Consider the following 57,671-nt stretch of genomic DNA (forward strand, 5'->3'; position numbering starts at 1 on the left):
GCTCTTTCCCTTATCAGTCTGGAATTCCGGACGCTTCAAGAGTCTCGCCAAAGTCCAAGTAACCTCGCCTGAGCCGCCTCCGCCGGGATTATCTCCCATATCACTGATAAAGAAAGGCTTCTTTTTGCTTGCTATTGCCAAATCGATACATTTCTCGAGCGAATATCCCGGAGCTTCCAGCGAGAACTGCTTACGGACATCCCAGAATTTCTGGGCGAGTTTCTTCGCCCCGGCTTTTACCTGTTCCTCATCGTCACCGTAAACCATCACGGTTCCTTGGTTCCGTGGGTTGTCTCCCCAAACATAACCGATCCAGATCCCTGCGTCTATCACTCCGGGCATGGCTTCAACCTCGGGAACCAATGCGTACAGCGATTTCGCAGGCTCGACACGGGTACTCGACCATTCGCCGGAAACTAGGACAGGAACAGCAACCCATGCCTTGTATGCCGGACGCCCTTTCCCTGATTCAAGACGTTCCAACAAATTGACAACCCCTCGCCGATGTGATTCACGAGAATCCGCATGCGGTGCTTGACGATAAGTCGTAATCAAATCGGAGTTGAGAGCTACCAACCAAGACGTATTTCCGTGAAGGTCCATCGTGGTGGTAGTCAAGACATCGTTTCCGATCAAGCTACGCACCTTCTCCATGAATTCGCCCTCGGGATCGGCTACGCCTTCCACGCTACAAGCTCCGTGGTTATAAAACCAGAAAGCGTCATATGGCATATTGGCCTTGATCATCTCCAATGTTTTTTCCACAAACGCGTCGTACGATTCTTTTGTCACGGGGCCTCTTCCACCGCCATAGCCAATCTGCGTGGGAAGCCAAGTGGCCGCCTGTCCCATTGCGGAGTCTGGGCTGAGATAGTCCGGCATTCTTACGGGGTGTCCTACGAGCGGCTGCCTATTCGGGACGAACACGCTGTTTTCTATCTGTATACCGGCAATACCGATACGAGGTTTTTTCTTCTGTCCAAAGGCCTCTCCAACGAACGATACGGCCAAGAGACAGATTCCGAGCAATACTAAATTCCTATTCATGCTATTATGATTTTTGCGAATTGTTATTTCCTTATTAATTAGTTATTAAACCGTCACTAATATCAATCTCGGTTTGAGGTATAGGCAATACTTCCGCACCGGCGCTGAAAGGAGTCTTAGCTCCAAATTCCGCCTTCTTGGTTCCGTTAAAGACTTTCTCGCCCCATCCTACACGTACCACGTCAAAGAACCGGAAACCTTCCATTCCGAACTCCAGATGACGCTCATTCATGATGTCTTCAAACAATTGGCTTCCTGTATGGTTCTTAGGAGCCAAGTTGACATGACTTCTTACCTCATTCAGATACTTTTGCGCATTAGCGATATCGCCGCTGAAATAACAAGCCTCGGCATAGTTCAAATATACCTCCGCGAGGCGGATAAGCCTGAGGTTCGTGGGTTGATTATTTCCCCGATTCTCCTCTCTTTGCCCGGGCGCGAGATATAGTTTGCGATTGTACCAACCGGTTCGGTCGTCCGTAACGGGTGCCACATCGCCTTTGGCCGCGGTCTCGATCTCTATAGCCTCTTCCGTGGAAAGGAGAGTGGTCTTCTTTCGTATGACATCCCCCTCAGCATCATAAGCGTCCGCCAAGGCCTGTGTAGGTTGCGCGCAACCGAAGCCGATCGTCATGTTTCGGGGCATAGACATCAGCACGTGACGGTTACCGTTATTTACATTATACGAACTTTGGGTGGAAGAGACATACATATTCACTTCTAGAATAGAAGAGGAGCAGTGCTCGCCGTCCAGTGAGAACTGCCAAGCGTAATCCTCCGGAGCGACCAAGCTATACTCACCCCCGCACTCATTCTGGAATTTCTCGAATGCCTTTTTTACCTCATCGTATTTTTTCTCATACAGATAAATACGTGTTTGCATGGCGATGGCCGCGCCTTTGGTAATCCTTCCCGCATAGCTTGACTCGTAGTTAGCCACCTCACTTTTCTTAGGTAATACGCTAACCGCATCGTTTAGGTCTTGCTCGATAACCGAGTATATCTCTTCGACAGACGCACGTCCGAGTCTCTCATGATCGAGATCCAAGACTCCCGTATAGCAAGGAACACCACCAAAGGTTTTCACAAGCTCGAAATAAGTATAGGCGCGAATAAACTTGGCCTCACCGATCATCTGTTCCCTGTTATATTTCGAGAATAGGGCATCGTCTGCCATTTCCATATCCCGTATAAACAAATTGGCCTTATTAATACATTGGTAAGAATACCGATATTTGTTCAAGATCTCGGTATGATCCGCTTGATACTGATAATTCTCCAGCAACGTGAAGGTTTGTGCGTCGTTCGAAGAACCGCTGTAGGTCGCGTCATTCGACAACACGTCGCCGAAACATTGCATTGACCATGTGTAACGGAAGTCCTTCATGACGGAATAGACAGCGGTCAGACGCAAGAAAGCTTGTCTTTCCTCTGATATCTCTCCAGCCTCCGGACTTCCTAACGGAGCTAAATCCAAATCTGCGCAACTGCTGAATCCTGTTAAAATCGCTAGTACGATTCCTATGATATATTTGTTTTTAAACATGACATTATAAATTTTAAAAAGTAACATTAATACCTCCGGTGAATGAAATGTTCTGAGGATAGATACCGTAATCTATGCCTCTAGACAAAGAGCTGGACTGACCCACTTCCGGATCCATACCCGAGTAACTGGATATCGTAAACAAGTTCTGGCCGCTTACATAAAAACGTACTTTTTGTAGTTTTATCCTCTGCGTGAGAGAAGCGGGCAGGGTATAACCTAGCTGGGCGTTTCTCAAGCGGAAATAAGTCCCGTTTTCTACGTACATGTCCGAGAAGCGGTCATTGTCGTTTACGTCCGTAGCCGTCAGGCGAGGGATGTCCGTATTTGTATTATTTGGCGTCCAATAGTTCATTAACGCTCTATCCTTGTTCGTTATATCGTTCGGGAAGTAGGTGTAATAACGCATCGCGTTGAATATCTGATTACCGATTGTTCCACCAAACTGCAAATTGAGGTCGAAGCCTTTCCACGCCATACCCATGTTGATACCGTATATGATATCCGGAATAGGATTACCGATCATGCATCTATCACTTGAGTCTAACTTGCCATCGCCATTCGTATCTACGAACAATACATCGCCCAATTCGGCATTAGGTTGGAAATCCGCCCGCTTAACGGCATTCAACTGTTCCTGTGTTTGGATAAGCCCGTCTGTCTTATAGCCCCAGAACGCACCGATAGGCATACCTTCATTCGTATAGGTGAGGTACATGCTTCCGTTTCGGAATGGTCCATCGGAGATTGGTGTGCCACCATTCAATTTCGTCATGCGGTTACGGATGGTCGACATATTTACTCCCACGTTGTATTCGAAACCGCTTTCGGTCTTGTCTCTCCACTCGAGATTCATCTCGATACCGCGGTTGTTCGCCTCGCCGATATTGGTGTAGGTGTTGCTGGCATATCCCATGTAGATAGGCATAGGAGCGGCCAGCAGCATGTCCTTCGTTGTCTTGTAATAATACTCGAAGCTGAAGACCATGCGGGTGTTAAAGAAGCTTGCGTCAAGACCGATATTCAGAGATTCAGTGGTTTCCCATTTAATATCCGGATTGCCCAATCTGCTCACGGCAATACCTTGATACAAGGTCTCATTCTCTCTCGCTCCGAATAAAGCGCCGTATTGCGTACTCAATGACAGCAAACTACGATCCACATAATTGGTGATATTCTGATTTCCGATCTGTCCCCAGCCCCCGCGGAGTTTCAAGGAGGAAACCCATTCGGCGTTCAATTTCTGGAAGAACGGTTCGTTGTCGATTCTCCAACCTAGAGCGAACGAGGGGAAGTTACCCCAGCGATTCTTGGAAGAGAATTTAGAGGAGCCGTCTCGCCGGAAAGTGGCCGTAATAAGGTATTTGTTATTGTAATCGTAGTGTAGGCGGCCCAGATAAGACATCAAACCATATTCCGTAGCGCTATTGCTGGCCGTGGTCTTGTTCTTGTCCAGCGTAGCGTCTATATAATGCAGGTTATCCGACTCTCCGATAAGATCTCTCGCGTTTACGCTCAAGGTTTCCTGCTTACCCCATTCGTTGGTATAACCTACGAGAGCGGATATGGAGTGCTTCTCGGCAAACGTTTTCTCATACGAAAGGGTATTCTCGAACGTATAGTAGTGCCCTTTGGTCTGCGACTTCGATAAACTACTCTCTAAATTTCTTTGGCTTGAGGATACCTCATAGACAGGCGAGAAGGTTTTATTGTCTACCCTTCTGATTTCCGCTCCGAAGCTACTCTTGAACTTCAATCCTTTTATAATCTGCCATTCCCCATACATATTGCCGATGAAAGCAAGTTTCTCCCGCTGATTATCCCGATACATGATACTTGCCAATGGGTTATAGTAGTCAATATAAGGAGAGTAACCATATGAACCGTCTGCGTTTTGGGCGGGAGTTACCGGATCCAAACGGATTGCGTTACTTACGACACCATAGTCGGAGTCGTACACATTACTACTGTTGCGCTCACTAATACTTGCGTCGGTAGATCTCGCGATCGACGCGTTGGTACCCACTACCAAATGATCTTTGAGCACCGTTTTTTCCGTGCTTTGACGGACACTGAACCGTTCGTAGTTGGATTTCTTGATCGTTCCATCTTGGTTGATATAGTTCAAGCCCAGATTGAATTTATAGTCGTTCTCTTTACCACCGCTTATGCCGACACTGTAGTTATGCATAAAGGCCGTATGCGTAATCTCGTCCATCCAATTGGTGGAAACATTACGATTAACAAGGGCCAAGTTGATGGGAACGCTCCTCACTGTGTTCAACTGTTCCTGATAGTCGTACCATTCTGGACCTGACATCAAATCGAGATTATTCAATATTTTGTTCATACCCCAATACGCATCGAGCGTAACGGTGGTTTTTCCAGCGGCGCCTTTTTTCGTAGTGATAAGGATTACGCCGTTCGCACCGCGGGAACCGTAGATAGCGGAAGCGGAAGCGTCTTTAAGCACCTCCATAGACTGTATATCCGATGTGTTCAGGTAGTTTATATCCGTCACGGGCATCCCGTCCACGACGAACAATGGTTCCGCGTCGTTTACCGTACCGACACCTCTGATACGGATCGTGGCGGCGGAACCCGGAGATCCGGAACTGGAAGTGACGGATACACCGGTAGCCAAGCCTTGCAATGCGGTAGAAACATTGGCCACTGCTTGGCGAGCGATTTTCTCCTCGCTCACGGACGAGATAGCCCCCGTGATATCACTTTTCTTCATCGTACCGTAGCCAATCACTACCACCTCATCCAACTTTTGTGTGTCCTCTTGCAAGGAGATGCTTAAAACCGATTTATTGCCTACCGGAATCTCCTGGTTCATATAACCGATATAGGACACTTGTAAAATAGCGTCTTTGGCTACTTCTAACGTGAATTTTCCATCTATATCCGTTATTGTCCCGTTTGTTGTCCCTTTTACCATCACATTGGCGCCAATTATCGGCATACCGGTAGCATCAATCACGGTTCCGGTGATCTGACGGGTGTTTTGTTGCGGGGTGGATACGATTGATGGTTTCTCTATAATCATGATGTCGCTTTTAATGCGCATGTTTGGGGAGTGTACGGAAGCGTATACACCTGTGGTAAAAACAAATAGCGGGATTGAGGTTAACTTCATGACTCTGCCCAATTTAGTTTTTGTGTTTAATCGGGGGTTAGGATTCCCCTTACAAATTTCATTCATACATTTGTAATGTTTTAGTGTTAGTATTAATTGATTTAAAGGCGTTTAGAAACTTGTTTGGCTGGATTATAAGCCATATCTTCCAGCCAGTTTCCTTGCTAGATATGGTTCATGATGGCTCCTGTTTCATAGGCTCTCCTTTCTTTAAGATTAACTTTAGTAAACTGAATATGTTTATTTGGTTGTTTGATTTGCAATATTCGTGAAAAAAAACGACACCTGCAAGCAAGTCTCTGCTAATTTAATATTGTGTATTCAATTGATAGAAGTCATTAATACGGCTTAATTATGTCAATTTGTCATTTCTCTCTCCTTCTGCTTCTTGTATTTGAGATAGGATAGGGTGTGTGTTTATTATATGCGATTCTCTGGTAGTTAAGCCCTGACGAATAGAATGTGTATGAAGGAAAATACTTGCAGTTTGCCTTCTTTTTATCAATATCCGCCGAATTATTATATCTCTTGTTTCAGAAAACTAATAAATGCTTCCTGAATAGTATTTGAAAATCAATTGACTTTTTTGCCGTTCTAGGGTGCAAAGGCTCTAATATAGTCTCGATTTTCAGTGTACAGAAGATTATGATTAAAAGTAGATCCCAACTAAATTAGAGCAAGTGCCGGATAATTCGAACTAGGTGCCGGGTAGATGTCGGTTATCTGCCGGGAAATAGAAATTATAAGCCGACTAAATACATACAAGTTTAGGATATATCCTAAAAAATGTGCTGTTTTGGGTACTAAATTCCATAATAATCGGTTTAAAAGCAATTGTTTTGAAAAAGTCTGTGTTTGAAATATATTTAAAAAGTTAACATTATGATAGTGTTTCGGTAATTCTTTTTGCATTCAGATAGTATGGTTACATTTGTCTATTCATTTCAAATATTATTAAAAAACAGAGAGATATGGATGAGAAAGGATTCGTGGAAGGGGTGAGAAGGTATATGTCCCAGTTACGAGAGGAAAAGCGTTATTCCTCCGCCAAAAGTTATCAGGATGCGTTGAACTCCTTTATAAAGTATAGTGGAACAGAGAACATTTCCTATTCGGATATCAATAAGGCCAATCTTCACCGATATGAGGCTTATTTGTTGGAAAACGATTGCATGCGTAATACGGTCTCCACGTATATCCGCCGTTTGCGTTGTATTTATAACAAGGCGGTGGAGAATGGTGATGCGGAATATATCCCCGGTTTGTTCCAAGGAGTTTTTACGGGAGTGGAGAGTAAGCGCAAGAAATCCCTATCCTTAGAGAACCAACATAAGTTGATGACGGTGAAGGTAGAGAGTGAGGTGCTAAGGGAGACACAACTGGTCGTTTGTTTGTTGTTTCAGTATGCAGGAATGTCGTTCGTGGACTTCGCCCACCTAAAAGAAAGGAATATCAAAAACGGGATATTGGACTATAATCGGCAGAAGACAGGCACACCGATGAGACTGGAAATCTTGGATACGGCAGAATTGATGCGCAAGGAATTAATGGGTGACAAGAAGCCGGCCTCAGGCTATTTATTCCCTTTTTTGAGTGGAACGAAGACGGGCTATGAGGCATATCTCGAATACAATGCGGCCCTATCTCGGTTCAATCGAAATTTGAAGGCGTTGAAAAAGGCCGCTGGAATAGCATCGGATGTTACCTCTTATACGATCCGCCATTCCTTTGCCATGGCATTGAAAGAGCAAAATGTCCCTATAGAAATGATCAGTGAATTATTGGGGCATAAGTCCATCAAGACCACCCAGATTTATCTGAGAAGTTTCTCTTTAGAAAAAATGACAGAGGTGAATAGCACTTGCTTTGGTTGTGTCTATAATTATGTGTCGAAAGTGGGATGAGGCTACTTAGTGAGTAGCGTTTGTTTCACGCCGCAAATGTAGTAAAAAATAACAAAAAACAAGCAATCATTAGGGTTTGTTTGTGTTTCCAGTTGGATTCTCGTTAAATATTCGTTCTTATTTCTGATGTATAGACATGGCAATAGAGACGAAATGGCCTCGTATTTCCGAAATCATCACGTCCCCCCCTAAAATCGAACATACATTCTTGTAGAGATGGGTATACCCCGTCTCATCCCCTCTAAAAGATGTTTTAAATTACTGTCAGACGGTGGGAGATGGAGCATGCTCCGTCTCTACAACTTGGTAATAACCATTCTCCCACCTTTTGCGCTACTCACTAAGTAGCCTAATTTCTCACATGGCGAAAAAGGGTTATGGTGTATATATCAAACTATCTCTTTTAAGCAATCAACGAGATGCGAGCGAATGTTGTAAAAACGGTTGTAAATTCGGTACCTCATGAGGGTATCGACGCCGTAGGCGTTGAAAGAACCATTCCTGAAAACCCGTTACGGCGAAAATCTGATCAGAAACATTGGTACATCGCTATCGTCAACAACAAGTCCGAGAAACTATGCCGTGACAAGCTGGAAAAGCGCATAGCCAGTCAGCCGGAAGGCGAGAAGGACTATGAGGTTTATATAGCCTCCCAAAAAGAGATGTGTCTTCTGCCAAGCGGCAAGCGTAAGCAAGTAGACCGGATCGTCTTCCGTTCCATTGTATTCATCCGTTGCACCGATGTCTTGCGTAGGAAGGAGATCGTGCATCTTCCTTATATCAAACGTTTCATGGTAAACATAGCTGGCGAACGGTCTGGAGGCATACGCCCCGTAGCCTTCATTCCGGATGAGCAGATGGTGAAACTCCGTAGGATGCTGGACGATTCCGAAGAGCCTGTCATTATCGATCCCCGTCCGCTGCCTCTTGGAGCGAGGGTACGCATTAACGGCGGTAAGTTGCATGGTCTAGAAGGTAACGTGCTGGAAGTGGAGGATGGCAATCTTAACTTTGTGATCCGTGTAGATCTACTGGGATGTGCCAAAGTAAATATCACCCGTGACCTGCTAGAGCTATTATGATACACATAGATGGATACGCACTACGGTAAAAAAGAGGATAGATCCGGAGTACGCCTTATCTCGTTGTTAGGAAACCATTTGAAAGAGATTCTTAAGCGAGAGTCGGATAATCGTGCCTTCATCCATCTTTACTGTACGGGTCCGTATTGGGTGGCGTTCGAGAAATCAGCTTACCTGTTACGCCAAATATCTTCCCGTACCTTAGTGACCCCGTTAAGCCTCACCACGTACCCGTTTCCAATCGTGATGGTCTCTTGGACAGATGGCGAGTTACGTTCCTATACACGTAACCATCTTTTCCATCGCGAAGGCAATGACTACGGTCGGTTATCCGTCCCTACTCGTACGCTTGACGGTTACAAGGAGTGGCATAAGGAAGAGGTGAGGTATTTTCCGATGCAGGAAGTAAAAAACACGTCCATGGATCGTGACATGGAGATTGATTAAAGATACTTCTGAGGTTCAAGAGAGCCTCCAATCAAGAATATATTATCGCTAGGTCGCAATTAGAAAATGAGAATTAGGCGGCCGATATCGATCAAGAGGTCAGCTATCTCTAGTAGCGAGGAGAGTCCCTTTTTCTTTAACCGATAGACTAGACTCTTGCTTTAGCTTATACCACTCCAACCACTTGAGAGGTTCGGTCGCTTATTATTATAGTTAGATAGATATGAATAAAACAAATATGGAAAAGGTGAAATATCGTTATAATCGCTGGCGTTTAGCGCTGGGGCGTCTGGTAAATTTGCGGTATATCAACCGCTGGATCATTTTTTGTGCGGATCTTTTCATTTCCCTATGTGTATCTTTGATAGGAGTGCTGGGATTATTGTCCATCATGCATGTATACATAAGCGGGATTAGTGTATTAAAGGTAGGAATAGCTTCCTTTGTGGCCAGTATCCTTTCTTTTCTTACGTTCAAGGTTTATCACGGGGTGATCCGTCATTCCACGCTACGTGGACTATGGAGGATTGGTGGTGTCGCCATCACAAAATCCATCCTCATGTTCATACTGCTTCATCTTTTGAAGGCGGATTTCAATTCCTCTATATATTGGGTGGGAGGGATAATCGATTGTATGTTGACGATTGTTCTGCTGATCACCTTACGTGTATTCGTGATTAATGTATATAATAGCGTGTTGTCCCAACTTGGAAAAAAGCGCAAGCGTGTACTGGTGTTCGGTATGGATGAGGATAGCGTGATGATAGCCACATCACCCAACCGGCAAGTATTCATGCAAAATTATAGCATCATCGGCTTCTTGACGTTTGGTAGCGCTAAAAAGAACCTTCGCATAGCGGAACTTCCCGTTTACCAGATCGAGGACATTGATGACTTGTTGCGTCTGATCCCCAGAAATAACTTGGATGGTATCCTTTTCCCGAATATAAAGACCGTCCGACGAGAACGTGATCGTTTGATTCATTATTGCGAGCAGGCCTCCTTGAAGCCTCTCGTGGTTCCTGATATGGAGGAGGTCCATGAGGGCGGAATGAAGCGTTCAGTCCGTGAGATCCGTATTGAGGACTTGCTGGGTCGTGAGGAGATCAGTATAAATCTGGGCGAGATCGGTCTCTTATTGAAAGATAAGACGATCCTTGTTACGGGAGCGGCCGGTAGCATTGGTAGCGAGATCTGCCGCCAGCTGGCGCATTTCCCGATCAAGAAACTGATCTGCCTTGATGCCGCCGAGACTCCGATGCATGACTTACGCCTGGAATTGGAGGAGAAGTATAAGGAACTGGATTTTGTACCTATCATAGGCGATGTCCGGAATCCGGACCGTGTAGATTACGTATTCCGCAATTGGCATCCCCAGGTAGTATTCCATGCGGCAGCTTATAAGCACGTCCCCTTGATGGAAGAGAACCCTTGCGAGGCTGTTCGTACCAACGTGTTTGGTACCCGAGTGATAGCGGATGCCGCCGTAAGCTATGGTGTAGAGAAATTCGTGATGATCAGTACGGATAAGGCCGTTAATCCAACGAATATCATGGGATGTAGCAAGCGCCTCGCTGAGATATATGTGCAGAGCTTGAGTGTGGCGATCAGTAAGGGGGCTCTAGCGGGAAACACTAAGTTTATCACGACCCGTTTCGGTAATGTATTAGGAAGTAATGGTTCCGTGATACCTCGTTTTCGCGATCAGATCGCCAAAGGAGGCCCAGTTACGGTAACCCATCCCGATATCATCCGCTACTTCATGACAATCCCCGAAGCCTGCCGTTTGGTGTTGGAAGCCGGTACGATGGGCAAGGGCGGCGAGATATTCATCTTTGATATGGGTGAGCCGGTCAAGATCGCTGACTTAGCGAAGCGTATGATCGAGCTTTCTGGTTTGCAGGTGGATAAAGACATAGAGATTAAATACACCGGTCTTCGTCCCGGTGAGAAATTATATGAGGAACTATTGAGCAACAAGGAGAACACGAAGGAAACCCCTCATGAGAAGATTCGTGTGGCAGCAGTCCGAGAGTACGCCTACAAGGATGTGGTAGAGCACATTGATCTATTAGCTGAATTATCCCTTCATGTGCATATTCTTCCTATGGTGAGAGAGATGAAATCCTTCGTCCCCGAGTTTAAAAGCCAAAACTCTCAATTCACGAGATTGGACGGAGTGAATTAGCAATTTAGTTGGTAGTTATAAATCTGAATTATAAATGATTATCGCAGTAGATTTTGACGGAACAATCGTTGAGCATAAATATCCGGCGATAGGGAAGGAGATCCCTTTCGCTTTCGAGACATTGAGAAAGTTACAAATAGAACACCACAAGCTGATCTTATGGAGTGTGCGAGAGGGTAAGCTTTTGGATGAGGCTGTCACCTTTTGCCGAGAGCGGGGCTTGGAGTTTTACGCCGTGAACCGAGATTACCCGGAGGAAGAGAAAAGCCTGAATAACCATTTCTCCCGTAAGCTGAAGGCCGACATTTTTATTGATGACCGTAATCTTGGTGGTCTCCCGGACTGGGGTATGATTTATGAGATGGTGAGTAAAAGACTTTCCTATGAGGATTTAATGCGGAAATACGAGTCGGAATACGAACCGGAGAAACCGAAAGGCCTTTTCTCTCGTTTGTTTCGCTAAATCCATATCATTCTGTGTTCAATGAAATAAAAAAAGATAACAAAATAATATGAAAATCAAAAGATTACTACTTTTATTAGCTTTACCTCTATTGGTAGCGAGTTGTACTTCTTACAAGAACGTACCATACCTCCAAAACCCAGAGGCAGTGAACGATTTTGAGGAGACCCTTCCATTGTATGACGCAAAGATCATGCCAAAAGACTTGTTGAGCATCACGGTCAATACGACAGACCCGAAGGCTGCGACCCCATTCAACTTGACGGTACAGACTCCAATCAATGCGGCTTTGACAAATATCAGTACGACCACGCAACCGACCATGCAGCAATACTTGGTGAATAATAAAGGAGAGATCGATTTCCCTGTTATCGGTCGCTTGGAAGTGGGTGGTCTCACCAAGAACGAGGCGGAGGACTTGATTCGTGAGCGTTTGAAACCTTATTTGAAGGAATCCCCGATCGTTACGGTCCGTATGGCTAATTACAAGATCTCCGTGTTGGGTGAGGTGGCCCGTCCGGGTAGCTTCACGATCGGCAACGAGAAGGTGAACGTTCTGGAGGCTTTGGCGATGGCAGGTGATATGACGATTTACGGTGTCCGTGATAACGTCAAGCTGATCCGTGAGGACGTGAACGGTAAGCGTGAGATCATTAACTTGAATTTGAATAATGCCGAAGTCGTGACTTCCCCGTATTATTACCTGAAGCAAAACGATATTATTTACGTGACCCCGAACAAGACGAAGGCTAAGAACTCCGATATCGGTAACAGCACGACCCTTTGGGTAAGCTCACTCTCGATTCTGGTATCTATTGCCGGCCTGTTGGTAAACATACTTAAGTAATTGAAAATTGAGAATTGAAAATTAAGAGAGATGATAGACGAACGGATAAATAATAACACTGGGATAGAGAACGAGGAACAAGAGATTGATTTGGTCGCTCTTTTATTTAAATACCTTTTTTATTGGCGTTGGTTTGTGGCTAGTATATTGATATGTTGCATCGCCACTTACCTGTTTCTTCGTTATCAAACGCCTGTATATAACATTTCCAGTTCCGTGTTGATAAAGGAGGAGGATAAGCGAAGCGGTTCGGGCAACAATCCGTTGGCGGCCATTCAAGACTTGGGAATGTTTTCCATGACAAATAATTTTGATAACGAGGTGGAGATATTGAAATCCCGTACATTGATAAAAAAAGTCGTGAACGACCTGAATTTATATGTTCGTGTAGCGGAAAAGCGAGCGTTCGGTTATGCGATGCCTCTTTATAAGAATAGTCCGGTACGGATTTATATGACACCAGAAGAAGCCGATAAATTGGAGGAGCCGATTAAGCTGGATCTTACATTTACAAAAACAGGAAAATTGTCTGTTAAGGCTGAATATGTGCAAGATAAGGAAGAGCAAGAGATAGAACAGGCATTTGATCAATTGCCGGCGGTGTTACCAACACCTGTGGGTGTTTTAAGCTTTACGCGAGGCGATACCTTGTATATGGAAGAAGAGGAAATCGCTTTACGTGTTACCATAAATACGCCGACGGAGACCGCCGAGGATTATATGAAAGACTTGAGCGTGACCGCCTCTTCCCAGACCACGACGATAGCGAAGATCAGCGTGAACAATACAGTAAAGGAGCGAGGCGTGGATTTCGTGAATCGTTTGGTTGCGTTCTATAATCAAGACGCGAACGATGAGAAGAATGAGGTAGCTCAGAAAACCGCTGAGTTCATAGAGGAGCGTATCGGTATAATTAACCATGAGTTGGGTACGGCGGAGAGCGAGTTGGCGGATTTCAAGCAACGATCCGGTCTGACGGATTTGACAAGTGATGCCCGTCTAGCCTTACAAGAGAGTTCCAAGTATGAGCAGCAACGTACGGAGAACGCTACACAGATCAGCTTGGTTCAATTTCTGCGTACCTATATCAACGATCCGGTCAACAAGGAAGAGGTAATTCCTGCAAACGTAGGGGTACAGGATCAAAACCTCACTAGGGTGATTGAACAATATAACACGATGATCATCGAGCGTAAACGTTTATTACGTACCTCTTCGGAAAATAACCCGGCGGTGATAAACATGAACACCGGCGTTGAGGCGATGAGACGCAATGTCGAGACAACCGTGAATAGTGTCTTGCGAGGACTACAAATCGCCCAGAAAGATATTGAGCGTCAGGCTAGTAAATTTGAGAGCCGGATTAGTGATGCTCCAAAGCAAGAGAAAGAGTTCATGACTATTTCTCGCCAGCAAGAAATCAAGGCGACTTTATATATCATGCTGTTGCAGAAGCGGGAGGAAAATGCGATCACATTGGCAGCCACGGCTAATAATGGTCGTATTGTAGAGGAACCATTACCCGGGAAGGATCCTGTGGCTCCCAAGAAGCTCGTGTTTTTATTGGCTGCGTTTGTGGTGGGCCTGTTTATTCCGGTGGGAATCATCTTTGTCGTGGAATTATTGAAATATAAGATCGAGAATCGTGGCGATGTGGAGCAATTGACGAATGTTCCGATTTTGGGCGAATTGCCCTTGTGTGGTCATAAATCCTCCGATAAGGGAGCGATCGTGGTGCGCGAGAATAAGAACGACATGATGGAGGAGACCTTCCGAGGTTTGCGGACCAATCTGCTCTTTATGCTCCGGAAAGATCAAAAGGTCATACTTTTCTCTTCTACGCAGCCCGGAGAAGGTAAGTCTTTCGTGACTGGAAATCTCGCTGTCAGCTTGGCTTATTTGGGAAAGAAGGTGGTAGTGGTTGGTATGGATATCCGTAAGCCGGGCTTGAATAAAGTCTTCGATTTATCGAAAAGGCAGGAAGGAATATCTAATTATCTGATGGATCCGGAGGATAAGGATCTTTTTGATCTTGTGCAGCCTTCCGGCATCAGTCCGAACCTGGATATCCTTTTAGGAGGAACGATTCCCCCGAACCCGACGGAACTGGTAGCCCGTGATACCTTGGAGAAGGCGATAGAGCAATTGAAATCCCGTTATGACTACGTGTTGCTGGATACAGCCCCGATCGGTATGGTAACTGATACGGCCATAATAAGCCGTGTGGCCGACATGTGTGTTTATGTCTGCCGTGCGGACGTGACCCCGAAAGCCGCTTTCTGCTACATTAATGTTCTTAGGGACGAGCATAAATTTGACAAGTTGGCGGTAGTGATCAATGGAATCGACCTGAGCAAACGTAAGAACACCTATGGTTACGGTTATGGTAAGAAATATGGTTATGGCTATGGTAAACATTATGGTTATGGATACGGCTATGGGTATGGTTTTGAGGCAGAGAATAAGAAAAAGAAATAATAAGGAAATTTATAAAGAGTCATGAGACACGTATTATTTAGTCCCCCTGATATAACAGAGGCAGAGATCAGTGAAGTTGTTGATGCTTTGAAGTCCGGTTGGATAACTACCGGACCTAAAACTAAAAAATTAGAACAGCTGGTAGCAGAACGTTGTCATACCTCAAAAGCTGTTTGTTTGAATTCAAATACGGCATGTGCTGAGATAACTTTGCGTATATTAGGTATAGGAATCGGTGATGAGGTTATTGTTCCAGCCTATACTTATACAGCTACCGCAAGTGTGGTAGAGCATGTGGGGGCAAGATTGGTCATGATAGATTGTGAGCATGGAAAGTTCACGATGGATTATGAGAAATTAGAAGCGGCGATAACCGAGAGAACAAAAGCTATAATCCCGGTGGATTTGTTTGGTATTCCTTGTGGCTATGATACGATTTTCGATATAGTAGAACGGAAAAAGAATTTATTCCATCCAAATGATAACCCGATTCAAAAAGCCTTGAATCGAGTGATTGTTATGGCTGATGGTGCTCATTCTTTTGGAGCCTCATATAAAAAATTCCCAATAGGTTCTGTCGCCGATTTTACGAATTTCTCATTTCATGCGGTGAAAAACCTAACAACAGCGGAAGGCGGTGCGGTTGTTTGGAGAGATATTGAAGGGATAGATAATGATGAGTTATATCACCAATATATGTTATTGAGTCTTCATGGTCAGAGTAAAGACGCTTTGGCAAAAACGAAGTTGGGAGCGTGGGAGTATGATATTATTGGGCCATGGTATAAATGTAATATGACAGATGTCTGTGCGGGCATAGGCCTAGGACAAATAAAAAGGTATGATGAGATTTTGTCCCGTCGAAAAGAAATTATAGACCGTTATAATAAAGGATTGAAGGGGCTACCTATTACGGTGGTAACGCATTATACTTCAGATATTGTCTCTTCTGGACATTTATATATTATAAATCTGAATGACAAAGATGCCGAACAACGGAACAAATTTATAGAGAAAATGGCCGGATTAGGAGTTGCGACCAATGTACATTATAAACCGCTTCCTATGCACACAGGCTATAAGAAATTGGGGTTCAAGATAGAGGACTATCCAAATGCTTATGAGCAATTTAAAAATGTTGTGACATTGCCGCTTCATACCTGCTTGTCTGATGAAGATGTGGATTATGTGATTGAGTGCGTGAAGGAATGTTTAAAATGAGAAGGATATGACATTTGAAAGATTGTATCATATAGTTCGAATCTCTTTGCTGAGAAATGGGTTTTATTTTGAAATATGATTGGTATATTTTGTAGTTGAATTAAACTTTAAATATGTATGAACGATATGTAAAACGTGGAATAGATTTTATTCTTGCGTTGATAATTTTGCCATTTGTACTATTTGTAATAGTCATAATGACTCCATTTATTCTTATCTCAGATCCAGGTCCAATATTCTACAGTGGATTAAGAAGGGGACGTAATGGAATACCTTTCAAAATGTATAAGTTCCGTTCAATGTATGTTAATTCTCCGGATGTAAGGAATCTCGATGGGTCTACATTCAATGGACATGATGATCCTAGAGTGACACCAATAGGTCGGTTTATGCGGAAGACTTCTATCGATGAGATTCCACAATTCTTGAATGTCTTGATTGGGGATATGAGTTTTGTTGGACCTAGGCCTACTTTAGCGACTAAATCATTTGAAGAAGTTGAAGTAGAAAGAAGAAAACGATATGATGTGAAACCTGGTATTACTGGATATGCTCAGGCTTATTTTAGAAATTCTATTTCTCAAGAAGATAAATTTAAATATGATCTGTACTATGTAGATCATGTTTCTTTTAAGTTAGACTTGAAGATTTTGTCGCAGACGATGATTTCTGTAATAAAACGAGAAAATATTTATGTTAAAGAGAAAAATAATGATAATCGATAAGATAAACAAGATCTATTTATAAGTGAAACGATTATTAATTATAGGAGCTTCAATATTGCAATTGCCAGCAATATTGAAAGCTAAAGAAATGGGATTGTATGTAGGAGTCGCTGATTTTAACCCACATGCGATTGGTGTATCTCATGCTGACGAATACTTCAATGTGAGTACAATTGATGAAGAGGGAGTGTATCAAGCCGGAAGAGAATTTAAAGCAGATGGTATTGTTACATTGGCCACAGACATGCCAATGCGGGCTGTGGCCTATGCTACTCATAAATTAGGTCTTGTTGGAATATCATACGATACGGCGATTAAGGCAACTGATAAGGGAGAAATGATCAAAGCTTTTGAAGTTGCAGGGGTAGAACATCCATGGTATTATATACTTCACACTCCAGAAGATTTGAAAAAGGTTGTTTCTGAAATTACGTATCCTTGTATCAGCAAACCTGTGGATAACGCGGGCAGTAGAGGTGTTGTTCTAATTGAAAGTTCAAAGGATTTGGAGAATGCAATTCAATATAGTTCTCTAAACGGACGAAATGGAGGTGTCATTATTGAGGAATATTTAAAAGGCAGTGAGGTCAGTGTTGAGGTTATGGTTGTTAATGAAGATGTTCATATATTGCAAGTTACAGATAAATTGACAACAGGAAGCCCCCATTTTGTTGAGATGGGACATAGCCAGCCTAGCTTATTAGACTATAAGGATATTAGGGCGATCAAGGATTTGGCAAAAAGAGCCGTGAATTCTATCGGTATTAATCATGGCCCAGCTCATGTGGAAATAATGCTAACAGATCAAGGACCAAAAATGATTGAACTTGGAGCAAGGATGGGTGGAGACTGTATTACTACACATTTAGTGCCATTGTCTACGGGTATTGATATGGTGAAAGCTACTATACAAATAGCGTTGGGAGAATGCCCTTCTATTGCTCCGAGATTTGATAAAGGAGCGGCGATACGTTATATAGAAGAGACAAATGGTGTTATTGAGAATATTTCGGGAATTGATAAAGTGAATAGCATAAATGGTATTGAGCATGTCGTGTTGACTAAAGCCGTAGGCGATGTCGTTAATCGGATTAGCAGTAGTGTGGATCGTATCGGATATGTAATTTCTCAAGCGGATACAGCTCAAGCTGCTATTGATCTTTGCGAAAATGCGATGAAACATATTGTTATTACTACTAAATAATGATAAAAACATAAGTGTTGTTATGAAATTGAAAGGGAAACGTCTTTTATATATAGGTGGGAGTGCTTCAATAACTGATATTGCATTCTATACTAAGAGTCATGGTATAAAGTTGCTAGTTGCAGGGAAATCAATACCGCAAGATATACAAGCATTGACAGATGAACAATATATTATTGATGTTTGCGATAGGGAATGTCTGAAGAAAATAGTGCTAGAACATGCTGTTGATGGCATATTGGTTATAGGAAATGAGGACATTATAACAAGTGTGGTTGATGTGGCAGAGAATATAGGTCTTGATTTCTATGTAAATCGTAATCAATGGGTTGAATTACAGGATAAAAAGAATTTTAAGAGAAACTGTATAAAGTATGGCATTCCTATTGTAGAGACTTATGAGTTGTCAAATGATTCGGATCCTGTTCAAATACCCCGGAGTGCTTATCCGGTTATATTGAAACCAGCTGATAGTTGTGGGTCAAAAGGAATTTCAATATGTAATTCAGAAAAAGAATTGAAGCAATCAATTCAAAAAGCGAAATTATATTCAAGGACAAATCGGTTTTTATGTGAAAAATATATGGATTGTCCAGAGATTACTATTAAATATCTATTTGATCGCGGAAATATATATGTATGGGAAATAAATGATCGATTTGTTAATAGAGAGCAAAAGAATGTAGGAGCAATAGCGGATTGTACTATATATCCATCAAAACATGTGAAGCTATATTTTGAAACGTTGCATTCGAAGATGGTTGAAATGCTTAAAGATTTCAATATTTATAATGGAACTATGTTCATACAAGCATTTGTTGATGGAGAAATTATCCGGCCTTATGATCCAGGGATTAGGTTTTCAGGAGGATTATCATATTTTATCACAAAGCATGTTTTTGATGTGAATCCATTGGAATTTATGATAAACACGTCACTTGTTGGACGGATGTATTTAGGAGATGAAAACCTTATCGAACGAATAAGCGTAGATATGAATGGCCGCTTTCTCGCCAATTATTCAATTTTAGCAAAGAAAGGAACTATTGCTGAAATCGAGGGTATGGATCGTGTAACAAAAATACCTGAGGTGTTTAATACAATACAACTGCTTCATGTAGGAGATGAAGTAAATATGATAGGTACTTTGCAGCAGGTATTTGCAAGATTCCATATAGAAGCTAAGAGTAGAGAAGAGCTGAATCAGATTATGAGTGAGGTATATAATGCAATTCAGCTGAAAGGTATAGATGGGGAAAATATGAAACTCTGTCAAAAAATTAGCATATTATAAGTAAGTTTAAGCATGAAGGGGTATGCTGATATCTTAGTTGATTTTGTTGTTGCGCTTAAATATGAGGATTTACTGGGTAGTGTCATTGAGCAGACAAAATTGTTTAAATGATTTGCATAAGAAATAGGATGTTGTACTTTATATAGAGGAGTATTAAATGAAAATAAGTGTTATTGTTCCAGTATACAAAGTTGAGAAATATTTAAAAAGGTGTGTCAATAGTATCTTAAATCAAGATTTTGAAGATTATGAAATAATTTTAGTAGATGATGGATCACCTGATGGATGCCCTGCGATATGTGATGAATATGCTAAGTTGTATGCAAAGATAAGTGTTATACATAAAAAAAATGGAGGACTATCTGATGCTAGAAATATTGCAGTTGCTCAATCAAAGGGAGAATATATTGTATTTATAGATTCTGACGATTATGTAGATAGTAATCATTTATCTTCTTTATGGGATGCCATGGTGAAAAATGATGCTGATATGAGTTGTAGTCCCCCAATTATAGAATATGAAACTGTTGATACTGCTGAAAATGATGGTTTGTTTGAACATTGTAGTAAAAATAATGTAAGTTCTTTTGAACTATGTGTTTCTGCTAGAGAGGCTCAAGCTATTATATTGCGAGGTTATCCTGTTGGGACAAGTGCATGGTCTAAAATTATAAAGAAAGAATATTGTGTAAAACATCCATTTCCTAAAGGAAAAGTAATGGAAGAACTTGCGACTGTCTATTATATTATGGAAGAAACAAATAAAGTCGTTTTTATTGGAGTTAAAACATATCATTATGTGCAAAGGGTTGGTAGTATTCTTCATTCTGAATTTAGCTTAGAAGAAGTGGATGAGTATATGAGTATGGCTGAAAAGTATGCTATAAATGCTCCTAATATTGATATTAAATATGCAGCAGCTACAAGGCTTATCCTTTTATCTCTGCGTTTGGTTTGTGCGCCTAATGGAAACGATGAGAAAAAGATATATTCTGTTGTTGTGAAATATTGTAGAAAGTATTTGAAGTACTATATTATGGATAATAAAATGAATTTTAGAGAAAAAATTAGAGCTCTTTTGATGGTTGTTTCACCTGTTACTATACGTTTGTATGTATGGAGAAAGAAAAAGACTAGTATGTTGTATATGTAGAAATATTTTTTTTGAAAATATTTTAACTGCTTGATATTAAAAATAAAATGACGGGTTTTTTGTATGATAGTTAGATTGGATTTATTTTATAAGTATTTGATAGATCTTTTATTGATCTTTATCATAATAGGATGCTTTGGGTATGTTTCTTCACTATATGTATATCATGCTACGGTTAAATATATGGGAGTGCTCTTGATTTATTCTTTATTTATGATGTATGTATTTAGAAAACATATACAGAAGTTACCGACAGTATGGCTCGTTACATGGTTATATATATCTATCTCTACTATCTTTTTGAATTTTCCTAATTCTTTTCGCTATTTAGTGGTATTTTCATTAGGCGTAGTATTGCTTAAATTGAGCACTGTGTCAAGTAGGTTGTTTTGTAATATACCTAAATTGTTTATTGCTATAGGTGTTGTTTTTTCATTAATTACATTGGCTCAAATTGTTATTCCGAGTTTGTTTGATGTGATTTTAAGAATAGTTCAGAATGAAGAATTATATATGCAAACTCTTGAATATAGAGAGCGGTTTGGTGCATATTGTGGAATTGCTGGAGAATCTAGTTTTAATGCGTTTTGTATTGCTTTGGGAATCTTGTGTCTGGTATCGAGCTTATATGTTTCACGGAAAAGAAAGTATTTGAAGATATTATTTATTGGAATTATGTATTATTCTATTCTTTTGACGGGAAAAAGGAGCTTTTTGTTGATGATCCCGATGATCATTTTGTCTTTGTTTTTTATGCAATCTATGATAGATAAAAATAAAAAAAATGTTACTATTTGTATTGTGCTGATGTTTGTGTTGCCTTTAATTTTTTATTCTTTTTTGGGGAATTTAGTTATGGATATACTAGCTAGTGGAAAAGGTAGAAATTATGGAGCTGCTGTGGATTTGTCAAATAGGGAATTATTTTGGGCTATTGCATTTAAGATGTTTAAAACTAGTCCAATATTTGGTCATGGTATGATGGCATATGATAATTATTATAATGATTTTTTTAATCATGATTATACTTTTGCTGGTGCACATAATAGTTATTTTCAATTATTTGCAGAAATGGGATTTTTGGGCGGTGTTATATATGTATATGCTATTTTTATATCGTTTTTTAAAACAGTAGTATACACTAAGCATATAATGATGGTGAAAAAAAATAATTTAAAATTTTTAATGTATTCTTCTTTATGTATTCAAGCAATGTGTATAATATATGGGTGGTCTGGAAATCCATTTCATAGACCTCAACAATTGTTGACGTATTTTGTTGCTTTAGGAATAGGTTTATATGCATATAAATTAGAAAAAATAAAAATAAAATGAAAATTTTAATTGTACATAATAAGGAAATAAATTATTATCCACCAGTAAAATCTCTTGTTGATATACTTTTGGATATAGGTGCTTCTGTAACGTTGATTACATATGATAAATTTTCTTATAGGAAAGAAAAAGAACTTGATTCTGATTTTAAATTAATAAAAATTGAGGATTTTAAAAAGAAAGGTAAAATTCAACGGTTATTGAATGTGTTTTTGTTAAAGAGAAAAATTCGACAATGTGTTTTTCATTTAATGAAAACTCATGATCTTATTTGGACGACAACAGATAATACTGTCTCATTAATTGGAAGAGGTTTATTGAATTATGAAAATCACATCATGCAATTAATGGAATTAGTTGAAGATACTCCTTTGTTATATTATAAAGTTGTTTATCAACTAAAACTAAATAAGCTGTTTAAAACCCATTTGGATAAATATGCTAGACATGCGAAATATGTAGTTGTACCAGAATTTAATAGAGCTCATATAATTAAAGCTATGTGGGGACTTGAAAGACTTCCTGTAGTGTTACCTAATAAACCGTACTATCTAAATTTAAGTAATCCAAATACGGAGGTGTTAAGAATCGTAGAGAATCTGAGGAATTGTGGAAAGAAATTGATTTTATATCAAGGAGTTTTCTTGAAAGAAAGAAAGTTGGAGGAATTTGCACAGGCGGTAAATAGCCTTGGGGATGAATACGCTTTTTGTATAATGGGAAGTGATACTCAGGAGCGTAAGCAATTATGTGAAAAGTATCCAGAGATTATTTATGTACCATTTATTACTCCTCCTTTTCATTTACTTATTACCCAAATAGCATTTATTGGAGTATTGACTTATTTTCCTACGGCAGATGATTTGGCTGGGAAATTGAATGTTGTATATTGTGCTCCAAATAAAATTTATGAATATGCATATAGTGGGCTTCCTATGATCGGAAATAATATACCTGGTTTATCTGGTCCTTTTGAAAAGTATCATATAGGAAAGTGTTTTGAAAAGTTAGATTCTGTAGTTATTGCAGAAGCGATTAAAGAGATTGAGAAAGATTATGAGAAAATGAAGTTGTCATGTGAAAAATTTTATAATGACATTGATATGAAGGCAATTGTTCGAGATGTTTTAAATTATTCTATTTAATTTTGTGATAGGAGGATATTTATGAGAATTGCATTGTATGGAATAGGTGGTCTCTATAATTATGGATGTGAAGCGATTGTTAGGGGAACTGTTTCTATCATTAGACAAATAGCATCTGATGTTCAAATTGTATATTATTCAAAACGTGCTGATGAAGATAGGATTAAAATAGTAGATTTGGGGATTGAAACGATTCAATTAAAAATGGAATATTCTATTGTTTCTATTTTTTTGAATTGGATTGGTCGAAGAATAAATTTGTCATATCGATTTGGGGAATCTGGTTTTAAGCAGGTTGTAGATAATTCGGATATTATAGTGTCTATAGGAGGAGATATTTATACTATTCCGAAATATGTACGTTCGAAAAGGAAATATACATATTATAGAAGTTTGGTTCAGTTTGGAGAATATGCGTTGAGGAAGAATAAAAAACTGATTATATTTGGAGCTTCTATTGGACCATTTGGCGAATATAAGCCTGCTAAGAACTATTTTTTAAATCATCTAAAAAAAATAGATTTAATTGTAGCAAGGGAGAAAAGATGTGTTGATTATTTGAAAGATAACTCAATTGAAAAGAACGTTTGTTTTATGCCTGATCCTGCATTTTTTGTAGAATTTTCAGAAAAGATGCAGGATTCTTATGAATATATAGGTATAAATTTAAGCCCTCTATCTCTATTGGAACTGTATGGTGAAGGATATGATAAAAATGTAAAACGTATTACATCGATTATAGAAAATATTGCAGCAAAAAGTGGTTTGCCTATTTTATTGATACCTCATGTAATTAGTCCAATACATTTTAATGATAACGATTTGATTTTTATGGAAAATATATATTGTAAATTAAATTTGTCTACACAAAAGGTAACATCTATTTGTGAGCCTCATGGATTTTTAGAAGCAAAGAGATTGTTGAGAAAATGTCGTGTTGTAGTTGCTGCCCGTATGCACTGTGCGATTAATGCAGTGTCGGAAGGAACACCCACTATTTTTTTAGCATATAGTGAAAAGGCTAAAGGAATGGCACGGTATATTTATGGTGATGACCGCTGGCAGATACCATTAGAAGAAATAGAGGATCGATTAGTAAATATGGTGTATAAACTTCTTAAAGATGAAGCTAAGGAACGGGATTTTCTTCATTTTCGAATGGCTGAAATTAAGGAAACAATTGTAAGTGATAAGTGTATGGAAAGGTTTAAGAAAATGTTATTATAAAACTCATTGGTATAATAAACTTGATATTGAATTCTTTACTAGAGTAAGATTATGAAAATGAATAACACTATTGCATCTATAGGTAGTGCATGTACAGGATGCTCTATTTGTAGATTAGTGTGTAGCAAAAATGCTATTACATTAAAAGAGAATCGAGAAGGTTTTACTTATCCTGTTATTGATATGAGTATTTGTGTGAATTGTGGATTATGTTTGGCTAAATGTCCTATTCATAATAAATCTTCCATATTAAATAAAGAGATTCAACGAGTATATGCAGCATATAATCGAAGTGAACAAGATAGGTACGAAAGTTCTTCGGGTGGTATATTTGTTCTTTTAGCAAGAAGTGTTATTGCGATGGGAGGGTGTGTATATGGTGCTGCTTATGCGGATGATTTATCTGTATTTCATTGCAAGGTTGATACCGAGGATGGGCTGAAAAGGTTGATGAAATCTAAATATATACAAAGTGATGTTGGGAATACTTATGCTTATTGTAAAAAAGACTTGGAAAATGGGAAAACTGTTTTGTTTACAGGTACGCCTTGTCAAATAGCAGGATTGAAATCTTATTTGGGAAAAGAATATGATGGTTTGTTAACTCAAGATTTTGTTTGCCATGGTATTCCTTCAAGTAAAGTTTGGAGAGATTGGAAAATGTACTTAGAAAAGCATCATTCAGAGATTAGTTCAGTTGATTTTCGTTCGAAAATAAATGGTTGGTTTTTTTTTCATATATCATATAAGTTATGTATAAATAAATTTATACATATATCCAGTCGAGAAGATCCCTATTATGTGGGGTTTAACGATAGCTTATATTTGAGAGAATCCTGTTATGATTGTAGATTCAAGAAAGATAATCATTATAGTGATATAACCTTAGGAGATTTTTGGGAGGTAAAGAAAATGGCTCCTGTAATGAATGATGATAAGGGGGTATCTATTCTTTTTTTGAATACAAAGAAAGCAATTGAATGGTATGAAAGAGTAAAGCAAAATCTAATATATATGCCCTTGAATTATGAATTGGTGTGTGTGAATCATAATATGATTGTCAATTCAGCAGGGCACCGTGATTTGAGGGATAAATTTTATGAAAAATATAATGGGTGTAATTTGCAAAAAGTTGTTGCTAATCTACGGATAAAGCCATCGATTAAGAAGAGAATAAAAAACAGAATAATTAAAATATTTAAGAAAGTTTTTTAATATGAAAAGAGTTATGCTTGTCTTTGGAACGAGACCTGAAGCTATAAAAATGTGCCCTCTAGTAAATGAATTGAAAACAAGAAAGCAGATTGAGACCATTGTGTGTGTCACAGGGCAACATAGACAGATGTTGGATCAAGTGCTGGACGTTTTTTCTGTTGTTCCTGATTATGATCTTTCTATTATGAAGGATAAACAGACGTTATTTGATGTTACTACTAATATACTAGAGCGTATTAAAACTGTTTTAGAAACAAGTAAGCCTGATGTTGTGTTAGTGCATGGAGATACATCTACAACATTTGTAACTGCACTTGCTTGTTTTTATTTACAAATACCTGTTGGCCATGTGGAAGCGGGATTGCGTACATATAATATATGTTCGCCTTATCCAGAGGAATTCAATCGTCAGGCGGTTGGAATTATTTCTCAATATAATTTTTCTCCAACAAATATGGCAAGGGATAACTTGCTTCGAGAGGGGAAAAAATCAGAGAATATTTATGTGACAGGTAATACAGCTATTGATGCTCTTAAAACAACAATTCGTAGAGATTACTTTCATCCGGAACTTGATTGGGTGTCTGGAAGTAAGATGATCATGTTAACGGCTCATCGGCGAGAGAATCTTGGAAAACCTATGCATCATATGTTTCGAGCAATACGAAGGATACTGGACGAACATGAGGATGTTAAGGCGATTTATCCAATCCATATGAATCCTCTTGTTAGGCAGATAGCTGATGAGGAGTTGGGTGAATGTGATAGAATTCATATAATAGAACCCTTAGATGTACTAGACTTTCATAATTTTCTGTCTAGAAGTTTTATGATTCTTACTGATAGTGGTGGAATTCAAGAAGAAGCTCCTAGTTTGGGAAAACCAGTTTTGGTAATGCGTGATACAACAGAACGGCCTGAGGGAGTTGTTGCGGGAACACTGAAACTTGTAGGGACGGACGAGGATGTTATTTATCAGAATTTTAAAAAACTGCTAAATGATAAAGATATTTATGATACGATGACCCAAGCCAGCAATCCATATGGTGATGGTTTCGCTTGTAAGCGTATTGCGGATATTTTAGAATTCGGTAAGATGGGAGTTTATGAATAAAGTGAACGTTGTCCTCTTTAGTGCCAGATATCAAAATCAATACGAATAATTAAAAATAGTCTGATAAAAAATCACATAATAGACTACATTTATTTGTGCTTTTGTAATATTTTAATCGTATACAAATTGATTAGCATGTCAAATGTCGGAGAAAATAGTAAGCGTATAGCCAAAAATACATTGCTGCTTTATTTTCGTATGCTTTTTATGATGGTTATAAGTCTCTATACGAGTCGTGTTATATTGAGTGTTCTCGGTATAGAGGACTATGGCATTTATAATGTTGTAGCTGGTGTGGTTGCTATGTTTGGTTTCCTAAATTCAGCTATGACTGTAGGGACTCAGCGCTATCTGACTTTTGAGCTAGGAAAAGAAGACTATTGTCAGTTGCAGAAGGTTTTCAGTACAAGTATATTGATACATTTTTTTATTTCTGTGTTGATAATAATTTTTGCGGAAACAATCGGATTGTGGTTCTTATATGAGAAAATGATTTTTCCTACTAATCGTATAGATGCTACTTTATGGGTTTACCAATCATCTGTTCTTTCATTGGTTGTGATGGTGCTGAGTGTTCCTTATAATGCAATGATTGTAGCTCATGAGCGCATGAATGTATATGCGTATATTTCTGTGTTAGAGGTGATTGCTAAATTGCTGATAGTCTATTTATTACAAGTGGGAAATTTGGATAAACTAAAATTGTATGCTGTTTTAATGTTTATAGTACAGTTGTGTATACGTTTTGTTTATGGTTTTTATTGTACTCATCATTTCCGAGAAGCAAGGTATATGTGGTTTTGGGATTCGAAATTGTTTAAAAACATGTTAGGATTTTCTGGTTGGAATTTGTGGGGTAATTGTGCTGCTATGTTTTTTACTCAAGGCTTGAATATATTATTGAATATATTTTTTGGTCCAGTGGTAAATGCTGCTCGAGGAGTAGCGGTACAAGTTCAAGGAGCTGTTGCGCAATTTTCTTCTAATTTTCAAATAGCATTGAATCCACAAATTACGAAATCTTATGCTAAGAAAGATTTTGTTTATATGCATGATCTAATATTTAAGAGCTCGAAATTTACTTTTTTTCTTCTCTTGTTTTTATCGCTTCCTATAATGATAAGGACAGAGTTTATTCTTATTTTTTGGCTAAATATCGTTCCTGATTATTCGATTGCTTTTTTACGTTTGATACTTTGTGTTACAATTGTTGATGCTGTTGCTAATCCATTGATGATTTCTGCTTCGGCTACAGGTAATGTGAAACTTTATCAATCTGTAATAGGTGGCGTGTTGCTGTTGATATTACCGATATCTTATTTGGTTTTGAAATTGGGAGGAAATCCAGCTTCGGTTTTTGTAGTTCATTTGTGTGTTTGTGTGATTGCTTTTATCATTCGTTTGTTTATTATTCGTTCCATGATTCATTTGTCTCTTAGAGACTATTGTCAGCAAGTGATTTTACGATGTCTTTTGGTACTATTAATATCAATTATTTTACCATTAGTGTTAAATGTGTTATTAAATGATACAATCTTGTCATTTTTTATTATTTGTCTTGCTTGTGTTTTTAGTATTTTGTTTTCTGTGTATTATATAGGACTAACTGTTTCAGAACGTATTTTTCTTAAAAAAAGAATATCAGCTTTTTTATTGTATCATAAAGACGTGTGGAAAAGTTTTGACAGAAAATATGGATTGAAAAAATGAGTTAGAGCATTCTTGGGAAGGCTTTATTTCTTGTACAGAAAGAGACAAAGTTACACGGTATCTTCCTAGAATAGTTCTGCTCACGAAACAAAGTATCTTATTGTCTATTTTACAAATGGTACAAGGATATATGAAGCAAGATAGTAGAAGTCCATGTGGATGGTCTTCCTGCTTCAATTCAAAAAACGCCTAAGAAAGGGGACACAAAATCAGTCAGGGAAGATTCCCGCTCCTTCACCGTTCGTATACCCGTGGAGTTGCGTATGTATTGGTTTGCATATTTTTCTGAGGATTCTAAGCTATTAGGAGCAGAAACGTGAAGGCGACGAGCGTATCTTCCATAGATGCAAAAACGAGAGTTGCTGGTGCGTGCATCGGTTTTGTATCCAACGTTGATTACAGGGAAGATATGACATCAGTCGAACATGTGTGGGTCTATCCTTTGACCACGCAACGTAATAGTCTGTTTCACATCGGCAGCAACGCAGGGAGCTGAGATGGCAGTTGCCTGCTATAGCCATTGCAGTTGGTAAAGATGCTAGGAGGATCTGTTTGGGAGTGTCTAAGCAAGTTTTTACTGAAATGTTTAACGGTTGTAGAGATTTATCGAGTCTGCGACCCGATAAAATAGGAGTGACAATCTGTCAATGGTTAAAATTATATTAAATTTTTAACAGTTTGATATATGTGCACTTGCAAAAGTGCCTATATGAGGGGTATGCTCTAATTTGAGTGCAAACAACTAGTTGGTAATTAACTATTCTCTCGCAGAAGTAGGTGTGTCGGAAACCTATCAACTTTTTCCGATGTGTTCAAAGGATCGAAAAATAAAAAAATATATCAATAATAAATGAATCAAAGTATAAAATTCCTGCAAGCTATTGATGCCTTTCATAGCAAGGATATACCCAAGGAAGTTTTAGAAAGGGCAAAACAATCTTTATTGGATTATCTTGCGGTATGTTCCGCTGGTGCTGCTTTCCAGAAAGAAAAAATAGATAATTACATGGAGTTTGCCATGCCGGAAACCGGAGAGTTCAACACGATTGGTACCGGGAAAAGATTGTCGCTGAAGGAGGCCGTATTTCTTAACGGCCTGAATGCGCATGCCTTGGACTTCGATGATGGAACCAATTCCGGTATCATTCATCTTGGTTCTCCGATTTTTTCATTATTGCTCCCTTTGGCAGAACGGTATGACTTGAAGGTAGAGGATGTGTTAAAAGCAGCCGTAATCGGCTATGAAACGTCCTACACCATGGCGGCTTCCATCCAGCCGGAGCATAAAGCGATGGGCTATCATGCGACAGGAACTTGTGGCGTGCTTGGTGCCGCAATAGCGGCTAGTTATTTGCTAGGCTTCACGGAAGAGGAGCGATTTCACGCATTTGCGACGGCATGTATATCCGCAAGTGGTATGCTTAAAGTATTGGATGATGAATCAGAATTGAAACCGTATAATGTGGCAAAGACGGCTTTGCTTGCGTTGACAAGTATTCAGTTGGCGAAATCTGGCTTCAAAGGTCATCATGACCCACTTGGTGGGCGCGGGTTTATCAAGATGATGACCGGTAGGGATGAGGTTGAGCTGAAGCCGATATTATTGAACGGAACTTACGCTATCATGAAAACTTACACGAAACCTTATGCGAGTTGCCGTTATACGCATCCATCGGTGGAGGCTGCGATCCATCTGAGAGAACGGGTACGGGTGGAGGATATAGAACGCATCGATATCAAAACTTATTCCCTTGCGGTAGCAGGGCATGATCATACCGATATCCCGGGCTCCTATTCTGCTAAAATGAGTATTCCCTATGCGACTGCGGCAGGATTTATCTACGGGAAAGCGGGCCTACAGGAATTTAGCGAGGAGCGTGTGTGCGGAAAGGCGATATTTGACCTTACAAAGAAGATTCATGTAGAACCGGACGCTGAGCTGAGCGCATTGTTCCCCGGTATTCAAGCGGCCATTGTTAATGTGACCAGAAGGGATGGAAGCATTTTGACAGAACGTGTGGATTTCCCGAAAGGGGAACCGGAGAATCCTTTGGATGAGATGGAGTTCAAAAGCAGGTATGATGACTTGATGAAGTATGGCCATCAGACGAGCGGGGACGAGGTGTACCGATTGATTTATGCGAAGGAAACGAAAATTCGGAAAGTTATGGAATTAATGAGAGGAGGAATGAAATGAAGTTAGTACTTGGAACAATGACATTCGGAGAGTCCGTATTCGCTCCGAATGTGAGTGAGTTTGTAAAGATGTTTTTAGATGCGGGATACGAAGAACTCGACACCGCATACGTCTACAACGAGGGAAACTGTGAAAAGCTATTGGGGGAGGTTTTGCCGGAACTTGGTCGCCCTTATAAAATCTCGACTAAGGTGAACCCCCGGATTACGGGCAAGCTGGACGGGGAGGCCGCCTATGCTCAGCTGAACGAGTCGTTGGAGAGGCTAGGGGTGTCGTCGGTAGATACTTTCTTTCTTCATTTCCCAGATCCTGCAACGCCGGTGGAAAACGTTTTGGAGGCCTGTAATAATCTCTATCGAGAAGGAAAATTCAGAGAGTTAGGACTTTCTAATTTTCCGGCATGGATGGTTGTGGATGTATGGTATATCTGCCATAAGAACGGTTGGGTATTGCCGACTGTGTTCGAGGGTATTTACAATCCTTTGACTAGAAAAGCGGAAACTGAGCTGAACGAATGCTTGAATCATTTCGGGATTCGTTTCTATGCCTATAATCCGATGGCTGGCGGATTGCTTACGGGGCGTTATGGAAGATATGAGGACGCTCCGACGGATGGGCGCTTCACGCATCGTCCGAACTACCAGAAGCGTTACTGGAAAAAGAGCTATTTCGATGCTGTGGAAATTATCAAATTGGCCTGCGAGGAAGAGGGTATTACTACTATTGAAGCAACTTATCGCTGGCTTGCTTATCATTCTATGTTGAATGTGGAACGTGGGGATGCGATTATCATCGGTGCTTCCAAGGCGGATCACCTGAAGCAGAATATGGAAACAGTGAAAGCGGGTCCCTTGTCGGATGCGGTCGTGGATGCTTTTGAAAAAGCCTGGCAGCACTGTAAAGCGGATTGTCCTGAATACTTCACTTTGTATAAAGGTAAAGGCTCTGTGGGAGGAGAGAAGAAATAATGCTGAATCAAGAAAGAGTATTTGATGTGTTGGCAAAGCATGGTGTTACATTCTTTACGGGTGTACCGGATTCTTATTTGAATGGTTTCTGTAATTATGCCCTAAACAATTGTGGAAGTAGAAATATCATTGCGGCCAATGAGGGGAATGCGGTAGGTATTGCTTCAGGACATTATTTCGCAAGCAAAGAGATTCCTCTTGTCTATATGCAGAACAGTGGACTGGGGAATACGGTGAATCCTTTGGTAAGTCTTGTGGATAAGGATGTGTATGCTGTTCCAATGCTTTTACTTGTCGGCTGGCGTGGGCAAGGAAACTCTGAGCCGAATCATCCGCAGCATAAGCTACAGGGGGAGATTACACCCGAACTGCTGGAAATCATGCACATCCCCTACACCATCCTTGATGATGACGATGATAAGTTTGCTAAAACAGTGGAGAAAGCGGTCAAATATTGTAAAGAATCCCGACAGCCTTACAGTTTGATCGCACCAAAGGGTGTCATGGCGGCGAGTGATAAGCCGAATAACGTGGACAATACTTATCCAATGAGTAGGGAAGAAGCAATGGAAATCATTTTGAACAATATGCCGGAGAATACCATCTATTCCGCAACGACAGGAAGAGCAACTAGAGAACTGTTTTTCTTGCGAGAAAAGAGAGGTGAAACAAAAGCGCATGACTTTCTCAATGTCGGTTCTATGGGACATGTAAGCTCTGTGGCGTTTGGGATTGCACTGGAGAGACTTGAACGGAAGGTTGTTGCTTTGGATGGTGATAGCGCCTGCATGATGCATATGGGGGCAATGACAATGGTCAGCAAGCTTGATGCTCCAAACTTCATGCATATCGTTTTGAACAATGGAGCGCATGAGTCTGTGGGCGGGCAACCATCTGCCGGTCATAAGGTTGACTTTACCAAAATAGCGGAGGCATGCGGATATGCGACGGTCGGACATCCTGTAACAACAAAGGTGGAGCTGAAGGAGGCTTTGGAAATTCTACGTGATTGTAGCAAGGCGTCTTTCATTGATTGCCGAATTCATAAGGGATTGAGCAGAAAATTGCCACCGATTGTGTTTGAGCACAGAAAAGTGATAAATGACCTGATAGATGATTTGAACGAATAAAAATAATAATGGGTAACAAAACAAAATCCCGTATTAATCGGAAGGGAGAAATATAATCATGAACAGTATGGAAAAAACAAGAGAATTTCTGAAGTCAATCGGTCTCCCCGGAGGGGATGCATACGATTTGCCTACTTCTGAAAAACGATTTGCGGATGGTGGCCAGTACCGCTTTGAAGTTCCCGGAATTCAAGGCCCGAAAGTAATGCAGGCTCTTTTGGAGGCAATGGATGGGTACGGTTTGTACCTGCACCGTGTGACGCAGACTCAGGGTATTATACGTTTGACAGATGAGGAGATTGGTAAGATGGTGGAGCTTGCCCACAAATGGCAGACTGATCTGATTCTTGCCATCGGCCCCCGTGCAACCACGGACACGTCTGCGTCGGTACATACGGAGGAGGGTGTTCGTATGGGGTATCGTTTGCGTGGTCAGGAGCAGATTGTTCGCGCCATAGAGGATGTGAAACGTGCCGCTCGTCTTGGATGCCGTAGCTTCCTTGTTTATGATGAAGGATGCCTGTGGGCATTGAACGAAATGCGCAAAGCAGGAGAGATTCCTATGGACTGTCATTTTAAGGTATCTGCCCATACGGGACACGGAAATCCTTGTTCCGCAAAGTTGTTGGAAAGAATTGGAGCAGACTCTATAAATCCTGTTCGTGACATTCAGCTCCAAATGTTAGCGGCTATGCGTCAGGCAGTGGACTGTCCAATCGACATTCATACCGAAAACCCGAAATCCACAGGTGGGTTTATCCGTCATTACGAAGTGCCGGAAATGATCCGTATAGCCGCACCGATTTACCTTAAGACCGGAGGTTCCGTGGCTGTGACTCACAGCTGGAGCAGTACCGAGGACGATGCGCGTAAGCGTGCAAAACAGTGCTGCCTTGTGAAGCGCATGATCGATGAGTATTATCCGGAAGCTGTTTGGTCTCCGAGAGGCAGTCTACTTTAAGATATTAAGATTGAAGTTCAGACGAATAGATAGAAAAGGAAAAGAAAAGAATAATCATGAGACATCATTTATATAATCCGGGTTTCAAATTTGTAGTGGAACCTGAGCATTTTAATAAGTATACTGACCGTGAGTTGCTTCAGTATTGCCTTGGAGCAACCATGTACATGCCGGGGTTCAAGGACTTTACTCCAAAAATATTAAATAACTCAATACCAGGTCTGACAACCATAGTTCTCTGTTTTGAGGATGCCTGCCCGGAAGAAAAAGTTCCAGAAGCTATGGATAACGTTCATCATCTGTTGGCAACGGTAACGGGAGCTGTGGAAAATGGAACGTTGGATGCCGATAAGGTTCCGCTGATCTTTGTTCGTATTCGTAATCTTGCTCAGTTCAAGGCATTTGGAGAAAGGTTGACGAAACAGGAGGTTAAGTCCTTGTGTGGTATTAACTTCCCGAAATTTAACGCCGAGAATGGCTATGAATATTATGCATACCTACGAGATCTGAATGACCGCTTTGGTGAGATCCTCTATGGTATGCCGATTATTGAGGATGCGGAAGTTGCTTATAAAGAAACTCGCATGATAGAGTTGATGGGTATTAAAAAGATTTTGGACAAGTATCGTGATCTGGTGCTACAGGTTCGTGTCGGAGGTACGGATTTTAGCTCCGTATTTGGTGTGCGTCGTGGTGTCGATTATTCGATTTATGATATTATGGCGGTGCGTGAGTGCTTGTCTGATATCATCAATGTTTGTGGACGCGACAATGATTATGTAATTTCCGGTCCTGTCTGGGAGTATTTTCGTGCTCCAAAGGAATTGATGTTTGAGGAGCTTCCGAATCATGGCATTGAGGACTATCTGATGAAGAGGTTGCCCATTGTAAATAATGAGATTGATGGACTGCTTAGGGAGGTCATTCAAGATAAAGCGAATGGATTTGTTGGGCGTACTGTCATCCATCCCACCCATGTGAAGTTTGTCAATGCATTGATGGCGGTTACAAAGGAAGAGTACGACGATGCCTGTCAGATTCTCGGTACAGGCGGTGGTGTGGTAAAGAGTTCTGGCGGCAATAAGATGAATGAAATCAAGCCGCACACCAATTGGGCGAAGAAGGTTTACAACAGGGCACGTGCATTTAGCGTTATTGAGAATGAAGGTGCTTATGTTAAGTTGTTTGCTGTAAATGAGTAATATGACAAGGAGAATATCATGAGTGTTGAAATACATACACCAATCACAGAAGAAGCAGCAGCAATCTTGCAAGTTGGAGATACCGTCACCATAACCGGTTATATCCTCTGTGGTCGTGATGCTGTACTACCTAAGGTCATTAAAATGGTAAAAGAGGGCAAAGTAGATGGGCTTGGTATTTCTCTGCAAGGAAATGTTATTTTCCATACTGCGGTCAGCCCTGCAGGTGTGGGACCTACATCCAGTAATAAACTGGAGATTGAGAGTAGTATGGAACCATTGAGTAAAGCGGGAATCAAGCTGCATCTTGGCAAAGGGGCAATCCATAAGGAAACAGTGGAAGCTTTACATAAATATAATGCTGTTTATGCGGTTATCCCGCCAGTGACGGCCTTGCTTGCAGATAAAACCATTGAGCAGAAGCTTGTGGCTTTCCCGGAACTTGGTATGGAAGCGTTATATCAGTTGAAAGTAGTACAATATCCGGCTATTATTGCGGCTGCACATGGGAGGAGCATTTATGAATAAGAATTATGAGAAAATAGTTTCGCTTGTTTGCGATACGCTTGTAGAGGCAGGCTCCACTTTCCGAGAAGATAAGAAGAAAGCTTATAAAAGAGTAATCGCATCGGAAGATAACGAGAGGGCTAAGTGGGTTTTGGAGACCGTACTTGCGAATGCGGAAGCTGCGGAGAAAAATCATAGTCCACTTTGTGATGATACCGGTATCCCGCACATGGTGCTGGAGGTTGGTCAGGATGCGGCAGTGACCGGTCGGATGCTGGACGCTATTAGGGAAGGAATTGCAGAAGGTCTGCGTAGACTTCCTGGACGACCAATGGGCATTATGGGGGATGACAGCCATAGAATTGATCAGTCCGGTGGTTTGAATCCTGATAGTGCGGGAGTGGAGCCTGCTCCGATATTAATCCGACGCTGTCAAGACAATGTTATTAGACTGCACATTTTGATGTTCGGTGGCGGTCCTGCTATTAGGGCAAAAACTTACCGTGTATTCCATAAGCACAATACGCAGGTGGTGTTAGATGAAATCGTAAACTGGGCGACAGAAGGTGTTACTCAGCTCGGATGTTCACCATGCACGTTGGCTGTGGGTGTTGGGAGAAGCCATTTTGAAGCTACATCTATGATGCTTCAGGCTCAAGTGGATGGTAGATATGATTTTCAAAGCGAGATGGAGCAGGAAATAACGAGACGTGTGAATGAAGCAAATATAGGACCTCTTGGCCTTCATGGTAAGACGAGTGTGATTGCGACCTTTATGAAGGTTGGTCCACAGCGTGCAAGTGGCGTTAGGATAGTCTGCGTTCGTCCGACCTGTTGCTTTGAACCGAGGATAGCGAGTGTTGAACTTGAGTAATAAGGGGATATATCTCCTCTTCTATGTCTTCAACTCTCATGGTGTCAATCATGGGAGTACATATCGCCGATATGCTTATCGGTATAACGCCAAAAAAGAAAGAGGAACTTCCATGGAAGTGTTTGCAAGAAATGAGAGCCACAAAGGTGCGATGATGAATGTGTAGATGATAGAATAGACTGTAGAATCGATATAGAATAAAGATTTTGTACCGGTCTTCTTTCTCCCTTCGGGGAGGTAAGGAGGCCGGTTCTGTTTTTATGTATGCCTTGATGATCCATATATAAATGTGGGATTCGGCCTTCTGCGGCGCAGGGATAAATATTCCCCCTGTGATCGTGGAAATGAAAAATCTTATGAAAGATTTGAAGGGACTATTAGGCGAATTTCGGGGTTGGCCTACCGTTGAGTTGTTTAGTGTGCGTTTGGCCGGATTGCCGGCGGAAGATAGGGAAAGGCATTTGCTGGGGTTTTGTAAGCTGGCTTTCGGGCATTATGAAGAGTTGCCGATGGGATATCGGAGATTGGTGGATGGTTATTTGGATGGGGAGCGAGGGGAGAACTTGATGGTGTGGTATTTGACAAGGCATACGCCGTGGAAGAATGCCCGTTATGAGTTGCATCGACCGGACTTGTTTTTGCGGATGGCGAAGCTGGTGGAGTTTACGGATCGGGATGGGCGTTTGCCTTATTCTCATTTGGCGGCTTGTTTATGTATGGCGTTTTCCGTCCGGAGTTTATCGGATCCTAATTCGGAGGTCTTGCCGAAATCCTTGGCTAGTCGTTTGAGCGCATTGAATATATTACCAAGTGATATTTTGGAACTGGCGGGGAAGAGGGAAATAACGGATGAGATGTGATTCTTTATTGATAAATGTTAAATGTACGTGGATTGAAGTCGATGAAATTTGGTGTGTTTTTCGTTGATTTGGGAATGTGTGTGTTGGCTGCTAGGTCGTTAACTGTTTTGCGTCATCGAAGTCAGGCTTTGTGGCTATTATACCTTTGTCATGTGTTCGAAGCATGGTTACATTCATTTATTCATTAAAAACGTATAGTTATGGCATTGAAATTTAAATTGGTAATGAGAAAGAATCTAGGTGAGGATCACGAATCTATTCCTGAAAAGGTATACGCTCAAATGGTGTATGGAGATCTGGTTACTTTTGATGAATTTGCGGAGGAGGTGGCGGATAGCTCTGGTGTAGGTAGCGCTAGCGTGAAGGCGGTTCTGGATCGTATGAATGTGGTGTTGGTCCGTCATTTACAGCATGGCAGGCGTGTCAGTGTAGGTGAGCTGGGGCTTTTCCGCTTTTGTTTCGGATCGTCTGGGGTGCCGGATGAGAAGACGTTTTCGACGAACTTGATTCGGGAGCCGAAAGTACGGTTCTACCCGGGCAAGGCGCTACGGGTAGCCAAGAGCCGTACAAGTTTTGAGAAGACTGCGCTTCCGAATGAAGAAGATGCGGGTGGAAACGGGAGTGATAGTGAAAGTCCGGATGAAATCTAAGAGCTATGAGGCGTTTGACGGTTCAATTAATTGTTGCGATCCTGCTCTCAATGAGCGGGATCACACTTCTCTTCAGCGGATTCTGGATTGATCCGCAAGGATTGATCGATAACAGTGTACTGGTGGCTTTCGGTGAGATCAGTACGTTTGCCGGGGCCCTTTTTGGGGTGGACTACTCTTATAAATTGAAAATTAATAATTGAAAATTATGGAAAGACATGATAAAAGGTTAACAGAGCATTTTTGTTTGGATGAGTTTACTTATAGTGGTATTGCCGTGGATAATGCGATAAATAATCAGCCTCCTCCTTGTGTATGTCTAGCGCTTCAAAATTTGGCGGTTCGTTTACTGGAACCATTACGTCTATTGTATGGGGCACCGATTGCTATATTGAGTGGATATCGGAATGAGAAGGTAAATCGTCTTGCTGGCGGGGTCGTTACCAGCCAACACTTGAAAGGAGAAGCGGCAGATTGCTATGTTACCGATGGGCCGGAAAAACTGTTGGATGTGTTGAAATGTTCCGGTTTAGTATTTGACCAAGCTATATTATATAGACGAAAACGTTTTTTGCATCTTTCCTTAAAGATAAATGGAAATAACAGGATGCAAGTGTTAGTTTATAACAAATCTTGATACTTCGGTGCGGAAAGAGACTTGCCCATGATCAAGTGCGGAAGGGAAGATCGGTGATTTGGTGGACTGAAAAGGATATGATATATTTGTCTCCTATGATTAAGCTTGAATATCTAAAAAAGATACGTGTTCGTTGGATTATATTGGCGATTTTTCTTGTCGCTATATGGATCGTGATGGGAAATCCCAGATTAGGCGAATGGTATTCCCGTTCGATTTATCCATGGGTATCGGGTATGCTATCTCGTTTCTCCTGCTTGTTCCCTTTTTCCGTAGGGGATTGTTTTATTTATGGTAGCATCGCCGGGTTATTAGGGTATCTGTCGTATGCGATTATAAGGAGGCGGAGGATCGGGAGGACAATAAGGCATGTCGTGGAATATCTGGCATGGGTGTATGTCTGGTTCTATATCGCTTGGGGATTGAATTATTTCCGGGAAGATTTTTTCACTCGTACGCGAACCACTTATGTGCCTTTTTCCTCGGAACATTTCCAATCCTTCTTGGATGCCTACACGGATTCCTTGAACGCCTCATGGGTTGCGATAGAGACGATCGATCGGGAGGTCGTGAAAGAGGCGGTGCTAGACGGGTATCGAAAATTGCCTACTCGTTTCGGCCTTACCACTCCCGGAGCCTATCTTCATCCTAAAACGATGCTGCTCTCCCGGCTGATGAGTGGAGTAGGGGTGATGGGGTATATGGGACCGTTTTTCACGGAGTTCAATTTGAACGGCCAGCTCTTGCCCGTGCAATATCCTGCCACCTACGCCCATGAGATGGCTCATGTGCTTAGTATATCCAACGAGGCCGAGGCTAATCTATACAGTTATTTGATATGCACGGGTTCTTCCGTGCCGGAAATCCGGTTCTCAGGCTACTTCTCTTTGCTGCCTTATGTGCTGAGCAACGCATATGTGGCTTTGGATAAGGACGCTTTTGAGGCATGGAAGAAAAGATTACGCCCCGAGATCAAGGACTTGTATAACGAGAAAGTCGCCTATTGGCAATCCCTATACAGCCCGTTGATCGGCGAGGCGCAAGACGTGGTCTATAATCTTTTCCTGAAAGGCAATAAGATACCTACTGGAACTGCTAATTATTCGGAGGTGATCGCCTTATTGATCGCTTTGGAAGTTAAATGATTTATTCATCATTTAACTTCCTCCAAATAAAGCACCCGGCTCGAGTAATCATTCTGTTTGTGATAATCGACAATGTGATTATAAGGGATTTCCAGTCCGTTCGCCATGAGATATTTCCCGGTGAAAGCTTTACCCTCGAAGGCCAGAGGCTCGTTGTCGATCCGGTTCAGCTCGCGGACTCTGTATTTCTTGTCTGGGGATAATCCGTTCATCTTTACACGGGGTAAATGCTGGTTGACAAAATGCTCGGTCTTCCACCAGTAAAATACGGCTTTGTCTTTCTCCGGTGAAGTGTACATCAAGGAGGCTACTCCCAAACCATCATAAGGAGAAACCAGACGGTAGATATCGCCGAATTGCACGATGGGGCGGATCGTCTTATAATCGACGATCGCCTTGCGGCAAAGCGTTTTCTCTTCTTCCGTCATATTCTTGGGTTGGATCTCCATGCCCAAACGGCCGCTCATCGCTACGTCGATCCGATATTTCAAGGGAATAACCCGGAATGTTTGATGGTTGGGGGCGGCGCTGATGTGTGAGGCCATGGCGATAGCCGGGAAAAAATAAGAAGTACCCCATTGCATATAGATACGCTGTAGGGCATCGGTATTGTCGCTTACCCAAAACTCATCGAAGTAAGGCATGACCCCGTAATTTGCCCGGCCTCCACCGCTGGCGCAAGCCTGTAGGGTTAAATCCGGGTATTTGGCTCGGATACGCTCACAGACTTTCTTGAATCCTTCGTGATATTCGATATACATATGGCTTTGCTGATCCGAAGGCAGATATTGGGAGCCATGGTTCAGGATGCTCATATTGGCGTCCCATTTGATATAATCGATCTCCGGGTATGTTGTCATCAAGTTGTCGACGATACCGAATATGAAGTCTTGCACCTCGGGATTGGAGAGATCAAGAACGACCTGTGTACCGCCACGCCCCAAGACGATTTCCCTGTTTGGAGCTTTCAATACCCATTCCGGATGCTTCTCGTACAATTCGCTTGTCGTGTTGGCCATTTCCGGCTCGATCCAGATACCGAATTTAATACCATGCTTGTTGGCGTCGGCGATCAGGCCCTCGATGCCTCTTGGTAGTTTTCGGGCATCAACCATCCAATCTCCTAAGGACGAGTTATCTTTATTACGAGGATATTTATCGCCAAACCAGCCGTCGTCCATGACGAACAACTCGCCGCCCATAGACTGGATATCACTCATCATTTGGTCCATACCTTCTTGATTGATATCGAAATATACACCTTCCCAACTGTTTAGTAAGATTTTCCGGGCGGTCGCTCCATTCGCTATCTTATGTTTGCGTGCCCATGCGTGGAAATTCCGGCTGCTTCCGCTTAAGCCGTCCTTGCTATAAGTCAGCGCCAATTCCGGCGTCCGGAAACTTTCTTTGGCTTTGAGGGTGTAAGCCGAGTTCTCCTCGTTTATTCCCGCGAAGAAATGGTGATGGTCGCTATCATCCGTATCGAAGAATAATTTGTAGTTACCGCTATAGCATAGGGCGACGCCAATAACGGAACCGGTGTTTTCCTTTGGTTTTCCGTCTAGGGAGATCATCACTTCGGCGTGGGCGGTATGGGAGTTGCGGATACCATCCTTGTTTTTTATCATCTTGATGCCCGGTCGTAACGGTTCTTGTGCCAATTGAGCCTCGTTTGCCCATGAGCCGTATAAGTGGGAAACCCATACGTCTCCTTTCTGGATCGGCAGATAAGCGGAAGCGAAACGATTGAGGGTGATCGCTTTTTTCTCCTCATGCGTGATCTCTGTCCAAGTCTCGATGATATCGGCGTCCGGATAGGTTCTGTAACAGAGATTCATATAAAAAGGATACACTTTATCTTTTAATCGGATCGTTGTGATATCTGCTGTTTGCTCTTTTCGTGTATCTACTTTTATGACTTCCAGTTGAAGGGTCATATTCCCGTCGCCATGGGTAACGGACAATGCGCTTTCGGAGGGGCAATTCAAGCCGTAGACCGGATAAGCGGAAAATGTTTTCTGCTCGGTCTCGAGCAAGGTAGCCGCATCGGAAGTGGATAACTTGTCTCCATAGTAGATGAATCTTACCTCTCCGCCGACAGGTGCGTCTAGCAATAATGAGGTATTCCTCGTGGAAATCAATACGTCTTGTGCCCATAAACTAGTGGTCAATAGGAAGGCGCAACATAAATAACCGAATTTACTCTTAATGTTCATTTTATTAGTAGGTGTTAGATTTAAATTCAGGGGCAAAAGTAGGAGAGAGCCGGTAGGTTTCCTAATAGGATTTTATCAGATACTGTTACTTTTCTGCTTTAACTAAAATTTGTTTCACGCAGAAGAAACCTGTGCTTTCATTAATGAAAATTCCATATTGTCTAATTCGAAAGAAATCACTAACTTTGCGGCAATTTTTTAGAAGCAAGATAAATACATCGCGATATGAGTAAGAAATTTACCGAATATTCTAAGTTTGACTTGTCGAACGTAAATAAAGAGGTGCTGAAGAAATGGAAGGATGGAGACATCTTCCATAAGAGTCTTGAAACAAGAGAGGGACATCCTACATTCGTATTCTACGAGGGTCCTCCATCCGCAAACGGTATGCCGGGTATTCACCATGTTATCGCCCGTTCGATTAAGGATATTTTCTGCCGCTATAAAACCATGAAGGGATTCTTGGTGAATCGTAAGGCGGGTTGGGATACACACGGTCTGCCTGTCGAGTTGGGCGTGGAGAAGGCTTTGGGCATCACGAAGGAAGATATCGGTAAGAAGATTTCTGTCGCTGAGTATAACGCCGCTTGCCGTAAGGACGTGATGAAGTTCACGAAAGAGTGGGAGGATCTGACGCAGAAGATGGGTTATTGGGTGGATATGGAGAATCCCTATATCACGTATGATAACCGCTATATCGAGACCTTGTGGTATCTATTGAAAGAGCTTTATAAGAAAGGTCTTTTATATAAAGGCTATACGATCCAACCGTATTCTCCCGCCGCGGGTACGGGCTTGAGCACGCACGAGTTGAACCAACCAGGCTGTTATCGTGACGTGAAGGATACGACTTGTACGGCACAGTTCCATATATTGGACCCGAAACCGGAGATGGCACAATTCGGCGATCCTTATTTCTTGGCATGGACAACGACTCCTTGGACGTTGCCTTCCAATACGGCGCTTTGCGTAGGCCCGAATATTACTTATCTGGCTGTACAGACTTATAATCCTTACACGGGTATCCCGATGACTGCTGTTATAGCGAAAGATTTATTGTCTGCTTATTTCAATCCGAAAGCCGCTGAGCTTTCTTTGTCTGATTACAAACCGGGTGACAAGCTGGTTCCTTTCAGCGTAGTAGGTGAGTGGAAGGGTTCCGAGTTGGCCGGTATGAAATATGAGCAATTGATCCCATGGGTAAATCCGGGTGAAGGTGCATTCCGTGTGATCACGGGTGATTTCGTTACGACAGAGGATGGTACGGGTATCGTACATATCGCACCGACGTTTGGTGCGGACGATAACCGTGTGGCGAAAACATTCGGGGTTCCTCCTTTGATGATGCAGGATAAGGATGGAAATATGCGCCCTATGGTGGATATGACCGGTAAGTTCTATAAGCTGGAAGACTTGGCTCCGGAGTTTGTACAAAATTGTATGAACGCTTCTGATTATGATCCATGGCAAGGAAAATTCGTGAAGAACGCTTACGATGATACGAAGACGGATAAAGATGAGACGTTAGATATAGAGATCTGCATGATGCTGAAGGCCCAGAACCGGGTGTTCAAGATCGAGAAGCATGTCCACAATTACCCGCATTGTTGGCGTACTGATAAGCCGGTATTGTATTATCCGTTGGATAGCTGGTTTATCCGCACGACCGCTTGCCGTGAGCGCATGATCGAGTTGAACAATACGATCAACTGGAAACCGCAGAGCACGGGTACGGGACGTTTCGGCAAATGGCTGGAGAACTTGCAAGACTGGAACTTGAGCCGCAGCCGTTATTGGGGTACTCCGTTACCGATCTGGCGTACGGAAGATGGTAGCGAGGAGAAGTGTATCGGTTCCGTGGTAGAGCTGTTCGGCGAGATCGAGAAATCGGTGAAGGCCGGCTTTATGGAGTCTAACCCTTATAAGGACTTCGCTCCGGGAGATTATACGAAGGAAAACTACGAGAAGATCGATTTGCACCGTCCGTATGTGGATGATATTATCTTGGTTTCCGCTTCCGGCAAGCCGATGAAGCGTGAGACAGACTTGATCGACGTATGGTTCGATTCCGGCGCTATGCCTTATGCCCAGATCCACTATCCGTTCGAGAACTTGAAGGAGTTCGATAATCGTCAGATCTATCCGGCTGACTTTATCGCTGAGGGTGTTGACCAGACACGCGGTTGGTTCTTTACCCTGCATGCTCTGGGCACCATGATCTTTGATAGCGTGGCTTACAAGGCTGTCGTGTCTAACGGTCTGGTATTGGATAAGAACGGAAACAAGATGTCTAAACGCTTGGGCAACGCTGTTGATCCATTCTCTACGATCGAGAAGTATGGTTCGGACCCGTTGCGTTGGTACATGATCACGAACGCTTCACCATGGGATAATATTAAGTTTGATATCGATGGTATCGAGGAAGTTCGCCGTAAGTTCTTTGGTACATTATATAATACGTATTCATTCTTTGCTTTGTACGCGAACGTGGATGGCTTCGACTACTCCGATCCGGATGTGGAATGGAGCAAGCGTCCGGAGATTGACCGTTGGATCCTTTCTCTGTTGAACAGCTTGGTGAAGGATGTGGATGGCTACTTGGAGGCTTACGAGCCGACTCGTGCCGGACGTGCTATCTCTGATTTCGTAAATGATAACTTGAGTAACTGGTATGTGCGTTTGAACCGCCGCCGTTTCTGGGGTGGTGGTATGACGGAGGATAAGTTGTCCGCTTACCAGACTTTATATACTTGCTTGGAGACAGTGGCTAAGTTGATGGCTCCGATCGCTCCGTTCTATGCCGATCAGTTATTCTTGGACTTGGTCGCTGTTACGGGACGTGAGAACGTTGAGTCCGTACACTTGTCCGATTTCCCGGTTTACGACGAGTCTAAGATCGACAAGAATTTGGAAGAGCGTATGCAAATGGCTCAAGATGTTTCTTCTATGGTATTGGCTCTTCGCCGCAAGGTGAATATCAAGGTTCGACAGCCGTTGCATACGGTAATGATTCCGGTTGTAGACGCTCATCAACAAGAGAGTATCGAGGCCGTGAAGAACCTTATCTTGAACGAGGTGAACGTGAAGGAGCTGAAGTTCGTGGATAATACGGCAGGTATCTTGGTGAAGAAGATCAAACCGGACTTTAAGAAGTTGGGCCCGCGCTACGGAAAGATCATGAAGGCGTTGGCCGCCACGATTCAATCGATGAGCCAAGAAGATATCAACGCTTTCGAGAAAGCCGGAACGTTTACCTTGATGGTAGATGGACAGGAGGCCGTTTTGGAGCGTACGGATGTAGAGATCATCTCTGAGGATATCCCGGGTTGGTTGGTCGCTAATGAAGGTCGCTTGACAGTCGCTTTGGATATTACCGTAACCGAGGATTTGCGTAAGGAGGGTCTGGCCCGTGAGTTGGTGAATCGTATCCAGAACTTGCGTAAGAGCAGTGGTTTCGATATAACGGATAAGATCCATGTATCCATTCTTTCTTGCGAGGAGATGGATGAGGCGATCCATGATTATAAGGATTATATTGCTAACCAAGTATTGGCGGAATCTATCGAAATCATGGATAATGCGATCAGCGACGCTACGGAACTCGATTTCGAGGACTTTAAATTGTCCGTAAAGATCGAGAAAGCTTAAAAATAGAATAGCATTTCTTGCGGAAGAATTAGGAATGAAATATAGGAAAATCGATAATTATATTATCTTTGCATGCAAAGAAGAAATAATATGATTTTATATTCATTCTTAATTCTTCTTTTTGATTGATATTTGAACGATTGTTGAACCTAAATTTTTTTAGAACCATGGCAGAGAAGACAAGATATTCAGACGCTGAGCTCGAGGAGTTCCGCGCTATTATATTAGAGAAACTGGAAATCGCGAAGAGGGATTACGAGCTTTTGCGATCAGGGGTTACGAATTCCGACGGTAACGACGTGGCTGATACGTCTCCTACATTCAAGGTGCTGGAGGAAGGCGCTTCTACGTTATCGAAGGAAGAGGCGGGCCGTTTGGCGCAACGCCAGATGAAATTCATCCAGAATTTACAGGCCGCTTTGATCCGTATCGAGAATAAGACCTACGGTATTTGCCGGGAGACTGGTAAATTGATCCCGAAAGAAAGGCTACGTGCTGTGCCTCATGCGACTTTAAGTATCGAAGCAAAACAAGGAGGTGCAAAGTAAATGAGATATTCTAAAGGTTGGGGAGCAGTGTTAATCATAATACTGCTCCTTCTTCTTGACCAAGTGCTGAAAATATGGATTAAGACCCACATGCAGTTGCATGAGAGTATAGAGATAACTCCGTGGTTTTATCTCTATTTTACTGAGAATCCGGGTATGGCATTCGGTATAGAGGTGATTGGGAAATTATTCCTTTCCGTATTCCGTATCGTGGCTGTATTGTTTATCGGATATTATTTGTATAAGCTGGTTAAAGAAAATTATAAATTCGGTTTTATTGCCTGTATATCTTTGGTTTTTGCGGGGGCGGTGGGTAATATAATCGACTCGATATTCTATGGCGTGATCTTCGACCATAGTTTCGGGCAACTCGCTACTTTTATGCCGGAGGGAGGTGGTTATGCCTCTTGGCTGCATGGTAAGGTGGTGGATATGTTCTATTTCCCATTGATAGAGACCGTATTCCCGGATTGGGTTCCGATCTGGGGTGGACAGGAGTTCGTTTTCTTCCGTCCGATCTTTAATTTGGCGGACTCGGCGATTTGCGTGGGAGTTTTCCTTTTGTTAATATTTTATCGGCATACTTTGTCGGCTAGCCTTTCGAAAGAAGAGAAATAAATGCGGAGAAAATTACGGATATATGGTATGGCTTTATTAGCCACGACGTTGCTGGCGGCATGTAGTAAGGTTCCGGATGGTATTCTGTCGGAGAAAAAGATGCAGGGTGTCTTGACGGATATGTTGCTGGCTGAGGCCATGGTAAATGTGGATTATAATACTTATAAATCCGATACCATGAAGCTTGCCTTGTATGAGTCTGTATTCCGTAAGCATGATATTACACAGGCGGTGTATGATAGCTCGTTGGTGTGGTACGGCCGTAACTTGGATATTTATATGGAGGTCTACAACCGGGTCTTGGCCGATCTTAATAAACGGATCAATAACTTAGGGGATGTGCAGGCGGACGCTGCGCCGGTATCGAACCGGGATTCTGTGGATATTTGGCCTCGCCGTTCTTATCTGGTCTTGTCTCCTACCTCTGTATTTAATGGGGTGACTTTCGATATACGTCCGGAAACGAATTATTCCTCGGGCAGTAGTTTCGTGCTGGGCATGCGTGTCTGGGGATTGAATAACAAAATGGCTTATAAGCCGGAGGTACGTTTAAGCGCAGACCAAGGTGATACGACCTTGACGGTGAATAGTAAGATCACGAAAGATGGATATCACGAGACGATCTTGAAGACTATACCAACTAAGAAAGTAAAGCGTGTGTTTGGATATATCCGTATGGATAATATGGATACGACTTATTATAAGGTGTATATAGATAGCTTAAGCTTGATGAAATATAACTATGGTAAGGAGCTTGCCGAATTACCTAAGGATTCTATTAAGTAATCTCTCTATTTGTTTATTATACTTATGAGAAGAATTGCCGCTCATTACGTTTGGTGTAAGCAGGTTTATCGTATGCATTATATCGAACTGGATGATAATGGTGCGTTTCATGGTGTTTACCCGTTGAATGAGGAGATAGCTGGAACCGCTTTTTATGATGGAGTGCTGGTGCCGGTTCTTTCCTCGGAACCGGCGATTGGTTTTAAGCAGGTGATGGGATCTTGGCCGGCGTTAACCGAAAAGATTACGCCGGGTTGTTCAGTCCATATATATCGTTTAAGCGGGATTCCCTTGGCGTCTGCGAAACTCGGCACAGACCACAGCTGTAGCGATGGCCACATTGAGAGACTCTGAGGTGTCTCTTCCTTCCGGATAGTTCGGGATATATAATTTTTCGTTTACAAAAGCCTCTATGGCGGGACGTATTCCATTTCCTTCATTACCCATTATCAAGATACCGTTTCCGGATAAGGTTTTCTCATATAAGTTTTCTCCGCCAAGGAAGGTGCCGTATAAAGGTATGGCTTGGGCTGATTGGGCCTGTAAGAACGTTTCCAGATCGGTGTAATGTATTTTTACGTGGGCGAGCGCACCCATAGTGGCTTGTACGGTTTTTGGACTGAAAACATCGGCGGTATCTTTGCTGCATACGATATGGGAAATACCGAACCAGTCCGCTAACCGGATGATCGTACCTAAGTTGCCCGGATCTTGGATTCCGTCTAATGCGAGAACAAGCTCCTTTTCCGGCGTTATTTCCGTTATATCCCAATTGGGGCGTTTAAAGATCGCGAGTACATCTTGGGGATTTTTCAGGAAGCTGGCTTTACGAATATCATCTTCTTCCGCTACCAATAACTCCTTGGCCGGAATATCGCCTTGTGTAGCCATCCAAGATGGCTTGGCTATTAATAACTCACATTCAAAGGCCGGTAACATATCGGCTACCAATTTATTTCCTTCGGCTACAAAAACATTATTTTCATTCCGGAATTTCTTTAATTCCAGAGAACGGATGTATTTGACTTTGGTCTTGCTTAGCATCTTAGTTCTTTTTACAAAACAAAAGTACGGTAAATTCTTTAAATTCCAGTACATTCGCGATCGTAAAAAGCTTGGAATGATGAATCGATCTCTACGTATATGCTATTTTATCTGTATCGTACTACTACTAACCTCTTGTAGTACGACCAAGTTTGTGCCGGATGGGGAATATTTGCTGGATAAGGTGGAGATCGTGTCGGATAACAGGGACTATAAGTCTGCGGATTTAAAATCTTATCTTAGGCAGCAACCAAACTTCAAGGTGTTTGGTCTGATGAAGTGGCAGTTGTTTGTCTATGATTGGTCTGGTAAGAATGAGAAGAAATGGATCAATAAACAGTTACGTAGGATCGGTGAGCCTCCCGTGGTGCTGGATACGATGTTGGTGGAACAGTCCGCCATGGAACTAGAGCGTTTTTACATTAATAAAGGGTATGTCCATGCGGATGTATCAACGACGATTGATACGGCACGCCATAAGAAAGCGGTTGTAACTTACCATATAAAGGCGAACGATCCGTATAGGATACGCAATTACACGATGAAGTTCCCCGATCCGAAAATTGATAGTTTGGCACATCTGAAAGCGCCTCGCCGCTCTCCCTTAGCTTCTGCGTTCCGGTCCTCACAGGAAGAGTATAACCAATTAGTTAAGGAAGGAACTTTATTTGACCGGGATATATTGGACAAGGAGCGGGAGCGTATTACAACCTTACTTCGCTGGAACGGGTATTATGGTTTTAATCGGGATTATTTAGGATATATCGCTGATAGTTCTTTTAACCAAAATGTCGTGGATCTTGATATGTCCATGAAACCTTATCGGAAGGTGTTGCCCAATGGGTCGGTAGAGGATCAGCCGCATCGTCAGTATTATATTAAGGATGTAACGGTCTTAACCGATTATAATCCGATGGGGGTAGGAGAGGACGCTAGTTTCATGGCTACAGATACGATGCTCAGCGCAGGGGTGAATATCGTATATGGCCGAAACGGGAAGAGTATCCGTCCGAGCGTGCTCCGGAGGAGTACTTATATTCGGCCGGGGCAATTATTTAGTGAGAAGAATATAGAGCAGACCTATTCGGCGTTCGCTTCTCTAAGGGCTTTGAGGAATGTAAATATACGTTTTACGGAAGTAGAGGAGCGGGATACGATGAAGTTGGATTGTTACATTCTCACTTCTCCCGCGAAGATAAATACGGTGGGAGTGGATTTGGAAGGTACTAACTCGGCGGGTGATTATGGGTTTGCCTCCAGCTTGAATTATCAGCATAGGAATATCTTCCGAGGATCGGAGCTGTTCTCGGCGAGGGTGAGAGGGGCTTACGAGGCGTTATCCGGAAATAAGGCGAATGGCTTTGGTAATTACTGGGAGTTAGGTGCGGAAGGGTCCTTGCTGTTTCCTCGTTTCTTGTTCCCGTTCTTGAGTTCGGATTTTCGTAGGCGGCTACGTGCGTCAACTGAAGCGAAAATAAGTTACAACCTGCAAAAACGTCCGGAGTATACGAGGGCGATTCTATCTGGTGGTTGGAGTTATATTTGGCAAGATCGGGGCAATACACAGGCACGCCATACCTTTAAGCTTGTAGACTTGAATTATGTGTATTTGCCGGATAAGAATATGGACTTTATCAATAGCTTGCCGGATTATATGGTGTTGTATAACTATACGAACCATTTTATCATGAGTTCGGGATATACTTATTCCTTCAGTAATTATTCTCCCCAGAATCGTTTGAGAAACACGCATTCCCTACGTGCGTCGGTCGAGGTCGCAGGGAATTTGTTGAGTGCCTTTTCGCATCTTACGGGGGCGAAGAAAAATGATGACGGTTATTATGAGTTGTTTGGTACGGAATATGCGCAATATGTGAAATTGGATTTCGATTTTAGTAAAGGAATCGTGCTTGACAGTCGTAACAAGTTAGCTTTCCATATAGGAGTGGGAGTGGGGATGGCTTATGGTAACTCAAACTATTTACCTTTTGAGCGTGCTTATTTCTCGGGGGGAGCGAATAGTGTCCGGGGATGGTCTGTACGAGAGTTAGGTCCGGGTAGTATGGAAGTTGACAGCACGACTTCTTTCGCTCTTCAATCGGGGGATATCCGCTTGGATTTGAACTTGGAATATCGAACGAAACTTTTTTGGAAGTTTGAATTGGCGGCTTACATAGATGCCGGAAACATATGGACCCGGAATGTATCTGATGAACGCTATAAGGCTGGAAACTTTGATTTCTCTCGTTTTTACAAGGAGATCGCTGTTTCCTATGGTTTGGGACTTCGTTTGGACTTTGATTTCTTTCTACTACGTTTAGATACAGGCTTCAAGGCTTATAATCCTCAGGAGAAAAAGTCTAGGCGTTGGGCGATAACCCGTCCTAATTTCAAGGATAATTTCGCCTTGCATTTTGCCGTTGGTTATCCATTCTAAATTCAATATGTAAAAAAGTGTACTAAAAGTTTGCAAGGAAAAGAAAAATCCTTACCTTTGCACCACGAAAATAAGGATGGTCAGGTAGCTCAGCTGGATAGAGCAACAGCCTTCTAAGCTGTGGGTCCTGGGTTCGAATCCCAGCCCGATCACGAGGGAGATTCTAAAAGAGTCTCCCTTTTTTGTGTCATAACTTCGTTGGCAAAGTATCTTAGGTGCGTGAGCCGATGTCTTGTCCTGAAATAGCTTGACACTTTTAAGGGGCTAAAAAGTATAGAAATGATCAAAAGAAAGCCCAAAAGAGTGTTCACGGAACCCTTTAAATTATCCGTGTTACGCGAGTATTACAGTAGCGGAATGAGCAAGTATGCGATAACGAAGAAATATTCTTTGAGCCCTCCTTGCATATATAGATGGCTAAAAGAATACCCAGTGGGATCGGACCAGTTACCTTTGCCATCAGAAACAAAAGAGAGGTTACAGATGGTTCCCAAGCAATCGGATTTGACAGATATGGAGTCCCTTCAAAAGCGCATAGAGGAATTGCGTCGTTCTTTGGAGCTGGAGAAGATGCGTAGCCGTGCCTTCGAGAAGATGATAGAGATAGCGGAAGAGGAAGAAGGCATCAGTATATTCAGAAAAGATGGTGCCAAACAGTAACGGCGTTACGTGAGGAGTATCCCCATGAGAGTGTGGCTACCCTTTGCGGGCTGTTTGGAAAGAAACGCCAATGGTATTACGCGAACATGAAGGCGGATGTATCGGAGAGACAACGCGTCAAGCTTCTTGCTGACATGATAGGCTATTATCGTCTTTGTTGTCCCCGTATCGGAGGTTTCAAGCTGTTCCATTTACTGGAAAAGGATTTGGGACATGCTGTGACCCTCGGGCGAGACTCGTTCTTAAAGGTTTATGAATCAAAAGGCTTTAAGCTCAATCCCAACAAACGTAGGCGTACGACAGACTCCAATCATGTCTATAAAAGGTACCCCAATCTTATCAAGGGAAAAGACGCGCGGTATTCCAACCATATATGGGTGTCGGACATCACGTACGTGTGGATATTGGGGGACGTGTTGTACTTGCATCTTGTCACCGACGCCTATTCGCACGCCGTATTGGGCTGGTGCCTATCCGACAGTCTCAGCGCCTCGCATACGACAGAGGCCTTGCGCATGGCGATCCGGATCGCCGGAGGCGGCAACCTTTGCGGTACCATACACCACTCGGACAGGGGGTCACAATACGCCAGCGAGGCTTACGTCAGCTGCCTCATGGAGCATCACATACGGATAAGCATGACAGAAGGATATGAGCCGACAGACAACGCCATGGCGGAAAGACAGAACGGGATCTTCAAGGTCGAATGGATATACGAGCAGGAAATGTACAGGGATAAAGAACAGGCGATCAATGAGATCAATCGTATGATTGACTTTTATAACAACCGAAGACCTCATATGAGCATCGGAATGGAGTGCCCGATGGAGGTGTATAAAGGCAAACTGCCGGGGAAAAATCTTTGGCGAAAAAGACCCTGATTCTTTTTGATTCCTTACATTTGTACGCCGAGAATATGGATCACTCTGGTATATCCATTGTCCATTCTTGATGACAGGCTTTTTGGTAGGCTTTATCAGAGAGTGACAAGTAAGCCAGGAGGATCATGAGTTTATTGACAAGTAAAGTTGTTTAACTACCCCAAAAGTGACAAGTGATTTTAGGAATGGACAGGATTGAGGAATATGCCGTAAAAGTAAGTACTACTTACTTTGTCATTTAATATATACTGCAAGTGGCATAGAAGATATACTGTCCTTTCCACGGGTTTCTACCAAGCTGGCATTTAGGCTGATTTTAGAACTTCGTAGCATAAAAAAATCCCCCGCAGAAGGGCGAGGGAACCTAATGTTTTCACAACGGAATAATCCTTATTGTGATTTGCTTCATTTTAGTATGACAAATATATGAAATGGAATGCTTGCGTGCAAGTGTTTCTGAAATAAAATTTTTATATTTGGGAAAATGTAAAGATAACATACTATGAAAAGGATTTTAGGCTTGGATTTAGGGACAAATAGTATAGGGTGGGCGTTGGTGAACGAAGCTGAAACAGATGAGGAAGTCTCGTCAATCATCCGATTAGGTGTGAGAGTAAATCCTTTGACAGTAGATGAAACGCAGAACTTTGAAAAAGGGAAAAGTATCACTACAAATGCGGAAAGAACTCTTAAAAGAAGTATGCGCCGTAATTTGCAGCGATATAAATTACGTCGTGATGCGTTGGTTGAATTTTTGAAAGAGCTGGGTTTTATTACCGACGAAACTATCCTTTCGGAACAAGGAAACAGAACTACGTTTGAAACCTGTCGTTTACGGGCTAAAGCTGCTGAAGAAGAGATTTCTTTAGAGGAACTATCCCGTGTCTTATTGATGATTAATAAAAAACGTGGATATAAAAGTAGTCGAAAGGTAAAAAAGGAAGAAGATGGAGTTTTGATTGATGGAATGGAGATTGCTAAAAAGCTGTATGAGGAGGATTTGACTCCGGGGCAACTTTGTTCGCAGTTACTTGAATCGGGCAAGAAAGTTTTGCCAGACTTTTACCGTTCTGATTTGCAAGAAGAGTTGGATAGAATATGGAGTGTTCAAAAGCAATTTCATCCTGATGTTTTCTGTGATGCCGCCAAAGAAGAAATCAAAGGAAAAAACAGAAGCCAGACATGGGCTATCTTGGCTAACTATTTTGTTTGGAAAGAAGAAGTGGTTGGCTGGAATGACAGAGAAGCAAAGAATGAAACGATAGAAAAAGAATGTAAACTTGTCGGTCTTAAACGGACGACTAAGGGGTATGAACTGAAAAAGGAAAATTATCGTTGGCGTGCGCAAGCTCTTACTGAACAATTAGGTTTGGAAGAGATAGCCGTAGTCTTGCAAGAGATCAATGGTCAGATAAATGCGTCTAGTGGTTATTTGGGAGCCATTAGTGATAGGAGCAAAGTGTTATACTTTAATCATCAAACGGTCGGACAGTATCAGATGGCTGAGTTAGACAAGAATCCCCATGCAAGTTTGCGCAATATGGTATTCTATCGGCAGGATTATTTGGATGAATTTGATAGAATTTGGGAAAAGCAGGCAGAATTTCATAAGGAATTGACAGCTGAATTGAAAAAAGAGATTCGCGATATGATCATCTTTTACCAACGACGTCTGAAAAGTCAGAAAGGCTTGATTAGTTTCTGTGAGTTTGAAAGGTTGGAGATTGTAGTAGAAAAGGATGGAAAGAAACAGACCAAAGTCATAGGATGCAAGGTGATACCTCGTTCGCATCCATTGTTTCAGGAATTTAAGGTATGGCAGACATTGAATGACATAAAGGTATTGGGAAGAGAGAAGAAAAGAAATGCTTTGTCGGCAAGCGAAAGTAGGGCTTTGTATCCAGAAGAAAAAGAAATACTGGCAAGAGAACTTGCGATAAAAGAAAACATGAAGAAAGCAGATGTGTTGAAGCTCTTATTTGAAAATCCACAGGAATTGGATTTGAACTTCAAACAAATAGATGGAAATCGTACTGGGTTTTCTCTCTTTTCTGCCTATAGCAAAATGATAGAAAAGTATGGCTACGAACCGTTGGATTTTAAGAAACCAGCAGATGAGATAATCGGACAGCTAAGAACTATCTTTACCGATTTAGGTTGGAATACGAATCTGTTTACCATTGACTTAACCAAAGAGGGGAAAGAGCTCGAGATGCAACCTTATTTCAGACTTTGGCATCTGTTGTATTCTTTTGAAGGAGATAATACGTCGACCGGTAACGGCAAACTGATTGAAAAGATCATGCAACTTTGCGGAGTTGAGAAAGAATATGCTGTAGAGCTAGCCAGTCTTTCGTTTCAAGATGATTACGGAAGTTTGAGCGCGAAAGCCATCAAAAGGATTTTACCCTATTTGAAAGAGGGTAATCTGTATGATGTGGCTTGTGAATATGCCGGTTATCGTCATTCCAAATCTTCACTGACTAAGGAGGAGATAGAAAATAAGGTTTTAAAGGGCAAGCTGGAGGTTCTTCCTAAAAACAGTCTCCGAAATCCGGTGGTTGAAAAGATTTTGAGTCAGATGGTGAATGTAATCAATACAATCATTGATACGTATGGAAAACCTGATGAAATCCGAGTGGAATTGGCTCGTGAATTAAAGAAGAGTGCCAAAGAACGTGAGGAACTGACGAAAGCTATCGCAAAGAGTACCCGTGAGCATGAGGAGATCCGTAAATTGTTGCAAGATGAATTTGGTATGATGAACGTGAGCCGCAATGATATTATCCGTTACAAACTTTATGAAGAGTTGAAAGATAATGGATATAAAACATTGTATTCCAATCAATATATACCTAAAGAAAAGATTTTCAGTAAGGAGATAGATATAGAACATATTATTCCACAATCCCGTCTTTTTGATGATTCTTTATCTAACAAGACATTGGAGTATAAGGCTATTAATATAGAAAAGGGAAATAAGACCGCTTATGATTTTGTAAAAGAAAAATATGGAGAAGAAGGCTTGCAACAATATATAAATCGTTGCGAAAGCTTGTTCAATGACAAAAAGGCGAAACTTCGGAAATTGAAAATGGAACAGAAGGATATACCGGATGGTTTCATTGATAGGGATTTGAGAAATACACAATATATAGCGAAAAAAGCACTCGCTATGTTGAACGAAATCTGCCGTAGAGTAGTGGCAACTACCGGTTCCATTACAGATCAATTGCGTGAAGACTGGCAATTGGTGGATGTAATGAAAGAACTGAACCTGCCTAAATATGAAGCCTTGGGTTTTGTGGAAACATACGAAGATAAGGACGGAAGAAAAATCAAAAGAATAAAGGATTGGACAAAAAGGAATGACCATCGGCATCATGCGATGGATGCGCTGACGGTAGCTTTTACAAAGGATGCGTTTATTCAGTATTTCAATAATAAAAATGCGGCACAAGATTCAGGCAATAGAAACCATACGAATATAATAGGTATCAAGACCCGTTATTTTGACAAAGGAAGAGCTTTGCCTCCTATTCCATTGGAGCAATTCCGGATAGAAGCCAAACAGCATTTGGAAAAACTGCTGGTATCTATTAAAGCTAAGAACAAGGTGGTGACTGTCAATGTTAATCGAACAAAAAAGAGAAAGGGTGAAAATACGAAGATACAGCAAACTCCGCGAGGTCAGTTGCATTTGGAAACGGTTTATGGTAGTCACAAACAATATGTGACAAAAATAGAAAAGGTGAATGCTTCTTTTGATGCGGCTAAAATAGCGACTGTGAGTAAACGGGCTTATCGAAATGCCTTACTTAAACGGTTGGAAACATTCGGTAATGATCCAAAGAAAGCATTTACAGGAAAAAATGCATTGGAAAAGAATCCGCTTTATGCTGATAAGTATCAGACCATACGAGTTCCGGAGAAGGTACAAACAGTTGAATTTGAAACTATTTATACTATCCGAAAACCGGTCGATCCTGCTTTGAATGTGGATAAAGTAGTTGATGTAAAGGTACGTGCTATTTTAGAACGGCGTTTGAAAGAATACGGTGGAGATCCCAAAAAGGCATTTGTTAATTTTTGGGAAAATCCGATATGGCTGAATAAGGAAAAGGGGATAAGTATCAAGCGGGTTAGCATCCGAGGAATCAATAATGCCCAATCGATACACGTGAAGAAAGATAAGAATGGGAATCCGATATGGGATGAAAATGGAAAACAAATCCCTGTGGATTTTGTAAATACCGGAAACAACCATCATGTGGCTATTTATCGTAAACCTGTTTTAGACAAGAAAGGACAGGTGACGTTTGATGAGGATGGTAATCTGATGTATGAACTGGACGAGGTGGTTGTCCCCTTCTTTGAGGCTGTAACACGGGCTAATTTAGGACTTCCTATTATTGATAAGGATTACAGAAAAAGTGAAGGTTGGCAATTTTTGTTTAGCATGAAGCAGAATGAATATTTCGTGTTCCCGAATGAAAAGACAGGCTTCAATCCGAAGGAGGTGGATTTGTTGAATCCGGATAATTATGCAATGATTAGTCCGAATTTATTTAGGGTGCAGACTATGTCAAAAGTTATGTATGGAAATAATGTTGTTCGAGATTATAAATTTAGACATCATTTGGAAACAACAGTGAAAGATATGAAAGAGTTGAAAGATATTGCTTATAAACAATATAAAACACTTTCTTTTGGTAATAGTGTTGTCAAGATCCGAATTAACCACATTGGACAAATAGTATCAGTGGGAGAATATTAATAGTATCTATTAGAAATTGAAATAAATAGGGTGTATGCTATTCTCAAAAAGGTTGTACCCTTTTTAGAAACAGACTTTTATACTGATTAATAGTAATTTAAAATCTAACTGCTTATGATCAAGAAAACCCTTTATTTTGGAAACCCCGTTTATCTGTCTCTGAAAAATGCTCAGTTGATGATAAAATTACCGGAGGTAGTCAGGAATGATACGTTACCTGAAAGTTTCAAACGAACTTCAGAAGTGACGAAACCCATTGAGGATATTGGAGTTGTGGTACTGGATCACAAGCAGATCACCATCTCTTCGGGCGTGTTGGAAGCTTTACTTGAAAATAATTGTGCTGTCATTACATGTAACAGTAAAAGTATGCCGGTTGGTTTGATGCTTCCTCTGTATGGGAACACGACGCAAAACGAAAGATTCCGGCAACAGTTG

44 protein-coding genes and 1 tRNA gene (1 of these 45 running past the window's edge) are annotated in these 57,671 nt (G+C 41.7%); 40 read left to right on the top strand and 5 right to left on the bottom strand.

Going from position 1 to position 57,671, the window contains the following annotated elements:
* The 3 genes from QVP94_RS17360 to QVP94_RS17370 form a co-directional block, all read right to left on the bottom strand.
* A partial coding sequence (locus tag QVP94_RS17360; protein WP_288213308.1) for a M81 family metallopeptidase occupies positions 1-1,047 on the bottom strand: 1,047 nt, incomplete at its 3' end.
* A gap of 34 nt (positions 1,048-1,081) precedes the next feature.
* Positions 1,082-2,593 carry a RagB/SusD family nutrient uptake outer membrane protein gene (locus QVP94_RS17365; RefSeq protein ID WP_008771643.1) on the bottom strand — a complete coding sequence of 504 codons (1,512 nt, stop codon included), beginning with the start codon at positions 2,591-2,593 and terminating at the stop codon, positions 1,082-1,084.
* Positions 2,594-2,606: 13 nt separating this feature from the next.
* Positions 2,607-5,801 carry a SusC/RagA family TonB-linked outer membrane protein gene (locus tag QVP94_RS17370; RefSeq protein ID WP_009276268.1) on the bottom strand — a complete coding sequence of 1,065 codons (3,195 nt, stop codon included), beginning with the start codon at positions 5,799-5,801 and terminating at the stop codon, positions 2,607-2,609.
* Positions 5,802-6,706: 905 nt separating this feature from the next.
* Here QVP94_RS17370 and QVP94_RS17375 point away from each other — a divergent pair.
* The 30 genes from QVP94_RS17375 to QVP94_RS17520 all read left to right on the top strand — a co-directional run bounded on the left by QVP94_RS17375 (position 6,707) and on the right by QVP94_RS17520 (position 39,618).
* Complete coding sequence (locus QVP94_RS17375) at positions 6,707-7,639, top strand: tyrosine-type recombinase/integrase (protein WP_005865208.1); 933 nt, start codon at positions 6,707-6,709, stop codon at positions 7,637-7,639.
* A gap of 419 nt (positions 7,640-8,058) precedes the next feature.
* Positions 8,059-8,721, top strand: coding sequence for a transcription termination/antitermination NusG family protein (locus tag QVP94_RS17380; protein ID WP_005865210.1), 663 nt, complete (start codon positions 8,059-8,061; stop codon positions 8,719-8,721).
* A gap of 9 nt (positions 8,722-8,730) precedes the next feature.
* Positions 8,731-9,168, top strand: a complete 438-nt coding sequence (locus QVP94_RS17385) for a hypothetical protein (protein ID WP_008771646.1) — start codon at positions 8,731-8,733, stop codon at positions 9,166-9,168.
* 238 nt (positions 9,169-9,406) lie between these two features.
* Complete coding sequence (locus QVP94_RS17390; protein ID WP_022193104.1) at positions 9,407-11,356, top strand: polysaccharide biosynthesis protein; 1,950 nt, start codon at positions 9,407-9,409, stop codon at positions 11,354-11,356.
* A 34-nt stretch (positions 11,357-11,390) separates the two neighbouring features.
* Positions 11,391-11,819 carry a BT0820 family HAD-type phosphatase gene (locus tag QVP94_RS17395; protein WP_005865215.1) on the top strand — a complete coding sequence of 143 codons (429 nt, stop codon included), beginning with the start codon at positions 11,391-11,393 and terminating at the stop codon, positions 11,817-11,819.
* Positions 11,820-11,868: 49 nt separating this feature from the next.
* Positions 11,869-12,666: a polysaccharide biosynthesis/export family protein gene (locus tag QVP94_RS17400; RefSeq protein ID WP_005855491.1), complete on the top strand. Its 798-nt coding sequence runs from the start codon at positions 11,869-11,871 to the stop codon at positions 12,664-12,666.
* A gap of 30 nt (positions 12,667-12,696) precedes the next feature.
* The gene (locus QVP94_RS17405; RefSeq protein ID WP_022193105.1) at positions 12,697-15,144 is read left to right on the top strand and encodes a GumC family protein; all 2,448 of its coding nucleotides are present in this window, start codon (positions 12,697-12,699) and stop codon (positions 15,142-15,144) included.
* A gap of 21 nt (positions 15,145-15,165) precedes the next feature.
* Complete coding sequence (locus QVP94_RS17410; RefSeq protein WP_022193106.1) at positions 15,166-16,365, top strand: DegT/DnrJ/EryC1/StrS family aminotransferase; 1,200 nt, start codon at positions 15,166-15,168, stop codon at positions 16,363-16,365.
* 113 nt (positions 16,366-16,478) lie between these two features.
* A complete protein-coding gene (locus tag QVP94_RS17415) occupies positions 16,479-17,090 on the top strand; it encodes a sugar transferase (protein WP_022193107.1) in 612 nt (203 codons plus the stop codon).
* 22 nt (positions 17,091-17,112) lie between these two features.
* Positions 17,113-18,294: an ATP-grasp domain-containing protein gene (locus QVP94_RS17420; RefSeq protein WP_022193108.1), complete on the top strand. Its 1,182-nt coding sequence runs from the start codon at positions 17,113-17,115 to the stop codon at positions 18,292-18,294.
* A 22-nt stretch (positions 18,295-18,316) separates the two neighbouring features.
* Positions 18,317-19,588 carry an ATP-binding protein gene (locus QVP94_RS17425; RefSeq protein WP_022193109.1) on the top strand — a complete coding sequence of 424 codons (1,272 nt, stop codon included), beginning with the start codon at positions 18,317-18,319 and terminating at the stop codon, positions 19,586-19,588.
* A 157-nt stretch (positions 19,589-19,745) separates the two neighbouring features.
* Positions 19,746-20,741 carry a glycosyltransferase family 2 protein gene (locus QVP94_RS17430; RefSeq protein ID WP_022193111.1) on the top strand — a complete coding sequence of 332 codons (996 nt, stop codon included), beginning with the start codon at positions 19,746-19,748 and terminating at the stop codon, positions 20,739-20,741.
* Positions 20,742-21,113: 372 nt separating this feature from the next.
* On the top strand, positions 21,114-22,076 hold the full coding sequence (locus QVP94_RS17435; protein ID WP_288213309.1) for an O-antigen ligase family protein: 963 nt from the start codon (positions 21,114-21,116) through the stop codon (positions 22,074-22,076).
* Complete coding sequence (locus QVP94_RS17440) at positions 22,073-23,221, top strand: glycosyltransferase family protein (protein WP_022193113.1); 1,149 nt, start codon at positions 22,073-22,075, stop codon at positions 23,219-23,221. The genes QVP94_RS17435 and QVP94_RS17440 overlap by 4 nt, the downstream gene beginning before the upstream one ends.
* Before the next feature lie 21 nt (positions 23,222-23,242).
* A complete protein-coding gene (locus tag QVP94_RS17445; RefSeq protein ID WP_022193114.1) occupies positions 23,243-24,448 on the top strand; it encodes a polysaccharide pyruvyl transferase family protein in 1,206 nt (401 codons plus the stop codon).
* Between the two features lie 51 nt (positions 24,449-24,499).
* Positions 24,500-25,663 carry a Coenzyme F420 hydrogenase/dehydrogenase, beta subunit C-terminal domain gene (locus QVP94_RS17450; RefSeq protein ID WP_022193115.1) on the top strand — a complete coding sequence of 388 codons (1,164 nt, stop codon included), beginning with the start codon at positions 24,500-24,502 and terminating at the stop codon, positions 25,661-25,663.
* Position 25,664: 1 nt separating this feature from the next.
* Entirely contained in the window at positions 25,665-26,777 is a 1,113-nt protein-coding gene (gene wecB / locus QVP94_RS17455) for a non-hydrolyzing UDP-N-acetylglucosamine 2-epimerase (protein ID WP_022193116.1), read from the top strand.
* 135 nt (positions 26,778-26,912) lie between these two features.
* Complete coding sequence (locus QVP94_RS17460; RefSeq protein WP_195392932.1) at positions 26,913-28,487, top strand: MATE family efflux transporter; 1,575 nt, start codon at positions 26,913-26,915, stop codon at positions 28,485-28,487.
* Positions 28,488-29,337: 850 nt separating this feature from the next.
* A complete protein-coding gene (locus QVP94_RS17465) occupies positions 29,338-30,684 on the top strand; it encodes an MmgE/PrpD family protein (RefSeq protein ID WP_022193118.1) in 1,347 nt (448 codons plus the stop codon).
* Positions 30,681-31,652 carry an aldo/keto reductase family protein gene (locus tag QVP94_RS17470; protein WP_022193119.1) on the top strand — a complete coding sequence of 324 codons (972 nt, stop codon included), beginning with the start codon at positions 30,681-30,683 and terminating at the stop codon, positions 31,650-31,652. Before QVP94_RS17465 ends, QVP94_RS17470 begins: the two co-directional genes overlap by 4 nt.
* Positions 31,652-32,782: a phosphonopyruvate decarboxylase gene (gene aepY / locus QVP94_RS17475; protein ID WP_022193120.1), complete on the top strand. Its 1,131-nt coding sequence runs from the start codon at positions 31,652-31,654 to the stop codon at positions 32,780-32,782. Before QVP94_RS17470 ends, aepY begins: the two co-directional genes overlap by 1 nt.
* 205 nt (positions 32,783-32,987) lie before the next feature.
* Positions 32,988-33,743, top strand: a complete 756-nt coding sequence (locus QVP94_RS17480; protein ID WP_229100233.1) for a peptidase — start codon at positions 32,988-32,990, stop codon at positions 33,741-33,743.
* A gap of 56 nt (positions 33,744-33,799) precedes the next feature.
* Entirely contained in the window at positions 33,800-34,945 is a 1,146-nt protein-coding gene (locus QVP94_RS17485) for an HpcH/HpaI aldolase/citrate lyase family protein (RefSeq protein ID WP_022193121.1), read from the top strand.
* 18 nt (positions 34,946-34,963) lie between these two features.
* Positions 34,964-35,473, top strand: a complete 510-nt coding sequence (locus tag QVP94_RS17490) for a fumarate hydratase C-terminal domain-containing protein (RefSeq protein WP_005855520.1) — start codon at positions 34,964-34,966, stop codon at positions 35,471-35,473.
* Entirely contained in the window at positions 35,451-36,326 is an 876-nt protein-coding gene (locus tag QVP94_RS17495; RefSeq protein WP_005855522.1) for a fumarate hydratase, read from the top strand. The genes QVP94_RS17490 and QVP94_RS17495 overlap by 23 nt, the downstream gene beginning before the upstream one ends.
* A 356-nt stretch (positions 36,327-36,682) precedes the next feature.
* Positions 36,683-37,186 (top strand): hypothetical protein, encoded by a 504-nt coding sequence (locus QVP94_RS17500; protein WP_044546884.1) that lies wholly within the window; start codon positions 36,683-36,685, stop codon positions 37,184-37,186.
* A 200-nt stretch (positions 37,187-37,386) separates the two neighbouring features.
* On the top strand, positions 37,387-37,836 hold the full coding sequence (locus QVP94_RS17505) for an HU family DNA-binding protein (RefSeq protein ID WP_005855526.1): 450 nt from the start codon (positions 37,387-37,389) through the stop codon (positions 37,834-37,836).
* A gap of 5 nt (positions 37,837-37,841) precedes the next feature.
* The gene (locus tag QVP94_RS17510) at positions 37,842-38,039 is read left to right on the top strand and encodes a hypothetical protein (RefSeq protein WP_005855528.1); all 198 of its coding nucleotides are present in this window, start codon (positions 37,842-37,844) and stop codon (positions 38,037-38,039) included.
* 5 nt (positions 38,040-38,044) lie between these two features.
* Positions 38,045-38,473 carry a D-Ala-D-Ala carboxypeptidase family metallohydrolase gene (locus QVP94_RS17515; protein ID WP_022193123.1) on the top strand — a complete coding sequence of 143 codons (429 nt, stop codon included), beginning with the start codon at positions 38,045-38,047 and terminating at the stop codon, positions 38,471-38,473.
* A gap of 95 nt (positions 38,474-38,568) precedes the next feature.
* A complete protein-coding gene (locus QVP94_RS17520) occupies positions 38,569-39,618 on the top strand; it encodes a DUF3810 domain-containing protein (RefSeq protein ID WP_229055206.1) in 1,050 nt (349 codons plus the stop codon).
* 8 nt (positions 39,619-39,626) lie between these two features.
* Here QVP94_RS17520 and QVP94_RS17525 read toward each other — a convergent pair whose 3' ends face one another.
* Positions 39,627-41,834 (bottom strand): alpha-galactosidase, encoded by a 2,208-nt coding sequence (locus QVP94_RS17525; protein ID WP_022193125.1) that lies wholly within the window; start codon positions 41,832-41,834, stop codon positions 39,627-39,629.
* Between the two features lie 225 nt (positions 41,835-42,059).
* Here QVP94_RS17525 and ileS point away from each other — a divergent pair, with 225 nt between their 5' ends.
* The 4 genes from ileS (at position 42,060) to QVP94_RS17545 (ending at position 47,434) form a co-directional block, all read left to right on the top strand.
* Entirely contained in the window at positions 42,060-45,482 is a 3,423-nt protein-coding gene (ileS, locus tag QVP94_RS17530; protein ID WP_005865260.1) for an isoleucine--tRNA ligase, read from the top strand.
* A 167-nt stretch (positions 45,483-45,649) separates the two neighbouring features.
* The gene (locus QVP94_RS17535) at positions 45,650-46,030 is read left to right on the top strand and encodes a TraR/DksA family transcriptional regulator (RefSeq protein ID WP_005855535.1); all 381 of its coding nucleotides are present in this window, start codon (positions 45,650-45,652) and stop codon (positions 46,028-46,030) included.
* Positions 46,031-46,648 (top strand): lipoprotein signal peptidase, encoded by a 618-nt coding sequence (locus tag QVP94_RS17540; protein ID WP_005855536.1) that lies wholly within the window; start codon positions 46,031-46,033, stop codon positions 46,646-46,648.
* Positions 46,649-47,434 carry a DUF4296 domain-containing protein gene (locus tag QVP94_RS17545; protein WP_008771662.1) on the top strand — a complete coding sequence of 262 codons (786 nt, stop codon included), beginning with the start codon at positions 46,649-46,651 and terminating at the stop codon, positions 47,432-47,434. It begins immediately after the preceding gene.
* Between the two features lie 276 nt (positions 47,435-47,710).
* Here QVP94_RS17545 and QVP94_RS17550 read toward each other — a convergent pair whose 3' ends face one another.
* Positions 47,711-48,478, bottom strand: coding sequence for a TrmH family RNA methyltransferase (locus QVP94_RS17550; protein ID WP_005855539.1), 768 nt, complete (start codon positions 48,476-48,478; stop codon positions 47,711-47,713).
* 76 nt (positions 48,479-48,554) lie between these two features.
* Here QVP94_RS17550 and tamL point away from each other — a divergent pair, with 76 nt between their 5' ends.
* The 6 genes from tamL to cas1 all read left to right on the top strand — a co-directional run.
* Positions 48,555-50,915 carry a translocation and assembly module lipoprotein TamL gene (gene tamL / locus QVP94_RS17555; protein ID WP_005855540.1) on the top strand — a complete coding sequence of 787 codons (2,361 nt, stop codon included), beginning with the start codon at positions 48,555-48,557 and terminating at the stop codon, positions 50,913-50,915.
* Positions 50,916-50,993: 78 nt separating this feature from the next.
* Positions 50,994-51,067, top strand: a tRNA-Arg gene (locus tag QVP94_RS17560).
* Between the two features lie 127 nt (positions 51,068-51,194).
* Positions 51,195-51,575, top strand: a complete 381-nt coding sequence (locus tag QVP94_RS17565; protein WP_008780911.1) for a transposase — start codon at positions 51,195-51,197, stop codon at positions 51,573-51,575.
* Positions 51,576-51,607: 32 nt separating this feature from the next.
* Entirely contained in the window at positions 51,608-52,456 is an 849-nt protein-coding gene (locus QVP94_RS17570; protein WP_036628659.1) for an IS3 family transposase, read from the top strand.
* Positions 52,457-52,958: 502 nt separating this feature from the next.
* The gene (gene cas9 / locus QVP94_RS17575) at positions 52,959-57,233 is read left to right on the top strand and encodes a type II CRISPR RNA-guided endonuclease Cas9 (RefSeq protein ID WP_005855543.1); all 4,275 of its coding nucleotides are present in this window, start codon (positions 52,959-52,961) and stop codon (positions 57,231-57,233) included.
* A 114-nt stretch (positions 57,234-57,347) separates the two neighbouring features.
* Positions 57,348-57,671, top strand: partial view of a type II CRISPR-associated endonuclease Cas1 gene (cas1, locus tag QVP94_RS17580; RefSeq protein WP_005855544.1) — the 5' end (the start) only. The gene runs 606 nt beyond the window's last position; the window shows 324 of its 930 coding nt (coding positions 1-324); the start codon lies at positions 57,348-57,350; the stop codon falls past the right edge of the window.

The sequence above is a fragment of the Parabacteroides sp. CAG:2 genome (genome assembly GCF_000436315.1).
In the GTDB taxonomy this organism is placed as follows: Bacteria; Bacteroidota; Bacteroidia; order Bacteroidales; family Tannerellaceae; genus Parabacteroides; species Parabacteroides distasonis.

What these genes read in the sequence shown, in the direction of transcription:
- QVP94_RS17495 (WP_005855522.1), top strand. Translation starts at nt 35,451, where the DNA reads ATGGGAGGAGCATTTATGAATAAGAATTATGAGAAAATAGTTTCGCTT.
- QVP94_RS17445 (WP_022193114.1), top strand. Translation starts at nt 23,243, where the DNA reads ATGAGAATTGCATTGTATGGAATAGGTGGTCTCTATAATTATGGATGT.
- QVP94_RS17440 (WP_022193113.1), top strand. Translation starts at nt 22,073, where the DNA reads ATGAAAATTTTAATTGTACATAATAAGGAAATAAATTATTATCCACCA.
- QVP94_RS17480 (WP_229100233.1), top strand. Translation starts at nt 32,988, where the DNA reads ATGCAGGCTCTTTTGGAGGCAATGGATGGGTACGGTTTGTACCTGCAC.
- QVP94_RS17415 (WP_022193107.1), top strand. Translation starts at nt 16,479, where the DNA reads ATGTATGAACGATATGTAAAACGTGGAATAGATTTTATTCTTGCGTTG.
- QVP94_RS17405 (WP_022193105.1), top strand. Translation starts at nt 12,697, where the DNA reads ATGATAGACGAACGGATAAATAATAACACTGGGATAGAGAACGAGGAA.
- QVP94_RS17490 (WP_005855520.1), top strand. Translation starts at nt 34,964, where the DNA reads ATGAGTGTTGAAATACATACACCAATCACAGAAGAAGCAGCAGCAATC.
- QVP94_RS17500 (WP_044546884.1), top strand. Translation starts at nt 36,683, where the DNA reads ATGAAAGATTTGAAGGGACTATTAGGCGAATTTCGGGGTTGGCCTACC.
- wecB (WP_022193116.1), top strand. Translation starts at nt 25,665, where the DNA reads ATGAAAAGAGTTATGCTTGTCTTTGGAACGAGACCTGAAGCTATAAAA.
- QVP94_RS17370 (WP_009276268.1), bottom strand. Translation starts at nt 5,801, where the DNA reads ATGAATGAAATTTGTAAGGGGAATCCTAACCCCCGATTAAACACAAAA.
- QVP94_RS17465 (WP_022193118.1), top strand. Translation starts at nt 29,338, where the DNA reads ATGAATCAAAGTATAAAATTCCTGCAAGCTATTGATGCCTTTCATAGC.
- QVP94_RS17565 (WP_008780911.1), top strand. Translation starts at nt 51,195, where the DNA reads ATGATCAAAAGAAAGCCCAAAAGAGTGTTCACGGAACCCTTTAAATTA.
- QVP94_RS17385 (WP_008771646.1), top strand. Translation starts at nt 8,731, where the DNA reads ATGGATACGCACTACGGTAAAAAAGAGGATAGATCCGGAGTACGCCTT.
- QVP94_RS17550 (WP_005855539.1), bottom strand. Translation starts at nt 48,478, where the DNA reads ATGCTAAGCAAGACCAAAGTCAAATACATCCGTTCTCTGGAATTAAAG.
- QVP94_RS17380 (WP_005865210.1), top strand. Translation starts at nt 8,059, where the DNA reads ATGCGAGCGAATGTTGTAAAAACGGTTGTAAATTCGGTACCTCATGAG.
- ileS (WP_005865260.1), top strand. Translation starts at nt 42,060, where the DNA reads ATGAGTAAGAAATTTACCGAATATTCTAAGTTTGACTTGTCGAACGTA.
- QVP94_RS17390 (WP_022193104.1), top strand. Translation starts at nt 9,407, where the DNA reads ATGGAAAAGGTGAAATATCGTTATAATCGCTGGCGTTTAGCGCTGGGG.
- QVP94_RS17450 (WP_022193115.1), top strand. Translation starts at nt 24,500, where the DNA reads ATGAAAATGAATAACACTATTGCATCTATAGGTAGTGCATGTACAGGA.
- QVP94_RS17375 (WP_005865208.1), top strand. Translation starts at nt 6,707, where the DNA reads ATGGATGAGAAAGGATTCGTGGAAGGGGTGAGAAGGTATATGTCCCAG.
- QVP94_RS17470 (WP_022193119.1), top strand. Translation starts at nt 30,681, where the DNA reads ATGAAGTTAGTACTTGGAACAATGACATTCGGAGAGTCCGTATTCGCT.
- QVP94_RS17460 (WP_195392932.1), top strand. Translation starts at nt 26,913, where the DNA reads ATGTCAAATGTCGGAGAAAATAGTAAGCGTATAGCCAAAAATACATTG.
- QVP94_RS17430 (WP_022193111.1), top strand. Translation starts at nt 19,746, where the DNA reads ATGAAAATAAGTGTTATTGTTCCAGTATACAAAGTTGAGAAATATTTA.
- QVP94_RS17395 (WP_005865215.1), top strand. Translation starts at nt 11,391, where the DNA reads ATGATTATCGCAGTAGATTTTGACGGAACAATCGTTGAGCATAAATAT.
- QVP94_RS17535 (WP_005855535.1), top strand. Translation starts at nt 45,650, where the DNA reads ATGGCAGAGAAGACAAGATATTCAGACGCTGAGCTCGAGGAGTTCCGC.
- QVP94_RS17425 (WP_022193109.1), top strand. Translation starts at nt 18,317, where the DNA reads ATGAAATTGAAAGGGAAACGTCTTTTATATATAGGTGGGAGTGCTTCA.
- cas9 (WP_005855543.1), top strand. Translation starts at nt 52,959, where the DNA reads ATGAAAAGGATTTTAGGCTTGGATTTAGGGACAAATAGTATAGGGTGG.
- QVP94_RS17510 (WP_005855528.1), top strand. Translation starts at nt 37,842, where the DNA reads ATGAGGCGTTTGACGGTTCAATTAATTGTTGCGATCCTGCTCTCAATG.
- QVP94_RS17520 (WP_229055206.1), top strand. Translation starts at nt 38,569, where the DNA reads ATGATTAAGCTTGAATATCTAAAAAAGATACGTGTTCGTTGGATTATA.
- QVP94_RS17400 (WP_005855491.1), top strand. Translation starts at nt 11,869, where the DNA reads ATGAAAATCAAAAGATTACTACTTTTATTAGCTTTACCTCTATTGGTA.
- QVP94_RS17410 (WP_022193106.1), top strand. Translation starts at nt 15,166, where the DNA reads ATGAGACACGTATTATTTAGTCCCCCTGATATAACAGAGGCAGAGATC.
- tamL (WP_005855540.1), top strand. Translation starts at nt 48,555, where the DNA reads ATGATGAATCGATCTCTACGTATATGCTATTTTATCTGTATCGTACTA.
- QVP94_RS17485 (WP_022193121.1), top strand. Translation starts at nt 33,800, where the DNA reads ATGAGACATCATTTATATAATCCGGGTTTCAAATTTGTAGTGGAACCT.
- QVP94_RS17365 (WP_008771643.1), bottom strand. Translation starts at nt 2,593, where the DNA reads ATGTTTAAAAACAAATATATCATAGGAATCGTACTAGCGATTTTAACA.
- QVP94_RS17545 (WP_008771662.1), top strand. Translation starts at nt 46,649, where the DNA reads ATGCGGAGAAAATTACGGATATATGGTATGGCTTTATTAGCCACGACG.
- QVP94_RS17525 (WP_022193125.1), bottom strand. Translation starts at nt 41,834, where the DNA reads ATGAACATTAAGAGTAAATTCGGTTATTTATGTTGCGCCTTCCTATTG.
- QVP94_RS17540 (WP_005855536.1), top strand. Translation starts at nt 46,031, where the DNA reads ATGAGATATTCTAAAGGTTGGGGAGCAGTGTTAATCATAATACTGCTC.
- aepY (WP_022193120.1), top strand. Translation starts at nt 31,652, where the DNA reads ATGCTGAATCAAGAAAGAGTATTTGATGTGTTGGCAAAGCATGGTGTT.
- QVP94_RS17515 (WP_022193123.1), top strand. Translation starts at nt 38,045, where the DNA reads ATGGAAAGACATGATAAAAGGTTAACAGAGCATTTTTGTTTGGATGAG.
- QVP94_RS17505 (WP_005855526.1), top strand. Translation starts at nt 37,387, where the DNA reads ATGGCATTGAAATTTAAATTGGTAATGAGAAAGAATCTAGGTGAGGAT.